Source organism: uncultured Dokdonia sp. (genome assembly GCF_947492815.1).
Classification (GTDB): domain Bacteria; phylum Bacteroidota; class Bacteroidia; order Flavobacteriales; family Flavobacteriaceae; genus Dokdonia.
Genome location: NZ_CANLOB010000011.1, coordinates 1 through 57,671, shown reverse-complemented (window position 1 = coordinate 57,671; position 57,671 = coordinate 1). Strand labels below are relative to the sequence as shown.

General features: G+C 33.1%; 66 protein-coding genes (1 of these 66 running past the window's edge). 50 read left to right on the top strand and 16 right to left on the bottom strand.

The features are described from left to right. From Q1A01_RS11990 to Q1A01_RS11910, 17 genes are all read left to right on the top strand, one after another. Window positions 1-112: the final stretch of a 6-phosphogluconate dehydrogenase gene (locus tag Q1A01_RS11990; RefSeq protein ID WP_299680867.1), read on the top strand. It extends 257 nt beyond the left edge of the window; only the last 112 of its 369 coding nucleotides appear in the window; the start codon falls outside the window, past its left edge; the stop codon is at window positions 110-112. A 111-nt stretch (window positions 113-223) separates the two neighbouring features. Continuing rightward, complete coding sequence (locus tag Q1A01_RS11985) at window positions 224-1,096, top strand: helix-turn-helix domain-containing protein (protein WP_299680865.1); 873 nt, start codon at window positions 224-226, stop codon at window positions 1,094-1,096. An 86-nt stretch (window positions 1,097-1,182) separates the two neighbouring features. Next, window positions 1,183-1,665, top strand: a complete 483-nt coding sequence (locus tag Q1A01_RS11980; protein ID WP_299680862.1) for a hypothetical protein — start codon at window positions 1,183-1,185, stop codon at window positions 1,663-1,665. A 70-nt stretch (window positions 1,666-1,735) separates the two neighbouring features. Continuing rightward, on the top strand, window positions 1,736-2,044 hold the full coding sequence (locus Q1A01_RS11975; protein WP_299680860.1) for a nuclear transport factor 2 family protein: 309 nt from the start codon (window positions 1,736-1,738) through the stop codon (window positions 2,042-2,044). 537 nt (window positions 2,045-2,581) lie between these two features. Next, a complete protein-coding gene (locus Q1A01_RS11970; RefSeq protein WP_299680857.1) occupies window positions 2,582-2,965 on the top strand; it encodes a c-type cytochrome domain-containing protein in 384 nt (127 codons plus the stop codon). 33 nt (window positions 2,966-2,998) lie between these two features. After that, window positions 2,999-3,541 (top strand): YceI family protein, encoded by a 543-nt coding sequence (locus Q1A01_RS11965; protein WP_299680854.1) that lies wholly within the window; start codon window positions 2,999-3,001, stop codon window positions 3,539-3,541. 14 nt (window positions 3,542-3,555) lie between these two features. Then, window positions 3,556-3,948: a hypothetical protein gene (locus Q1A01_RS11960; RefSeq protein WP_299680852.1), complete on the top strand. Its 393-nt coding sequence runs from the start codon at window positions 3,556-3,558 to the stop codon at window positions 3,946-3,948. A gap of 35 nt (window positions 3,949-3,983) precedes the next feature. Next, on the top strand, window positions 3,984-4,856 hold the full coding sequence (locus Q1A01_RS11955) for a DUF5777 family beta-barrel protein (protein ID WP_299680849.1): 873 nt from the start codon (window positions 3,984-3,986) through the stop codon (window positions 4,854-4,856). Window positions 4,857-5,262: 406 nt separating this feature from the next. Then, a complete protein-coding gene (locus tag Q1A01_RS11950) occupies window positions 5,263-6,105 on the top strand; it encodes a nucleotidyltransferase domain-containing protein (protein ID WP_299680846.1) in 843 nt (280 codons plus the stop codon). Then, window positions 6,098-7,561, top strand: coding sequence for a radical SAM protein (locus Q1A01_RS11945; RefSeq protein ID WP_299680844.1), 1,464 nt, complete (start codon window positions 6,098-6,100; stop codon window positions 7,559-7,561). Before Q1A01_RS11950 ends, Q1A01_RS11945 begins: the two co-directional genes overlap by 8 nt. Before the next feature lie 48 nt (window positions 7,562-7,609). After that, the gene (locus Q1A01_RS11940; RefSeq protein ID WP_299680841.1) at window positions 7,610-8,272 is read left to right on the top strand and encodes a hypothetical protein; all 663 of its coding nucleotides are present in this window, start codon (window positions 7,610-7,612) and stop codon (window positions 8,270-8,272) included. A 28-nt stretch (window positions 8,273-8,300) separates the two neighbouring features. After that, window positions 8,301-9,077, top strand: a complete 777-nt coding sequence (locus Q1A01_RS11935; protein ID WP_299680839.1) for a class I SAM-dependent methyltransferase — start codon at window positions 8,301-8,303, stop codon at window positions 9,075-9,077. Continuing rightward, complete coding sequence (locus tag Q1A01_RS11930) at window positions 9,074-10,459, top strand: radical SAM protein (RefSeq protein WP_299680837.1); 1,386 nt, start codon at window positions 9,074-9,076, stop codon at window positions 10,457-10,459. The genes Q1A01_RS11935 and Q1A01_RS11930 overlap by 4 nt, the downstream gene beginning before the upstream one ends. A gap of 1 nt (window position 10,460) precedes the next feature. Beyond that, window positions 10,461-12,065, top strand: a complete 1,605-nt coding sequence (locus tag Q1A01_RS11925) for a hypothetical protein (RefSeq protein WP_299680834.1) — start codon at window positions 10,461-10,463, stop codon at window positions 12,063-12,065. Continuing rightward, window positions 12,046-13,215, top strand: a complete 1,170-nt coding sequence (locus tag Q1A01_RS11920) for a hypothetical protein (RefSeq protein ID WP_299680832.1) — start codon at window positions 12,046-12,048, stop codon at window positions 13,213-13,215. The genes Q1A01_RS11925 and Q1A01_RS11920 overlap by 20 nt, the downstream gene beginning before the upstream one ends. A 17-nt stretch (window positions 13,216-13,232) precedes the next feature. Continuing rightward, window positions 13,233-13,793: a CPCC family cysteine-rich protein gene (locus Q1A01_RS11915; RefSeq protein ID WP_299680829.1), complete on the top strand. Its 561-nt coding sequence runs from the start codon at window positions 13,233-13,235 to the stop codon at window positions 13,791-13,793. Between the two features lie 231 nt (window positions 13,794-14,024). Beyond that, window positions 14,025-14,435: a DUF6557 family protein gene (locus Q1A01_RS11910; RefSeq protein ID WP_299680826.1), complete on the top strand. Its 411-nt coding sequence runs from the start codon at window positions 14,025-14,027 to the stop codon at window positions 14,433-14,435. On the opposite strand, the gene Q1A01_RS11905 is transcribed toward Q1A01_RS11910, so the two are convergent. Then, on the bottom strand, window positions 14,432-15,256 hold the full coding sequence (locus Q1A01_RS11905) for a putative capsular polysaccharide synthesis family protein (protein ID WP_299680823.1): 825 nt from the start codon (window positions 15,254-15,256) through the stop codon (window positions 14,432-14,434). The two genes, Q1A01_RS11910 and Q1A01_RS11905, sit on opposite strands and share 4 nt — an antisense overlap. A 6-nt stretch (window positions 15,257-15,262) precedes the next feature. Next, window positions 15,263-16,906 (bottom strand): glycosyltransferase family 87 protein, encoded by a 1,644-nt coding sequence (locus Q1A01_RS11900; RefSeq protein WP_299680820.1) that lies wholly within the window; start codon window positions 16,904-16,906, stop codon window positions 15,263-15,265. Window positions 16,907-17,017: 111 nt separating this feature from the next. Here Q1A01_RS11900 and Q1A01_RS11895 point away from each other — a divergent pair, with 111 nt between their 5' ends. The 8 genes from Q1A01_RS11895 (at window position 17,018) to Q1A01_RS11860 (ending at window position 22,727) form a co-directional block, all read left to right on the top strand. Next, window positions 17,018-17,764, top strand: coding sequence for a glycosyltransferase family 2 protein (locus Q1A01_RS11895; protein ID WP_299680817.1), 747 nt, complete (start codon window positions 17,018-17,020; stop codon window positions 17,762-17,764). 2 nt (window positions 17,765-17,766) lie between these two features. After that, on the top strand, window positions 17,767-18,957 hold the full coding sequence (locus Q1A01_RS11890) for a hypothetical protein (RefSeq protein WP_299680814.1): 1,191 nt from the start codon (window positions 17,767-17,769) through the stop codon (window positions 18,955-18,957). Between the two features lie 18 nt (window positions 18,958-18,975). Next, on the top strand, window positions 18,976-19,521 hold the full coding sequence (locus Q1A01_RS11885) for an SMI1/KNR4 family protein (RefSeq protein WP_299680811.1): 546 nt from the start codon (window positions 18,976-18,978) through the stop codon (window positions 19,519-19,521). Window positions 19,522-19,595: 74 nt separating this feature from the next. Continuing rightward, on the top strand, window positions 19,596-19,928 hold the full coding sequence (locus Q1A01_RS11880; RefSeq protein ID WP_299680808.1) for a hypothetical protein: 333 nt from the start codon (window positions 19,596-19,598) through the stop codon (window positions 19,926-19,928). A gap of 81 nt (window positions 19,929-20,009) precedes the next feature. After that, a complete protein-coding gene (locus Q1A01_RS11875; protein WP_299680805.1) occupies window positions 20,010-20,300 on the top strand; it encodes a hypothetical protein in 291 nt (96 codons plus the stop codon). Between the two features lie 19 nt (window positions 20,301-20,319). Continuing rightward, the gene (locus Q1A01_RS11870; RefSeq protein WP_299680802.1) at window positions 20,320-22,185 is read left to right on the top strand and encodes a carbamoyltransferase; all 1,866 of its coding nucleotides are present in this window, start codon (window positions 20,320-20,322) and stop codon (window positions 22,183-22,185) included. A 1-nt stretch (window position 22,186) separates the two neighbouring features. Beyond that, window positions 22,187-22,336 carry a DUF5989 family protein gene (locus tag Q1A01_RS11865; protein WP_299680799.1) on the top strand — a complete coding sequence of 50 codons (150 nt, stop codon included), beginning with the start codon at window positions 22,187-22,189 and terminating at the stop codon, window positions 22,334-22,336. Between the two features lies 1 nt (window position 22,337). Then, entirely contained in the window at window positions 22,338-22,727 is a 390-nt protein-coding gene (locus tag Q1A01_RS11860) for an SxtJ family membrane protein (RefSeq protein WP_299680796.1), read from the top strand. Between the two features lie 319 nt (window positions 22,728-23,046). Here Q1A01_RS11860 and Q1A01_RS11855 read toward each other — a convergent pair whose 3' ends face one another. After that, window positions 23,047-24,144 (bottom strand): hypothetical protein, encoded by a 1,098-nt coding sequence (locus Q1A01_RS11855; protein WP_299680793.1) that lies wholly within the window; start codon window positions 24,142-24,144, stop codon window positions 23,047-23,049. 89 nt (window positions 24,145-24,233) lie between these two features. Here Q1A01_RS11855 and Q1A01_RS11850 point away from each other — a divergent pair, with 89 nt between their 5' ends. The 3 genes from Q1A01_RS11850 to Q1A01_RS11840 all read left to right on the top strand — a co-directional run bounded on the left by Q1A01_RS11850 (window position 24,234) and on the right by Q1A01_RS11840 (window position 27,276). Next, window positions 24,234-24,989 carry a sulfotransferase domain-containing protein gene (locus tag Q1A01_RS11850; protein ID WP_299680790.1) on the top strand — a complete coding sequence of 252 codons (756 nt, stop codon included), beginning with the start codon at window positions 24,234-24,236 and terminating at the stop codon, window positions 24,987-24,989. 101 nt (window positions 24,990-25,090) lie between these two features. Then, window positions 25,091-26,611, top strand: coding sequence for a radical SAM protein (locus Q1A01_RS11845; RefSeq protein WP_299680787.1), 1,521 nt, complete (start codon window positions 25,091-25,093; stop codon window positions 26,609-26,611). Then, window positions 26,611-27,276: a methyltransferase gene (locus Q1A01_RS11840; protein WP_299680784.1), complete on the top strand. Its 666-nt coding sequence runs from the start codon at window positions 26,611-26,613 to the stop codon at window positions 27,274-27,276. Before Q1A01_RS11845 ends, Q1A01_RS11840 begins: the two co-directional genes overlap by 1 nt. On the opposite strand, the gene Q1A01_RS11835 is transcribed toward Q1A01_RS11840, so the two are convergent. From Q1A01_RS11835 to rpmH, 3 genes are all read right to left on the bottom strand, one after another. After that, complete coding sequence (locus tag Q1A01_RS11835; RefSeq protein ID WP_299680781.1) at window positions 27,266-28,258, bottom strand: hypothetical protein; 993 nt, start codon at window positions 28,256-28,258, stop codon at window positions 27,266-27,268. The genes Q1A01_RS11840 and Q1A01_RS11835 overlap by 11 nt on opposite strands. Window positions 28,259-28,388: 130 nt before the next feature. Beyond that, window positions 28,389-31,241 carry a carbamoyl-phosphate synthase large subunit gene (gene carB / locus Q1A01_RS11830; protein ID WP_299680778.1) on the bottom strand — a complete coding sequence of 951 codons (2,853 nt, stop codon included), beginning with the start codon at window positions 31,239-31,241 and terminating at the stop codon, window positions 28,389-28,391. Window positions 31,242-31,345: 104 nt separating this feature from the next. Further along, window positions 31,346-31,507 carry a 50S ribosomal protein L34 gene (gene rpmH / locus Q1A01_RS11825; RefSeq protein ID WP_076663569.1) on the bottom strand — a complete coding sequence of 54 codons (162 nt, stop codon included), beginning with the start codon at window positions 31,505-31,507 and terminating at the stop codon, window positions 31,346-31,348. Between the two features lie 167 nt (window positions 31,508-31,674). Between rpmH and Q1A01_RS11820 the strand changes: the two genes are divergently transcribed. The 3 genes from Q1A01_RS11820 (at window position 31,675) to Q1A01_RS11810 (ending at window position 34,031) form a co-directional block, all read left to right on the top strand. Beyond that, on the top strand, window positions 31,675-32,562 hold the full coding sequence (locus Q1A01_RS11820) for a DUF6263 family protein (protein WP_299680772.1): 888 nt from the start codon (window positions 31,675-31,677) through the stop codon (window positions 32,560-32,562). A gap of 1 nt (window position 32,563) precedes the next feature. Further along, window positions 32,564-33,148, top strand: coding sequence for a DUF2892 domain-containing protein (locus Q1A01_RS11815; RefSeq protein ID WP_299680769.1), 585 nt, complete (start codon window positions 32,564-32,566; stop codon window positions 33,146-33,148). A 202-nt stretch (window positions 33,149-33,350) separates the two neighbouring features. Beyond that, window positions 33,351-34,031: a hypothetical protein gene (locus Q1A01_RS11810; protein WP_299680766.1), complete on the top strand. Its 681-nt coding sequence runs from the start codon at window positions 33,351-33,353 to the stop codon at window positions 34,029-34,031. A 10-nt stretch (window positions 34,032-34,041) separates the two neighbouring features. Here the strand turns inward: Q1A01_RS11810 and Q1A01_RS11805 are convergent, their stop codons facing one another. The 3 genes from Q1A01_RS11805 to Q1A01_RS11795 all read right to left on the bottom strand — a co-directional run bounded on the left by Q1A01_RS11805 (window position 34,042) and on the right by Q1A01_RS11795 (window position 36,156). After that, entirely contained in the window at window positions 34,042-34,410 is a 369-nt protein-coding gene (locus Q1A01_RS11805; RefSeq protein WP_299680763.1) for a sulfite exporter TauE/SafE family protein, read from the bottom strand. Window positions 34,411-34,528: 118 nt separating this feature from the next. Next, window positions 34,529-35,479: a lytic transglycosylase domain-containing protein gene (locus tag Q1A01_RS11800; protein ID WP_299680761.1), complete on the bottom strand. Its 951-nt coding sequence runs from the start codon at window positions 35,477-35,479 to the stop codon at window positions 34,529-34,531. Window positions 35,480-35,502: 23 nt separating this feature from the next. Further along, window positions 35,503-36,156 (bottom strand): alpha/beta hydrolase, encoded by a 654-nt coding sequence (locus tag Q1A01_RS11795; protein WP_299680759.1) that lies wholly within the window; start codon window positions 36,154-36,156, stop codon window positions 35,503-35,505. 207 nt (window positions 36,157-36,363) lie between these two features. Here Q1A01_RS11795 and Q1A01_RS11790 point away from each other — a divergent pair, with 207 nt between their 5' ends. After that, entirely contained in the window at window positions 36,364-36,663 is a 300-nt protein-coding gene (locus Q1A01_RS11790) for an N-acetyltransferase (protein WP_299680756.1), read from the top strand. Window positions 36,664-36,845: 182 nt separating this feature from the next. Then, window positions 36,846-37,544 carry a hypothetical protein gene (locus Q1A01_RS11785; protein ID WP_299680753.1) on the top strand — a complete coding sequence of 233 codons (699 nt, stop codon included), beginning with the start codon at window positions 36,846-36,848 and terminating at the stop codon, window positions 37,542-37,544. A 29-nt stretch (window positions 37,545-37,573) separates the two neighbouring features. Here Q1A01_RS11785 and mtaB read toward each other — a convergent pair whose 3' ends face one another. Continuing rightward, window positions 37,574-38,905 (bottom strand): tRNA (N(6)-L-threonylcarbamoyladenosine(37)-C(2))-methylthiotransferase MtaB, encoded by a 1,332-nt coding sequence (mtaB, locus tag Q1A01_RS11780; protein WP_299680751.1) that lies wholly within the window; start codon window positions 38,903-38,905, stop codon window positions 37,574-37,576. Window positions 38,906-39,092: 187 nt separating this feature from the next. On the opposite strand from mtaB, the gene Q1A01_RS11775 reads away from it, so the two are divergent. Beyond that, window positions 39,093-39,449: a four helix bundle protein gene (locus tag Q1A01_RS11775; protein ID WP_299680748.1), complete on the top strand. Its 357-nt coding sequence runs from the start codon at window positions 39,093-39,095 to the stop codon at window positions 39,447-39,449. A gap of 62 nt (window positions 39,450-39,511) precedes the next feature. Continuing rightward, window positions 39,512-41,086 carry an ABC transporter substrate-binding protein gene (locus Q1A01_RS11770; RefSeq protein WP_299681064.1) on the top strand — a complete coding sequence of 525 codons (1,575 nt, stop codon included), beginning with the start codon at window positions 39,512-39,514 and terminating at the stop codon, window positions 41,084-41,086. 4 nt (window positions 41,087-41,090) lie between these two features. Here Q1A01_RS11770 and Q1A01_RS11765 read toward each other — a convergent pair whose 3' ends face one another. Continuing rightward, a complete protein-coding gene (locus tag Q1A01_RS11765; RefSeq protein WP_299680745.1) occupies window positions 41,091-42,344 on the bottom strand; it encodes a hypothetical protein in 1,254 nt (417 codons plus the stop codon). Between the two features lie 173 nt (window positions 42,345-42,517). On the opposite strand from Q1A01_RS11765, the gene Q1A01_RS11760 reads away from it, so the two are divergent. From Q1A01_RS11760 to Q1A01_RS11740, 5 genes are all read left to right on the top strand, one after another. Beyond that, on the top strand, window positions 42,518-42,778 hold the full coding sequence (locus tag Q1A01_RS11760) for a hypothetical protein (RefSeq protein ID WP_299680742.1): 261 nt from the start codon (window positions 42,518-42,520) through the stop codon (window positions 42,776-42,778). A gap of 71 nt (window positions 42,779-42,849) precedes the next feature. Further along, the gene (locus Q1A01_RS11755; protein ID WP_299680739.1) at window positions 42,850-43,119 is read left to right on the top strand and encodes a hypothetical protein; all 270 of its coding nucleotides are present in this window, start codon (window positions 42,850-42,852) and stop codon (window positions 43,117-43,119) included. A 1-nt stretch (window position 43,120) separates the two neighbouring features. Continuing rightward, window positions 43,121-43,402, top strand: a complete 282-nt coding sequence (locus tag Q1A01_RS11750) for a hypothetical protein (RefSeq protein ID WP_299680736.1) — start codon at window positions 43,121-43,123, stop codon at window positions 43,400-43,402. A gap of 10 nt (window positions 43,403-43,412) precedes the next feature. After that, a complete protein-coding gene (locus tag Q1A01_RS11745) occupies window positions 43,413-43,688 on the top strand; it encodes a hypothetical protein (protein ID WP_299680733.1) in 276 nt (91 codons plus the stop codon). Window positions 43,689-43,703: 15 nt separating this feature from the next. Beyond that, window positions 43,704-43,841, top strand: coding sequence for a hypothetical protein (locus Q1A01_RS11740; protein WP_299680730.1), 138 nt, complete (start codon window positions 43,704-43,706; stop codon window positions 43,839-43,841). Window positions 43,842-44,286: 445 nt separating this feature from the next. Here the strand turns inward: Q1A01_RS11740 and Q1A01_RS11735 are convergent, their stop codons facing one another. Further along, window positions 44,287-45,462: a GlmU family protein gene (locus Q1A01_RS11735; RefSeq protein ID WP_299680727.1), complete on the bottom strand. Its 1,176-nt coding sequence runs from the start codon at window positions 45,460-45,462 to the stop codon at window positions 44,287-44,289. A gap of 132 nt (window positions 45,463-45,594) precedes the next feature. After that, the gene (locus Q1A01_RS11730) at window positions 45,595-46,059 is read right to left on the bottom strand and encodes a DUF4442 domain-containing protein (protein WP_299680724.1); all 465 of its coding nucleotides are present in this window, start codon (window positions 46,057-46,059) and stop codon (window positions 45,595-45,597) included. 240 nt (window positions 46,060-46,299) lie between these two features. On the opposite strand from Q1A01_RS11730, the gene Q1A01_RS11725 reads away from it, so the two are divergent. The 8 genes from Q1A01_RS11725 to Q1A01_RS11690 all read left to right on the top strand — a co-directional run bounded on the left by Q1A01_RS11725 (window position 46,300) and on the right by Q1A01_RS11690 (window position 52,328). Then, a complete protein-coding gene (locus Q1A01_RS11725; RefSeq protein ID WP_299680721.1) occupies window positions 46,300-46,836 on the top strand; it encodes a DUF4870 domain-containing protein in 537 nt (178 codons plus the stop codon). Window positions 46,837-46,925: 89 nt separating this feature from the next. Continuing rightward, on the top strand, window positions 46,926-47,384 hold the full coding sequence (locus Q1A01_RS11720; RefSeq protein WP_299680719.1) for a hypothetical protein: 459 nt from the start codon (window positions 46,926-46,928) through the stop codon (window positions 47,382-47,384). Window positions 47,385-47,561: 177 nt separating this feature from the next. Further along, window positions 47,562-47,903 carry a PadR family transcriptional regulator gene (locus Q1A01_RS11715; protein ID WP_089373066.1) on the top strand — a complete coding sequence of 114 codons (342 nt, stop codon included), beginning with the start codon at window positions 47,562-47,564 and terminating at the stop codon, window positions 47,901-47,903. After that, on the top strand, window positions 47,900-49,642 hold the full coding sequence (locus Q1A01_RS11710; RefSeq protein WP_299680714.1) for a PspC domain-containing protein: 1,743 nt from the start codon (window positions 47,900-47,902) through the stop codon (window positions 49,640-49,642). The genes Q1A01_RS11715 and Q1A01_RS11710 overlap by 4 nt, the downstream gene beginning before the upstream one ends. A 38-nt stretch (window positions 49,643-49,680) precedes the next feature. Continuing rightward, entirely contained in the window at window positions 49,681-50,130 is a 450-nt protein-coding gene (locus Q1A01_RS11705) for a nuclear transport factor 2 family protein (RefSeq protein WP_299680711.1), read from the top strand. A 12-nt stretch (window positions 50,131-50,142) separates the two neighbouring features. Further along, entirely contained in the window at window positions 50,143-50,919 is a 777-nt protein-coding gene (locus tag Q1A01_RS11700; protein ID WP_299680708.1) for a nuclear transport factor 2 family protein, read from the top strand. A gap of 8 nt (window positions 50,920-50,927) precedes the next feature. Next, on the top strand, window positions 50,928-51,473 hold the full coding sequence (locus Q1A01_RS11695) for a hypothetical protein (RefSeq protein WP_299680705.1): 546 nt from the start codon (window positions 50,928-50,930) through the stop codon (window positions 51,471-51,473). A 117-nt stretch (window positions 51,474-51,590) separates the two neighbouring features. Then, complete coding sequence (locus Q1A01_RS11690; protein WP_299680702.1) at window positions 51,591-52,328, top strand: head GIN domain-containing protein; 738 nt, start codon at window positions 51,591-51,593, stop codon at window positions 52,326-52,328. Between the two features lie 180 nt (window positions 52,329-52,508). Here Q1A01_RS11690 and Q1A01_RS11685 read toward each other — a convergent pair whose 3' ends face one another. After that, a complete protein-coding gene (locus tag Q1A01_RS11685) occupies window positions 52,509-53,300 on the bottom strand; it encodes a hypothetical protein (RefSeq protein ID WP_299680699.1) in 792 nt (263 codons plus the stop codon). A gap of 242 nt (window positions 53,301-53,542) precedes the next feature. Further along, on the bottom strand, window positions 53,543-54,505 hold the full coding sequence (gene trxB, locus Q1A01_RS11680; protein WP_299680697.1) for a thioredoxin-disulfide reductase: 963 nt from the start codon (window positions 54,503-54,505) through the stop codon (window positions 53,543-53,545). Between the two features lie 229 nt (window positions 54,506-54,734). Between trxB and Q1A01_RS11675 the strand changes: the two genes are divergently transcribed. Together Q1A01_RS11675 and Q1A01_RS11670 are read left to right on the top strand one after the other, a co-directional pair. After that, a complete protein-coding gene (locus Q1A01_RS11675; protein WP_299680694.1) occupies window positions 54,735-55,853 on the top strand; it encodes a PQQ-dependent sugar dehydrogenase in 1,119 nt (372 codons plus the stop codon). 4 nt (window positions 55,854-55,857) lie between these two features. Then, on the top strand, window positions 55,858-56,289 hold the full coding sequence (locus Q1A01_RS11670; RefSeq protein WP_299680691.1) for a cytochrome c: 432 nt from the start codon (window positions 55,858-55,860) through the stop codon (window positions 56,287-56,289). A 2-nt stretch (window positions 56,290-56,291) separates the two neighbouring features. On the opposite strand, the gene Q1A01_RS11665 is transcribed toward Q1A01_RS11670, so the two are convergent. After that, window positions 56,292-57,410, bottom strand: coding sequence for an MBL fold metallo-hydrolase (locus tag Q1A01_RS11665; protein WP_299680688.1), 1,119 nt, complete (start codon window positions 57,408-57,410; stop codon window positions 56,292-56,294). Between the last annotated feature and the right edge of the window lie 261 nt (window positions 57,411-57,671).

The window sequence follows — 57,671 nt, the reverse complement described above, 5'->3', positions numbered from 1 at the left end:
TGTCAAGGTAACTTATGTAGAACGTTTTGGTACTTTTTTCTTTTGGGGAGACACCAAATACTTTATTACCGATATTTCCCTAGAACAATCCCCACATTTTAATAAGAATTAATACATTTAAATTATAGTATACGCTATTATTTTAATTCAGATTTTCCTAAATCATTTTATATACTTTGATTATTTTTAAATATTCATTATTTCCCTCTAATAAACATTATTTTTGAAAGAAGAGATTATTCAATATGATTTTAAAGAAGACCTCCCCTATGGTTTTGAAATTGTTGATATAAAAAAACTATACAAAAACAATAAACATCATCTGGTAAAATCACATAGAACCGATTTTTATCAAATAGTTTGGTTTGTAAAAGGAACGGTTAAGCATATTGTAGACTTTCAAACTATAGATATTACACCTAACACTTTATTATTTATTAATAAAGGAAGTGTACAACAATTTGACACAAATGAATCATTTGAAGCATTCTCCTTCTTATTTACGGATGACTTCTTTTGTCAATCTGAAATAGATGCTACTTATCTTAAAAGCACTATTCTTTTTAATGATCTTTTTTCAATCTCGAAAATTCAAATTCCTAAAACTTCTAACTCATTTTATATGCTTTTTCAATTAATGGAAGATGAGTTAGCTATTGTAAACGATGTCTATCAAACAACTATTCTTAAAAATCTAATCCATAACTTTCTAGTAGTATCAGAAAGAGAATATAAAAAACAAGATTTTATTGAAGTAGTCAAAAGTAAAGACTTACAATATGTTCTCGACTTTAAAAAATATCTAGAGATACATTATACTTCTGAGAAAACAGTTTCTTTTTATGCTGAAGAATTAAATATTACCACAAAACGTTTACTTAAAGCGACAACAAAAATTCATGGCAAATCTCCTAAAGAGATCATTGATTATAGAGTCATTTTAGAAGTGAAACGTCTTTTAAGCCATACAGATCAAAGCATTAAAGAAATAGCATTTTTGGTAGGTTTTAATGAACCAACAAATTTTGTCAAGTATTTTCGTAAACACAATAATAGTACTCCTGCTTCTTTTAGAAAGCAATTCTCCTATACCTAAAAATATCATATAAAGGAACTTTTAGACCTTTTGTATACTAATGCATCATCTCACCTTTGTATTATTACTTATTAATACATTAAATAATGAAAAACAAACTATTGATATTTATCGTGAGTATTGGAGTTAGTCTATGTTCTTGTGACAATCAAAATCGTTACATCAAACAATCTAAACGAAAAGAAAATATAAAAAAAGAACACGTTACGACCTTATTAAACACACTACAAACAGGTAAGACAGAATCTCTAAACACTATTGTTAATTCTGATAAATATATACAGCATAATTTAATGGCAGCTGATGGATTAGAAGGGTTAAAAAGTTTTATATCTATCTTACCTAGAGAATCTACAAAAGTAGAAATAAAGCGAATCTTCCAAGATAAAGATTATGTATTTACTCATGTTCAATATGATATATTTGGTCCTAAAATTGGATTTGATGTGTTCCGCTTTGAAAATTATAAAATTGTAGAACATTGGGATAATTTACAAAATATAGCTCCGCTAAATCCTAGTGGACATTCAATGATAGACGGAACTACTAAATTAAAAAGATTTAGATAAAACAAATGAAAATAAGGTGTTCGTTGAGAAATTTGTTCGTGATATTTTAGTAAATGGAAATTTTGAAAAAATGAGTTCTTATTTTGATGGAGATAATTATATACAGCATAATCCACATATAGGAGATCAATTATCAGGGCTCGTACAGGCTATTGAAGCATGGAATAAACAAGGCATCATTCTAAAATATAATAAAATTCATAAAGTATTAGGGGAAGGTAACTTTGTACTTGTTATCAGTGAAGGGACATTGGCAGGAAAACATAGTTCTTTTTATGATTTATTCCGTGTTGAAAATGGAAAAATTGCAGAACATTGGGACACTATTGAAGAAATTCCATCTAAAGATCAATGGAAAAACAATAATGGTAAGTTTTAAAAAATAACTGAGTAATAAGTTGAACAAGTGGTGCTCTAACAGCACATCTAAATTATATATTTATTACCGATATTTCCCTAGAACAATCCCCACATTTTAATAGAAATTAATTTTATTTTTTAGAAAAATATAGATTAGCAAACTATTTTTTTGTCCGCTTTCGCGAAATAACAGTTTATAAATCCATCTATTCTAAAGTAGTTTATACAGTATCATATTTCGTTCTTAAAATTAAGCTTACAGCAAGTTTCACAACAAAACACTAACTATAGGTTTTATATTTTAATTTGTATTTTAGGTGAGAAGTGTAAGATTAGATGTAGAATTCGACCTACTAACAACAAAACATATTAAAGCTTGCAAACCACATTGTTCAAAGGGATTAAACGAATTGTCAATACTATTCTATTTTTCCGTTTTAAAGTCATTTTTTCCATTTAAGCAGAATTAATTTTATTTTTTGACGATACTGAAGGTTCTTTGTCAGGAATTCAAAATCAAAATAACCAATCATACAAAACACAATAGCAAAACACTATGAACGCCAATGCAATCAATATAAAAAAGAACACAAAAGTACTAGGACGTATCCTTATAGTATGTGTACTTGGATTTACAAGTTGTGAAAGAAGTTCTTTATCAGAACTTACGCCAGAATTAGAAGAGGTAAATGTTGTCACATATGAAAATACAGCAAAAGCTATTCTTGATAATGCGTGTGTAGAATGCCATAACGTAAATGAGCAAACTGCAGGCGTAAGACTGGATGCCTTTGAATTTGCATTTATAGAAGCAAGTAGTGGTATCATGTTAGAACGCATGACTAATACTACTAATCCAATGCCCCCTAGCGGGAACCTACCCGATAATCTTATACAAGGTATCGTAGACTGGGTAGATGATGGCATTTTAGAAGAATAAAACTAACAACCTAATATTTAAAAACAATCAATTATGAAAAAATTAATCGTATTCCTAGTATTCTTTGGCTGTGTAGCTCAAAGTTTTGGACAGAAATATTATACAAAAACAGGCACCCTAGATTTTGAAGGATCTGTAGAAGCTTTTGAACCTGTAAAGGCAAGTAACAAAACGACCACTGCCATCTTAGATGTAAGTAGCGGAAAATTAGCTGTCTTAGGACTCGTAAAAGGGTTCCGTTTCAGAAATGCATTGATGGAAGAGCACTTTAATGAAAACTACATGGAGAGTGACAAGTATCCGAAAGCAACTTTTAATGGTATCGTGAATGGTTTCTCTATCACAGATATCGATACTCAAAAAGAATATACTGTAGAAGGAGACCTGACTATTCATGGTAAGACAAAAAAAGTAACGGCTACCATAGTGATCGCTAAAAACGGTGATACGATAGATGCAACTACTAATTTTTCTGTATCTCCTGAAGAATTTGATATTGATATTCCAAGTGTTGTAAGCGAGAAAATATCAGATACTATTACGATCACTGCAAATTTTAATTTGATAAAACGATAACCAAAAGAGGACTCATGAAAAATAAAAAAATACTTTTCGGTGCTCTTGCAGTTATCATACTTGCAGCTATTATAGGGTATAATTATATATACCAAGATCATAGAGATATTCAGTCTGAAAAACCTGCATTTACAATAAAAGCAACAGATTTTATAAAAGATTTTCAGGAGAATGAAACAGAAGCTACTACAAAATACTTAAATAAAACCGTTCAAATAGAAGGGACTTTAAGTAGTGTTGATGGAAATACCATTGTAGTTGAAAATGTTATTTTTTTCGCTTTAAGCGAAAATGAAACACCGCCCTCTCTCGATCAAGTAGATAACGTAATACAAGTAAAAGCTAGATGTATAGGCTATGACAATTTACTTGAAGAAGTAAAATTAGATCAAGCATCTGTACAGTAATAATCCAAACCAACCCATAAACAAATACAATACCCATGAAGAAGTTAGTATTCTTACTATTATTCTTGCCTATACTTTCTATGGCACAAGATGATGATTTATTAAGCGAATTAGAACAAGAAGTTCCCGACGAGCCACTTCCAGTTCTTTCTGTTTTTAAAGGTATTAAAATTGTTAACTTTGAATCCACAAAACTTGTTGGAGAAAAACAATTACAATTTATTATATCTCACAGATTTGGTGATTTAAGTGACGGAATAGACAATTTTCTAGGACTTGACGATGCTACTGCACGTATTCAATTTGTATATGGTGTTACAGATTGGTTAAATGTGGGTATATCGCGTTCTGGTTTCAATAAAACATATGATGCAGCTGTAAAATACAGATTCTTACGTCAAACCGAAGGAAAATCTCCTGTAACACTTGTTGGATACCATTTACTTACGATTAATACAGACTTAGATTCTGATTTATTTCCGGATCTTACATTTAGTGATCGTGTAGGCTATGCAAATCAATTACTCATTTCCAGAAAATTCAACGATTGGTTATCTCTGCAATTAACACCTACATTTTTTCACGATAATACGGTGATAGAAGATGGACAAGATAATTCCCAATTTGCTTTAGGAATAGGAGGGCGTTTTAAATTTACTAAAAGACTTGCCTTTATTGGTGATTATGGAATTCATTTAAATAGAGTAAGTAACTCTGTTTTTAATAATTCTTTGGCACTTGGATTAGAAATAGAAACAGGAGGACATGTATTTCAACTACACGTATCAAACGCAAGAGCTATTTTTGCAAATGGTTTCTTAGGACAAGCCAGAGGTGATTTTGGGGAAGGAAACATATTTTTAGGTTTTAATATCTCGCGAGCATTTAGTCTAGGTAGCAAAAAATAACACCTGAAATGTCTGAAATGTACTAACATTTTACGGTATTGTTACAGATAAGAAGCAATAACATAAGTACATTTGCACGAAAAAAAGACCACAAATAAATTAATAATTTACAAAAAGTGATTTTTGAACTCGTAAGGAGACTTCAAATATCCCGTCTATAAAATATGTATTACTTTATGTAGTTGTTATTGTAGAATAAAGAAATAAACAGTAATTTCCTGTTTTTCGAATAGTACAATAATAATCTTTCCATATAGAGGAAAAGTCCTCATTAAGAAAACAAGCGTATATACTAAGACATGTTAAGATTCTTATTGTAGAAGAAATAAATTATATATAATTGACATCTCTCAAACCCATATTATACTTTTCTCTATTTAAATACCCACTTACGAAAGAGGAGATCATGGCATTTTCAGATGCTAAAGAATCTGGTATCGTAGAGCAGGAGTTAGAGACGCTTACAAAGGAGGGCATTATATATAAAATCAATGGTTTCTACTCATGTGATAATGATATGTCGCAAGTAGAACGAAGACTGGAAGGTAATGAAGGTGCTCGAAATATTGCAAAAAAAGCAGATCGCATGTCTCGACTTATATCAAAATTTCCATTTGTAGAAGGTGTTGGTATTTCTGGAGCATTATCCAAAGGTTTTTTTGATAAAGATGGTGATATAGACTTTTTTATTATTACAAGTAAACAACGGCTTTGGGTCGCAAGAACATTACTTATTTTATATAAGAAAATTTTCTTACTCAATTCTAAAAAGTATTTTTGTGTTAATTATTTCATAAGTGAAAACTCATTAGAAATAGAGGAAAAAAACCTATTTACAGCAACAGAACTTGTCACGCTCATACCTATGTATGGCAATGGTAGTTTTAAAAGGTTTTATGACACCAATGCTTGGGCATATACTACATTTCCAAATAGAAATTTTGGAGAAGGTTTAGATACATTAAAACCTATAAAAAAACCAAGATTTACGAGGTTTGCAGAAAAGATATTGAGTTCTAAAATTGGAGAACAATTAGACACCTTTTTCTTAAAATTGACCTATAAAAAATGGAAAATGAAATTTAGTGAGATGAATCCTGATCAGTTTAATGTAGCTATGAAATCTACTAAAAGTGTATCAAAACACCATCCACAAGGTTTTCAAAATAAAGTTATTACACGACTGAATGAGAAATATATAACGTATGAAAACAAATACAACATTACGCTAAACAAAGAACATGCTTGATATTTTATTTTCACATTCTTACTACTACCCACTTGATAAAAAACAATGGGAGAATAAAACCCCATACCCGCCTTTAGGCACTTTATATGCAGCGTCACTAATGCGTCAAGAAGGATATTCTGTAAACTTATTTGACACAAATTTACGCAGTGACCCTTATGCCATAGAAGCAGAGATAAAAGAACAAAAGCCTTCTTTTTTAGTCATGTATGATGATGGTTTTAACTATCTCACCAAAATGTGTTTGACTACCATGCGAGAAGCCGCTTTTGAAATGATAAGCTTAGGTAAAAAATACAACTGCCAAGTAATTGTTTGTAGTAGTGATAGTACAGATCATTATGATCAATACCTTGATGCTGGGGCTGATTATATCATACAAGGAGAGGGAGAAATTACACTTAAAGAGCTTATCGCAGCTTTAAAAAATAATGAATCCATAAGCTTGATAAACGGTATCGTTTACAGAAAAGAGGAAGAAACCAAAAAGCATTCAAAACGTGTTGTATTACGCAACTTAGATGAATTACCGCAACCTGCATGGGATCTAGCTAATATAGATGCTTATAAAGCTATATGGGCACAAAGCGGAAAACAATTTACATTAAATATAGCCACCACAAGAGGCTGTCCATTTAAATGTAATTGGTGTGCCAAACCCATTTATGGAAATCGATACAACTCCCACTCTCCAGAATATATTACAAAACATATTGCTTTCTTAAAAGAAAACTATGGTGTTACTAATTTCTGGATGTGTGATGATATTTTTGGTTTAAAACCTAATTGGGTTCAGAATTTTAATGTCGAATTAAAGAAAAGAGATCTTAAAATCACTTACTATATTCAGAGTAGAGTTGATTTATTATTAAAAGAAGATACAATAGATGCACTTGCAGAAAGTGGCTTAAAAGAAGTTTGGGTAGGCGCAGAGAGCGGTTCGCAAAAGATCTTAGACGCCATGGACAAAGAAACCAAAGTAGAACAGATCTATGAAGCGACAAAACTACTTAAAAAGAAAAAAGTAAAAGTAGCTTTCTTTATTCAGTTTGGGTACTTAGGAGAAACCAAAGAAGACATTGCAAAAACAGTAGCGATGATTAAAGAGCTATTACCAGATAACTTAGGTATTTCTGTTTCTTATCCGCTTCCCGGAACTCCTTTTTATGAAAAAGTAAAAGATGATTTGCAACTGAAAGCAAACTGGACCGACAGTGATGATCTTGCCATGATGTTTCAAGGAACATTTAATTCTAAATATTATAAAAAATTACACCGTTACGTACATAAAGAGTACAGGAAAAGTCAAGGAATAGCCAACTTTAAATCATTTTTCAAAAACCCATTAGCAACCTCTAAAGCGATGATACGATCTATGGCACTGTTCTTTTATTATACCCCAAGCGCTTTTATAGACAAAGCCAAATTAAAAAACATGCAACATACAAATAGTTAATTGAGATCGTATCAGTGTATACTTTTATGATGATATAACTTCAATACAATGAATCTCAAACCAATCATATTCTTAGTTACACTTATAGTGTTAACTTCAGGCACTATAAAGAATAAAAGCTTTGAGGGCGTTATTACCTATAAAACGGATATAAAATTTATAAACGAAAACATTAAATTTCGTGCTTATCACGAAGGTAAATTTGGAGATACCTTAAAAGTATATTACAATAAAGAAGGTGATATTTTCAAAAAGTATTACAATACCGGAGATCAAGGATATGATTTTAATTTATACGTAAATTCCAAGAACAACTACTATTCAAAATGGAAAAATCTAGATACTATTTATCATTATAACGTATCTGAACAATCTCTAGAATTTATTAGTAGCACTACAGGTACGAGTGAAAACATTCTAGGAAAAGAATGTAAATACATCCAGATAGAAGCCTATGAACCTAAAGGCAAACAATCTGTGATACAAAAATATTACTATAGTGGCTTTCCGTATTTAGACCCAGAACTTTTTAAAGGTTTCGAAGATTTTTATACGAATAGTTTTATGGATACTGCTAAATCACCCTTCATGAAAATGGAGTTAGATTTAGGTGATTATATAGTTACTTATACTGCTGTAAAAATTGAATCGAAAACAGTAAGTCTATCTAAGTTTCAATTACCGAAAGGCATACCTCAAAAAATATATTAATAAAAACAACGTACCTTCTGTAACGTACATGAAAAATGACTTTGATATACACGCTCAAAATTACGATACTGTTTTTACACATTCCAGTATAGGAAAGGCGCAGCGTGATCAAGTGTATACATATCTTAAAAAAGAGTTTGACACTAAAAGTCAACTTCACATTCTAGAATTAAATTGTGGCACAGGAGAAGATGCCGTATATCTTCATAAACAAGGACATCACGTCATTGCTACTGATATTTCTGAAGAAATGATTACTGTTGCTAAAAGCAAACATCAAGACATCACCTTTCAAACACTGGACATCACAACCATTACCGAAACTACATTTGATCAGAAATTTGATTTGATTTTTTCAAATTTTGGAGGATTCAATTGTTTATCTGAAATACAATTACAAACCTTTTTAAGAATCTCAGAAACACTACTCACCGATCAAGGTAAGCTCATCATGGTCATCATGCCTAAAAATACTCTTTGGGAACGTTTCTATTTCTCGTTGAAATTTCAATTTAAAAATGCCTTTCGGCGAAATACAAAAAAGGCCGTATATGCTAACGTTGAAGGCATTCAGGTTCCTACTTGGTATTATAATCCTAAAGAAATAACCGCTTTCGCGAAAGCGTATAAAAAACCTAAAACAGTAAAACCTATAGGAATTGCGATTCCTCCCTCCTATTTAGAACCTTATTTTAAAAATAAGCCTCGTTTTATGAAGCTTTTGATTACTTTAGAGTCATGGTTTCAAAACCCAATCTGGGCAAAATATGCAGACCATTTTTTAATAAGCTTTGAAAAGAAATGAGCGTTTTATTAACTCACGCATACTATCTCTCTAATGATCCGAAGGAGCATAAAATTATGAAGCCCTATCCTCCGTTAGGACAGCTTTATATTTCTGGATATCTCAATGAGCAGCATATAGACAACTATCTTTTTGACACTACATTCTATGCAAAGGATGATCAGTTAGCATTTATTAAAGAAAAACAACCAGATATTGTTGCCATATACTCCAACTTAATGACCAAAGTAGAAGTCATTAAGCTCATGAAAATCTTAAAGACAGATGAGCAATACGGTTTTCCAACCATTGTACTCGGAGGTCCTGACATCAGTTACAATCTCAAAAATTACTTAAATGCTGGAGCCAATTATCTCATTATAGGAGAAGGAGAAGAAACCATGGCTGAGCTGCATAATGCCATCATAAACAATACAGACATATCTGAAGTAGCTGGTCTAGCTTATTTAGAAAATGGGGTATTGACAAGAACAAAACCAAGGGTTAAAATGAAAGACCTATCGGTATTACCTCTTCCTAATCGAGAAGCTATACCGATGGATAAGTATCTAAAAACATGGAAGGACAACCACGGTATGAGTTCGATGACAGTGAGTACGCAACGTGGATGTCCATATACCTGCAAATGGTGTAGTACCGCAGTATACGGCCAGAGTTATAGACGCAGACCTGCAAACCTAGTAGCTGCCGAACTTAAAATGCTTAAAGACACTTACCAACCAGATTCTATATGGTTTGTAGATGATGTATTTACAGTAAGTCATAAATGGCTCAACGCTTTTCACGAAGAAGTCATCAAACAAGATGCGATCATTCCTTTTGAATGTATCACTAGAGCCGAACGATTAAATGATGACATCTTACAACTTTTAAAAGAAGCGGGATGTTACCGTATTTGGATAGGCGCAGAAAGTGGTTCGCAAAAAATTATAGACGCTATGGATCGCCGTGTAGATGTAGATGTAGTAAAAGAAGCCATCCAAAAAACCAATGCCATGGATATGGAAACGGGTACCTTTATTATGCTTGGATACCCCGGTGAAGATCTAGAAGATATCAATACCACGGTACAATATCTGAAAGATGCAAACCCTACCCATTTTACCATTACTATTGCATATCCTATTAAAGGAACTTCTTTATATAGCGAAATAGAGAAAGACATTATTACACAACCCGATTGGGAAACCTCTACCGATAGAGAAATTGATTTTAAACGTACATATTCTCGTAAATTTTATGACTATGCTGTAAAACATGTAGTCAATGAAGTAAATTACCATCGAGAGATTACAAAACCTCAACACCGAGATATCAAAAAAGCTATCAAATTTAAAATGAAGTCTATGCTAGCCAATGGACTAATGACTGTCACCAAATAACATGAACACCTCAACCTCTTGGCAACACACCACCTATACTGTATATGGTATAACGCTGTTGTTTTTTGTGCTGAGTTTATGGGGCATTACCCATCATGAATTATGGCTAGATGAAGCACATCATTACTTATTAGCTCGAGACAGTTCCTCTATTAAAGATCTTATTTTTAACACACAATATGAAGGACATCCTATCACCTGGAATCTTATACTCTATGGAGTAACAAGAATCACTACAGACCCTTTCTGGATGCAAGTCCTACATATAAGTATCATGACACTTACCGTAGGTATTTTCTTAAAGAAAGCGCCTTTTTCCTTACTCTTTAAACTACTATTCATTTTTGGATACTTTATGTTTTACGAGTACAATATCCTTAGTAGAAATTATAGTATTGGGATCCTTTTCATCTTTTTAGGGTGTAGTTTATATGAAAAAAGAGAGGCTAAATTCATAGCAATTGCCACACTTCTAGGATTGGCTAGTAATAGTCATGCGATCTTTTTGATTCTTGCAAGTGCTATCATGGCGATGATCACTTTAGAACGTCTCATCAGTCCTAAAAAACGTACCTCCGTAGAAACATGGATCGGTATAGCTGTGTTTGGTATATTCCTACTTATAAGTATATTTCAAATCTTACCTCCTTCAGACACTTCTTTCTTTGACCAAGGAGAACGCATGGGTTTTCTTGAAAAAATCCCTAAGAGTATGTCTCCATTTTTTAAAGGCATTTTTATCGTACCAGATGTAACCACTACCTCTTTTTGGAACAGCCATATGCTTGTTAATTACAGCAAACCTATTGCTGGTGTCTTTGCTTTGGCAAGTTTAACACTACCCTATCTTTTATTTTATAAGAATAGAAAATTAGTACGCTACATGTACTTTGGTATTATTGTTACAGGTGCTTTCTTCTATATCACAGCGTTAAATGCAGCTAGGTATTATGGGATACTATATTTGTTTTTAATTACTGCTTTATGGTTTGACAGGTATACGAGTTCTAATACTTCCATATACGCTTTCGCGAAACCTAGTAAAGCAGCAATTTACGCTGAACACAACCGAAGTATAACCGCTAAAAAAATACGTATCCCGTTTGAAAATATAGTAGACAAACTCAAACCACGTATTATATATGCTATCCTAGGACTTCATTTTGTTATCGGAATCTTTGCTTTCACTATGGATATGATTACACCATTTACGACCGCAAAACAAACTACCCAATACCTAAAAGACAATCACCTTATTGAAAAAACAATAGCTACAAAAGCATGTAACGGCACTGCGTTAAGCGCCTATATTGAAAAGCCTGTTTTCTTTACAAAAACGAATAGTTTTGAAAGTTACTGTACCTTTAATAGACCTGCTATCAAACGTAATCAAGGAAATGATGTACTTTTAAAATCTATAAACCATCTTTTAAAAACAGAAAGATCTCCTGTTATATTTGTGACACACGAACCATTTTTTGATGCCACTCAAAACAAGGTTTGGAAAGTACCAAATCAAAAACTTGAAGTCACTTTTTTAAAACAGTTTGACGGAAGTATTGTTAATAAAGGGAATCATTATATCTATGAAATTTCTTCGTATTAATATAGTATCAAAAAACAATATTGCATACTTTTTACTAAGTATATGTATGCTATTAATCGCATGTACACAATCTAAACGTGCACCTATAAAAGACGACCCCAATGTGATTTATTTAAAATGGAATAAATCCTATGAAAAAGATGCTTTAGAAAGACATAAAACAGGACTTACTTGGGCGCTTTCCTTTTTAGGGTCAACTATTGCATTAGATAGTACGCTCACAGGGATCACACATAAAAAAGATATTATTCAATTGGATGTGACCAAAGTAGGATTTCCTGAAAAAGCAATTCCGCATTTACAAGCACTCAATACCGTGATTCAAAACTCCGAAGAGTATCAAAGAAAAGGAACCATTGATCTAGGAAGGTATATAGCACTTACTATAGGAAGTCCCAATCATTATTATAAGATCGTAGATGTACCCTTACAACTATTTGATCTGAAAAACACTTATACTTTTGATACGCTTACTGCTTTTATTAATAACAGTAGCATCTCTAAAATAGATAGAGAAATTCAATATTCTATTCAAAATGACTCTTATAAACGTGCTTTTATCTCTTCTGAAAGAGATACTATTACGGGGGAAATTCAAGAATTTGAAACCGTCGAGTTAATGCCTAATGGTCTTTCTCGATTTGCCTTATATGATACCAAAGGAAACTTAAAGCCTGATGGGGATGAAGCAGTCACAAGAGCAGGTAAGCCTGCAAAATGTATGTGGTGTCACGAGTCTGGTATCCAGCAGTTATTTAGAAAGCAGTTAGATGTTGAATTCCACCTGTCTTCTAAAGATTTTCTAGATTCTTTGAAACGATACAATCACGAACTCAGAGTCTATCAGGATCGTGTATGGCAAGACTCATTAATTAAAAATAGACGTCTACACACCGAAATGGAAATTTCATATATCACTTTTATGGAACCTTCTATAGAACAATTAGCTAATGAATGGCAAGTATCTAAAAGAGACGTAAAGAACAAAGTAGCACATCTCAAATCACATCGTCATCATGAGTTTGGTTTTTTAGGAGATTTATATCATAGAAGAGACATTGACACTCTTGCGCCTTTTCAAGTATTAGAAGTTCCTGAATATATAAGAGAGGTTTCTAAAAATGAAAGTAAGGTAGATTATATAAAGTAGTAATGTTCCATTAAAAAATGACTAGAGAAGAAGCAAAGCATATTATAGTCAATAAACAATTGACTACACTCTCAAATAAATTGAAATATGAAATTTTAGAGGTGTATTTTTATTATGAAGATGAGAGTGATGTTAGAGAAGAAATAGAGAACAATGAACTTCCAAAACTTAGCGATTACATTATTCATCTACTTGTAAATAATGAAAAGCCCGTTGAAATAAATCATGCTGAATTCGACTTAATCTATAAAATGTATTTAAGTTCTCTCTTATATGGAACAACTAATAAATACTTGATTTTTAAATTAAAAGAAATAGCCAATATTATTGAAAACGATTTAAAAGGTAAAAAAGAACTTCTTGAACCTTGCCCATGTTGCGATTATCTAACTATAAGCCCTGGTGAAGATGGTATATGTGAAATTTGCCCTGTTTGCTTTTGGGAAAATTTCGGGTCAGGCCCAAATGGAATGATTCTTGACCAAGCAAAAAGAAACTTTAAAAAGCATGGTGTAATGGACTTACAGTTCAAAGAATATGTTGATTCTGAAGGAACTATTAAATACGAAAAACAATAACACTCATATTTAATTACGTAAGAGCATTAAAAAGTAGCACATCTCAAATCACATCGTCATCATGAGTTTGGCTTTTTAAAAATTTTATATCATAGAAGAGACATTGACACCCTTGCGCCTTTTAAAGGATTGGAAGTTCCTGAATACATTCGAGAAGTCTCTACCAATGAAAATAAGGTAAATTATATAAAATAGTGTATCTTCTATTATAACTCTTAACGGATACATACATTGACTCTAAAAGAATTAGTAGAAAAGAATAATTGGGAAGGTATCGAATCTATTCTTATAAAATCATATCCAGACTTAAAAAGGAAAACTTCATATTTTCATAACGTATATATTGAATTAACTAAAATGAATCCTATTCATTGTAATTTGATTCTATACATTCGAAAAATAAATTCTAAAAACGAAGATGATGATATTACTGTATCTGGAATTGGAGAACCACATGAATTAGGAAATACATATAATATCTCTGGTATAAACTGGAAAAAATGGTTACGTATGGAGATTCATCCAGAAACGATAAAGAATTTTAATGAATCAGAAATAATAGTACATTCATTATACGAAATGACCTTTTTGGGGTTCTCCGAAAATGAAATTAAAACTAAATTAAATACGCTTACAGATTAAGTTTGCAACCACTTCTTATAAAGCATTTCTTTCTCTTCTTCTGTAAAGAAATGATTCATATAGGTAGACTCTAACTGACTTTCTAAATACGATTTTGGAAAACGGATATACGATTTGAAATCAGCATACAAGGTGGCTCCTTTTTTGGCACCTGTGACGTTATAGTTTTCAAGGGTAAAGTTTTCTATACCACAGAAGTCACCAATAAGCTTTGACTTTAACGTATCATCAAGCGTAGTTTTAAGCAACAGGATATCCGTTTGATCTCCCTTTATCATTGTATAGCCTTTTGCTTTCGCGAAAGCGAACTCATACACATCTACACCTACTCCACCTTTAAAGTGGTTATCAAACCAATCTTTACAATACGAGTGATCGAGCTTTTCATAAAAAGCCTTTTCTATATCCTGAAGGCTCCCTCTAAAAAGATGTGCTGGCATTCCCATATGGATCTCAAATGCTTCAAAAAAAGCAGAAAGATTTCGCTCTATCGGGTTTCTAACTAATGAAATCACTTTGTAGGAATGTGATTTTTCAAGAAGGTATTTATGTAATATAAACACAGGACTTCGACTCCCAGGATACACCCCTTTTTCTTTACAAATAGCTTTAGCTTGTAACTCTTCTTCTATACTGAGACTGTGTATATGAAAACAAGGGATATCCGATTGTTTTTTTAAGGAATGATACACACTAGAAGAGCCTACTTTTGCCATCGTAAAAACCAGCATAGGTTCATGCTTCGGGTCTCGCAAGTCTTGTGTCTGTTGCCAAAGCACGAAACGATCTTTAATATGATATTTTAAAAATGGTTTTATCAATGTGTGTTAATTAATGTCTATATATTTCAGTGTAAAAGCGCCTCTTCTGGAATGATGATCTGTTAAGAAGTAAACTCTTGAATGATTGACCAACACTGGTTTTTTCTTAAGGGATATATTTTCTGTTATCAATTGGTCTCCGTGATACAATTGATGGTCTTTTATCGTGATGCTTTCTGTATCAAAACTAGTCACTGAAATGTCTGTTTGTATCGTTTCATCTCCGTTTCTCCCTAATGCTTTATAACTTAGTTTTCCCTGATCTTCAAAAAAATCATAAATCATAAAATGTTTCTTTTCTGATAACGCATACTGAGAGTTGTCTTCTGATTTCCCTTTCAAAGCACCATAAGACAATGGAAATAATACGACAAAAGTAAGTGCAATATATTTTAGATGAAACTTAGCATCAATTAACTTACACATGTAAATAGTTAATAAAACAACTAACCACAATCTTGAAAACTGAATTACGATAGGTTCGCCTTTTAATTCTCGAAAAGGAAAATTACATATCAACATTAATAACCCCAAAAGTACTATGATAGATGCTACATTTAATCGTTGTTCAGAATGTCGGGCACGTCGGTTTAAAATGGTATACTTCTTATTCATAAATATTGGAAAGACTACAAAAAGTGGAATCACCCATAAAATCTGTGCATAGGTTGCTGTTCTTCCTTGTGTTAAAAATAAAGTAGTTACCCATATGGCAAGTAAAGCAAACGTATTGTTCTTTTTACGTATGGACATTCCAATGGCGCTTCCAATGATAATGGCCTTCGTAATCCAATTGGCAATCGCATAGATACGTTCATTGGCTATCCACGCTGTAGGATTATAATAAGAATCTTCTACAAATAAGAATTTAAAAAACACATCTAGTGATTGATAATTAACTCTATAATCTGTAGTTGTTTTGCTTGAAAACGTATGTGGTAAGATGTCTAAAAAATACGACTCCCATAGTGTGTATCCAGTAATAAAAATTCCAACAATCACAAAAAGAAGTGTTCCTAAAATGCATAACCCTATGGCTTTCCAACGTTTTTGAAATGCTAACGGAATACCATAAAAGACAGGAAAGAACTTCAACAAAGTCGCAAAACTTAATAGCATCCCTGTCCCGTATTCCCTTCTCTTTTCAAGAGCATCATATCCCGCTACAACAAAAAAGAAAACTATAAAGTACGATTGTCCGAAAAGGATTTGATTTCGAATAGGTACATAAAATAAGATTGGAATGCACAGCAAGAGCCATTTTGAATCTGGTATTGTTTTTTTAGCTAACAAGAAAAGTCCCGCTAAGAAGAGTAATACACTTATGCTATTAAAAACAAACTTGGCTAGGTAAGCATCTTCGATATAAGCTAGCGGATAGAACGCTGCTAATGTAAAAGGGCTATTGACATAAAAGTCTACCAACACATCAGTATACCCTAGTCCCCAGATGTATGCATTAAAAGCATGAATATCAAAAATGACTGTTTCAGGTACAATGCCATCGTGTATTAATCGTGCTGAAAAATAACTATTTGAAAAATCATGTAAGGGAGCATCATATGAAACGATCAAAAAATAAAGACATACAATTACTGTAGGTAATAGATAAACTAAAAGTGTTTTATTGTCTTTGGTAAAGAGATTCATTCCTCACAAAAATAACCTTATTTAGATTATCATTTTCATTCTGTTTAATATGTTAACTTTGTTTATCTATATTGCCTCTTGAAAAGAACTAAAACAGCAAGCTAACGACGCATGATCAACAACAAAAAAGTAGTTGTCGTATTACCTGCATACAATGCAGCCCTTACATTAAAACAAACCTATAATGAAATTCCTTTTGACATTGTAGATGATGTGATATTAACAGATGACCACAGTACAGATAATACTGTTGAAGTGGGAAAATCATTAGGCATAGCACATATTATCGTGCATGAAAAAAACAGAGGCTATGGAGGTAATCAAAAGTCGTGTTATAACAAAGCTCTTGAACTAGATGCGGATATTGTGATTATGCTGCATCCTGATTATCAGTACACACCAAAGCTTATCCCTTCTATGGTATACCTCATCGCAAATGATGTATATGACGTGGTATTAGGATCACGTATCTTAAACAAAGGAGCTCGTAAGGGTGGTATGCCATTGTATAAATATGTTGCTAATAGAATACTAACACTCTTCCAGAATATACTCATGGGACAAAAACTATCTGAGTATCACACAGGATATAGAGTTTTTAGTAAAAAAGCATTAGTATCAATTCCATATCAAGATAACTCAGAAGATTTTGTGTTTGATAATCAAATGCTAGGGCAATTATGTTATGCAAACATGCAAATAGGAGAAGTGTCTTGCCCTACAAAGTATTTCCCAGAAGCATCTTCCATTAACTTTTCAAGAAGTGTCACCTACGGACTTGGAGTGTTAGGCGTTTCTATAAAATACTTTTTCCATAAGAATACATTTATAAAGTCAAAGCTCTTTAAAGCGATATAGCAATGCCATATTCTAAATTGCTTGATCGTGTTAAAACTGTCTCCTTATATGGTTTCGGGCAGAGTATTCCCATGGTCGCGCAACTTATGATATCATTGCTTATTATAAAAAAACATTCAACGGCACTTTGGGGAGAATATGTAACACTATTATTATGGGTAAACTTCATTATTCTATTTTCTTATTTTGGCAATAAGAATTACCTGTTAAAACAATTTAGTGAGCAACCCGGAAAAATCCATACCACTTGGCTCTCAAATTTCAGCACTCGATTTCTAGTATTTGTTTTTGTTGGAATCGCTGTTTTTATTATTCCATTGTTTGCTCCGTATAGTATATATATCCTCGTATGGATGTTCCTTTTGTTTTTTAATCAATCTTTTGAAGTGCTAATCCTTTATCAGAAAGATTTTAAGTTCAATTTTATAACCGAGTTCATTCGTAATGCTATTGTTGTAGGCGTGTTATTATTTTTCTCAGGAACACTCCAACTAGAACTTTTTTTACAAATCATCATTGGCGGACTTATGATTAAGGCCATTTGCTATACGATGTATTATAGAAAAATACTATTAAATACGAAAGCCACTTTTGATAAGCATAGTTTAATTACATCCATTCCTTTTTTGATTCCAATGGTTTTAGGAACCTTACGAACTAAAATTGATAGTTATTATGGCACTATTTATTTTACAAAAGAAGACTTAAGTGAATATCAAATTTTCATTAGTTTCATTTCTTTAGTGCAATTAGGCGCTGCTTATATGATCAATCCGTTTATTAAGATTTTCTATCGTATTTCTAAAAAAACACGATCAGTTATAGAAAGACAATTCTTGCTCTTAGGGATTGGCATAGGAGCCATTGCTATTGCTGTTATATTTGGTATCATTACCTATGTGTATGAATTTACATTTAGTAGTATGAGTTATCTTTTAGGATACCTTTTTATGATCACGCTATTTATACATCTATTATTAATTAACGAGTTTTATAAAAATAACAAACAAACGCTTGTTGCTATTATTATTGGAGTCATTGCATTCATTCAAGTTATTTTTGGATATTTTACAATTGACACCTATCAATCTACAGGAGCACTCATCATAAAAGTAATAGGACAATGGATGGTGGTATTGGCATTGTTAGGATTTAGGAAACGGTTTTTAATCTCTTCTAACGATATTAAATAGTAATTTTCACAGTAGCAGATGTCAAAAGAAATAAATACTAAAGCCAGTGCATTATTCAATTCATATCCCGAATTGGATACAGGGAGAACAGCAACTTTAGCTGAGTACAAAAGTTTAAAATGGAATATCCGTAGAAAAGTTTCCAAATGGTTTCTTGAATTGATGACCATGTATCCTGTAACAGATCTTGATATTGGAATTCCTTTTAATTATGGTTGGGATTCTTTGAAAGACAAAAAGAGTCATGAACTACCTGTATTAAATACAAGATTCAACAGTTTTAAAGATATCGAACTTGAGGCAACAGAATCATTTCCTGGAGTTGATCTGATAAAAAAAGGATGGATCTGTATTGCTTTTGATGAAAATATAAGTGGTGATGGATTCTATATACGTGCAAAAGAAAGCAATCCTAAAGTAATCTATGTGTATCACGATTGTGGAACGAACGCAAAAGAATTAATAGCCCAAGCTCAGGTAATTGCAAATAGTTTTACAGAGTTTCTCGAAATAATAAAACCACAAGAAGACATTGATGATTGGATGGATAAAAACAATGTATAATTTCTTCTAATGATAAAATAAGTAAGACAAGTATCTATGAATAGTAACATAACATTAAAGAGTATATTACACTAATGAAAATCACTCCATATCTATCTGTTATCTCTATAATTATCGCCTTGATTGTTATTTATTTTAAATTACAATTAGACATATCTTTTTATGATAACTTAAAAAAAGTGTACCCTAATGAACACGGTGATTTTACTCCCAGTTTGGTAGTTATTGGGATTAGGACTACACTTGTTTTCTTAATTCCTATACTTACATCTCTTATTATAAGTATCAAAGGAATAAAAAAGAGGAATAGATATCGGAAATTAGCGTTAACTATTAATATTTTAGCTATCATTTATTTAATTGTTCCTGTAGGAGCAATAATTATGGTTGTTCAAAGTACTATGTAAAATAATTTTATTTTGCAGTAAGGTTAGTATACGATATGAAACAAAAAATAAAAGTTTTAAAGCTGATAATATGATATTAGGATGAATAAGAATGAAAGTTATTTCGGAAAAACAGTACTATCAGAAGAAAAGGAATTAAAATACGCATCTACATATGATATTACAATGGATCCTAGAGAATGGATGGCAAAAAACGGCCATAGAATCATTTGTGGAGATCCTAGAAGATATGCATATAGGAATAAAGAACTTGAGGCTTGGATACATAAGGCCTTCAATGCTCTTATAAATGAAGGTATAGAAACACTTTGGAAAGAATTTCTTACAGCCTCAGAAATTAAAGTAGTACGAGAATTATATGAAAATCCTTAATACCAAATAAATACTTCACATGCCCAACATTCTAGGAATCTCTGCTTTTTATCATGATGCTGCTGCTGCTATTACTGTAGACGGAGTCATTATTGCTGCTGCGCAGGAAGAGCGATTTACTAGAATAAAACATACACCCGACTTCCCCGTACAGGCAATCATATACTGTCTGGAAGAAGCAGGCCTTACCATAGACCACCTAGATGCCGTAGTTTTTTATGACAAACCACTCCTTACCTTTGAGCGTCTATTGCAAACCTATTATGCCTTTGCTCCCAAAGGACTAATCTCTTTTTTAAAAGCGATTCCAGTTTGGTTAGAACAGAAATTGTTTCTTAAAAAGCAAATTCGCGACGGACTCGCTGCAGTGATGCCGTATGACAAAAAGAAACTCAAATTACTCTTTACAGAGCATCACTTATCACACGCTGCTAGCACATTTTTTGCATCTCCCTTTGAACATGCAGCCATTCTTACGGTAGATGGCGTTGGCGAATGGGCAACCGCCACCATTAGTGAAGGAAAAGGAAATACCATTACCGTAAAAAAAGAACTTAACTTCCCACATTCAGTGGGGTTATTATACAGTGCATTTACCTATTACCTTGGGTTTACGGTCAATTCTGGAGAATATAAACTCATGGGACTCGCTCCATATGGTAATCCCAATGCAGATCAAACACAACACTATATACAGCAAATCAAAGAAAAGCTCATTTCTATCAAAGAAGATGGATCCATATGGTTAGACCAATCCTATTTTAAATATTCGACAGGATTAACGATGACCAAAGACAGTAAATGGGAATCCCTTTTTGGTTTAAAAAGAAGACTTCCGGAGTCTGAGTTATTACAAGAACATTGTAATTTGGGGTATGCAATTCAGCAGGTTACGGAAGAAGTAGTTCTGAAGATGGCCGCTTTCGCGAAAGCGGAAACAGCAGCATCCAATATATGTCTAGCAGGAGGCGTTGCTTTAAACTGTGTTGCTAATGGAAAATTACTCAAAGAAAATCTCTTTGAAAACATCTATGTACAGCCTGCTTCTGGAGATGCAGGAGGATCATTAGGAGCAGCACTTGCAGCGCATTACATGTACTTTGAAGAAACACGAAACGTCGATTCTCAAAAAGATAGCATGCAAGGAAGTTATCTAGGTCCTTATTATTCTGATAAAGAAATCACCATCCTCAATAAACGTTACAAAGCCATTGCAAACAAAGTTCCTGAGTTTGATATACTCTCTAAACAAGTGGCTTCAGAAATTGCAAAAGGTGCTATTATAGGATGGTTTCAAGGACGCATGGAATTTGGACCAAGAGCCCTAGGAAATCGCAGTATCATTGGTGACCCTTCTAATACAGAAATGCAAAAAAAGCTCAATCTCAAAATAAAAAAACGAGAAAGCTTTCGACCTTTTGCCCCTTCAGTATTAAACTCAGATGCCGCTACTTTTTTTGATTTAGAGACCACATCTCCATACATGACACTCGTGGCTGATGTCAAAAAAAATATTCAAAAAGAAGTCCCTTCTAATTATCATGAATTACCTTTACTAGAGAAATTGTATTGTGAGCGAAGTAATTTACAAGCCATCACACATTTGGATTTTTCGGCAAGAATACAGACGGTTCACAAAGAAACCAATCCAAAATACTGGCAATTATTACAAGACGTAAAACAAGAAACTGGCAAAGGAATTCTTATAAATACAAGTTTCAATGTACGTGGAGAACCCATTGTATGTACTCCTGAAGATGCATATACCTGTTTTATGAATACAGAAATGGACATACTCGTTATAGAAAATTATATGTACTTTAAGACAGAACAACCGGAATGGGACACCAAAGAACGTTGGACAAAAACATTTAAAAAAGACTGATATGGATGCATTAAAAGACCTTTGGTTATTTATGAAAGAACGTAAGAAGTTCTGGTTACTTCCTATCATTATTGTTCTCTTAGTATTAGGAATCTTAATTGTATTAGGAGGCAGTAGTGCACTCGCGCCATTTGTATATTCCCTATTCTAAGATGAGCGTAAAAAAACAATTGACTCCTAGCAAAACAGTATTAACTATTGTTGTTGGATTTTTGATTATCTATCTAGTAGGGCGTTTTCGTTTATTAAAAGACTTCACCTGGGCATTATGGGTTTCTGCAATTATAGGAGTTCTTGGATTACTTTCTTCATACCTTGCTTTAAAAATTCAAGATGCTTGGATGGGTTTAGCAAGTATCTTAAGTCGTATTATCCCTCCTATTTTACTCTCGGTGATCTTTTTTGTGATTCTCTTTCCAATTGCCTTATTATCTCGATTATTTGGAGACAAAGACCCTTTACAACTTAAAAAAACAGACAAGAGTCTTTTTAAAACGGTAGACAAAACATGTACGAAAGATACGTTTGAAAAGACTTGGTAGTTGTACTGAGTGCTCACTATTTACAGATAAAACAATGGTTCAAATCTTGTCTGGTTGAGCGCAGTCGAGACCTATTCAAGATATAGGATTACAAAAAACCTCTCGACTGCGCTCGAGGAGACATTTAAATTCTTTTTAAATACATCTCAGACATACAAACTACCGTATTGTTTAATTTTATATTGCTCAACCTATTGTTCATTTAGAAGTTTACTACTCTAATTTTCCAGTGAAATTTTTAGTTTTTGCCTCAATCCAAAAGGAAGAATCAAAAATTTCGTAGATATTCCCTTTAGGGTTAGGGAAAAAATCGATAACATTACTCAAAATGCACAACAGTTTGCTTGATATGTTTTGACAATACATCGGCTACCACTTTATTTCCTTCGACTGTCCAATGTTGTTCTTGCGCATTATACATTTTGATTCCATTACGGTCTGCTTCCTGTAAAGCAGGCATGAGATCTATTATTTTTAATTGGTTTGCTTTCGCGAAAGCTAATAAAGTAGCATTTGGCATATCCTTTTTATATCTAACTGATGGATAATAATCTTCTATTTGAGACCACAAATCATCTTCTACTTGTACCATTGATGGGGCTAGCGCAAAAACAACAGGGATATTTGCATCCTTTCCGTAATCGTCTATTGCTATTAGTAATCGCTCCATAGTTTCATACATTAGTTTTGTGTCTTCTTCTAAAGGATCTCTACAAGTATATACTTCAGGAGGTGTATAAGCTATATTTTTGTTGGTATCATTCTTTGATTTTATGTTCGAAATACTATTCTTAACTAGACGGTATAAATGGGATTTGTAATAAAAAGGAAGCGCTTCTTTTGTTGTATACTTTTTTGAAGGCGGAATGATTTGAACGGGCATATCGGTATTAAAAACAGCAGAAGGTCTCGGATATAACCACGGATTTTTGCTCATATTATCTGTAAAATCATTTCGTAAATAAACCATTACCACAATAACATCTGGTTGTATTTTTGGAGCCCACTCTTTTAGTACTAAGTATTCCTGAATCTGTCCATACCCATTCACTCCAAAATTATAGACGGAAGTATCCGTAAGCTTATTTTCCATCAGTTTAGTAAATACCTCATCTGCTTCTACCGAAATATTACTCACAAACGAATCTCCTAAAACCATGATTTTAGTAGCGCCTTTTTTTTCTTCAAATGGGACATCTCGATACCCTTCACCATTTATCTGAATGGTATGATTAATTCCTCCTTCGTAAACAATAGCACCTTTTTTATTAGGTATAAACTCCCATCCTACTGTTTCCTCAAACTGAAACATTACATCATGATCGTTTATTTGAGGTAATACTAATCGAATAGCTACTTCGCAAATAGCAAGTATTACAATCGTAGATATCAAAAGAAGAAGAATATTTTTTTTCATAATAATTACACAGAACTAGTCCAAGATAATATTAAAGCTTAAATAAGCAATAGGGAGTTATTCTTTATCTTTGCAAGGACTTAAAAATAATGGAGAAAAAGAATATTATTGTAACTGGATATCCTAAAAGCGGAACTACCTGGGCGAGTAGATTAATAGCAGAACTAGCAGCCTGTCCGTTACAAGGAGATTGGGGGTTTGAACACATAGAAGCCCTATATGAAGAAGGAAAATATAGAGATTCTCCATACGATTGTTATAAATCACACTATACGTACGACACCATCTTTTCAAAATCTCCTAAAAAAGTATATAAGATCATTCATATTATTAGAGACCCTAGAGACGTTGTCATTTCAGGAAGTCACTATTTTACATTTACAAATCTTATAGAACGTATCTTTAAAAAAATAAAACTCCCTATAAGGGATACCTCCTTATTTTCTGTTTCTCAAAAAAAGAAAAAAGAAAAAATGATACAAGCCGTGCTTCATGGAGATGCAAAAGTGAATTATTGGTTATCACTTTCGTGGAAAAAACACACAGAAGCATTTAAAGACAAAGAAGTCCTCACCATCAAATACGAAGATCTATTAACAAGTCCTCAAGAAGAGTGTACTAAAATATCAGTATATTTAAAGTTAGACATTGATATTTCGTATATTGATAAGTGTATTCAAAAGCAGTCTTTTGAAAAGAAGAAAAAAGAAATGGCATCAACTAAGGATGTACACTTTAAAAAGCTATTACGCCAAGGCAAACAGGGCTATTGGAAAGAAGAATTTACTTCTAAAGAAAAAAGCGCTTTTAAAGACTACTTACAAACAAATACATTTTACAATTAGTATGAAAAAGAAAGTAATATCCTTATGTAAATAAGTAGTAATAAAACTACAATCGTAATATCTTTGCAATTAATACGTCCTAAAATTCATTAATCTATATTTTGAAAAACAAAGTCCTCATATTTAATCCTAGAAGTGCCAATCAAAAGCACCGTATTCCTAATTCTATTTTACAAGTAGGAGCTGCAATCTATGGATCCTATGACTTTGCATTTGTAGATGGAAACTTAGAAGAAGATCCTTGGCAAAAAATTGTATCCTATTTTAATTCGGGAGCATACAAATATTTCTGTAGCACAGTAATGCCTGGACCACAATTACGGCAAGCCATTCCGTTTACACGAAAAATAAAAGAACAGTTCCCAAATACAATTACCATATGGGGAGGTTATTTTGCTTCTAATCAATATAAAGTATCTATTGAAGCTCCTTATGTTGATTATATTGTAAATGGTCCTGGAGATGTTACATTTCCAAAATTATTAGAAACACTAGAAGCTGGAAATTTAGAGGAGTTACCTAAAATTGATAATCTTATTTATCAAGAGGAAGACGGTACCATCACACGCACTAAAAAAGAAAAGCTTCTTGAACAAGATACGTTACCACAGTTACCCTATACACATCTTAATTCCTTTTATGATTTAGAAAATTATCTTAGTCGTACGTTTTTAGGAAATAAGACATTTTCATATCACTCAAGTTTAGGATGTCCATTTACCTGTTCATTTTGTGCAGTAGTTCCTATTTACCAAGGACGCTGGAAAGCAAAATCTGCACAAACTGTTTACAATGATGTCAAGTATTTTAAAGACAATTATAATATTGATGCTATAGAGTTTCACGATAATAATTTCTTTACTTCTAGAAAACGTGTTGTAGAATTTTCAAAACTCATTAAAGATGATGGAATTACTTGGTGGGGAGAAGGTCGTATAGATACTATCAACAAGTATTCTGATGAAGACTTACTACTCATGAGAGAAGCAGGTTGTAAGATGATCTTTCTTGGTGCCGAAACTGGAAATGACGATATTCTCAAGCAAATGAATAAAGGAGGTACACAAACAGGACAAGGAATCAAAGACTTTGCTGCGCGCTTGTATCCTATAGGCATCATCCCCGAATTTTCTTTTGTATTAGGGATGCCTGCAGATACTCCAGAACAAGTAATGGCGCAAATAGAATGGGATATTAATTTTATTAAAGAAATTAAAGAGATTAATCCAGACGCTGAAATCATTATTTATTTATACAGTCCTGTAGCTACAGAAGGCTCTGAACTATACGAGCAAATTCAAAAAGCAGGTTTTAGTTTCCCAAAAAAACTGGATGATTGGTTAGATCCTGCTTGGGAAAATTTTGATTTACGTAAAAACCCACTAACACCTTGGCTTACGCCTAAAATGGTAGATCGTATTATGAATTTTGAAACCGTTCTTAACGGCTACTATCCAACGGCTTCTGATTTCAGAATCAAAGGTGCCAAAAAGAAATTATTACGTACTATTTCTAAAGTACGTTACAAAACGGGGGTATATAAATTTCCATATGAGATTAAGGCATTACATAAACTTTGGAAATACCGTCAACCAGAAGAGCAAGGTTTTTACTCTGAATAATGGGACTCTTACGCGACTTTATTAAAAAAATCACACACCCCTTTTTAAGAAAAGGAGCCGAGTATTATTACAGAAAGCCTCGCCCCTATTCGTATAATGGAATTACAACCATCGTACATCCCGATGTGTTTCCTCCGCATCTTACGCTGAGTACTAAAATCTTATTAAATTTTATGTCAGACATAGATCTTACACAAAAGACGTTTTTAGAATTAGGATGTGGCTCTGGAATTATCTCTTTATATGCAAGTCAGAAAGGAGCAACTGTTACGGCTAGTGACATTAATAAAACAGCTTTAGAATACGTAACAAAAGCATCTAAAGAAAATAAGCTTCCCGTTCAATGTGTGTATTCTAATTTATTTGAGGCACTTCAAGAAAAACAGTTTGATTATATTTTTATCAACCCTCCATATTATCCCAAATCTCCAGAAAGTGTAAAGCAGCAAGCTTGGTTTTGTGGCGCAGCATTTGAATACTTTATAGCGCTTTTCAGTCAACTTCCTACATATCTTACGAAAGAGAATACAACCTATATGATTCTTTCAGAAGATTGCGAACTTGAAAAAATTAAAAGTATTGCTTCAGAAAACAAACTAACAATGGAGCTTGTATACCAAACTAAAAAAGTAGGAGAGAAAAACTACATCTTCTCTATTTACTAAAAATAACACCATCTAAAAATTCATAAAGCGCTAGCTGTCCATTATTATTAAAGTGTGGATCATTATTATAATACAATCTATGAGAAATAGTATCTTTTTGTTTTAAATAAGATATTGGATTATAAAACGTAACATTTTCCATACTTCCAAAATCTGAAACTGCCTTCGTATAGAATGTATAATGAGTACGGTTTACATTTGTTTCATTTTCAAATTGAGCACCTAATTCAAGCATATGACTATAATACTCGCTATTTAGTTGTGCACAATGAGGAATAAAAACAATAGAGACCATAACATCTGAAGGAATCACCTCTAAAAAGGATTGCACACCATCTTTCCATACTTCATATCGATCTAAAAAATCATCTTTCAATGTAATCGTTTTATCTAGATAGTAAGCATCTGCCTCAAAAAGCATACGTTGCCTTTTTGTATATAATTGTTTAGAAAATACATTCTTTTCAAGTTTTCCAATATTTATTTGATGCGAACCAAATTGTTTTAGCTTTTGATTTATATATACCCCTGATAGTATATAATCTGTAGTTTTCCAATATAAATTCCTTGCCAAAGACATCGTACGCCAATTAGACACATGTCGTACATCTAACAAATCATTCCCCACATATACCTGATACACAATATGCTTAGGGTTGTGTTTTTTTATTTTCTTTTTAGCAAAAGTATTTACTTGCTTAATTCCTGTACCTGGAATACCTAAATTCAAAAATGATTTTTCAGGATACGTATCTCTCAACAAATCAACGTAATTGCCAGTAGGTGTAGAAAACGAATCTCCAAAAACAAGATAATCTACAGCATCGCTTTCGATAGCATCGGAAGGATTTAATGCTTCGATTTCTGCTTTATAAAAATCGATAACGCCATACCTATATACAACTTCAAGGAGCAATAGTGTAATACAACTAATGACCAGTACTTGTAGAATTCCTTTTGTAATTTTTTTTAGATATAACACGCCTACAAAATACAAAGATGATCATAGAATTAAATTTTAAAGTACGGTTTTTTACGCTTTCGCGAAAGCGTATAAAAAAAGGATCATTATATACATAACGATCCTTTTATATTTATTTGGATGAGAATAATTACTTACTCAAATACATTTTACGTCGTGAATATAAATCGTAAAAAGCATCATCTCTAAGGTTATCTATAAATAAGATACTCTCTCCTGTACTCTTCATTTCTGGTCCTAACTTCTTATCTACATTAGGGAACTTATTAAAAGAGAATACTGGCTGTTTTATAGCGTATCCTTCTAATTGAGGATTAAAGTTAAAATCTTTTACTTTTTTATCTCCAAGCATTACTTTGGTTGCATAATTTACATAAGGTTCTTTATATGCTTTTGCAATAAAAGGAACCGTACGAGATGCACGCGGATTTGCTTCGATGATATATACTTTATCATCTTTTACAGCAAACTGTATATTTATAAGACCTACTGTATCTAGCGCTAGTGCTATTTTACGGGTATGATCTTTAATTTGCTCTAAAACTAAATCTCCAAGATTAAATGGTGGTAATGTTGCATTAGAATCTCCTGAGTGAATACCACAAGGTTCTATATGCTCCATGATCCCGATGATGTATACATCTTCTCCATCACAGATAGCATCTGCTTCAGCCTCTATAGCACCATCTAAATAGTGATCTAATAAGAGTTTGTTATTTGGTATTTTACGTAATAAATCTACTACGTGTTTTTCAAGTTCGTCTTTATTGATCACGATCTTCATTCCTTGTCCTCCTAATACGTATGATGGACGTACGAGTATTGGAAAATCAAGTCTATCTGCCACTGCTAGTGCTTCATCGGCAGTTTCTGCAACATCAAATTCTGGATATGGGATATTTAGGTCTTTCAATAATGTAGAAAAACTACCTCTATCTTCTGCTAAGTCTAGCGCTTTGTAGCTAGTACCCATAATTTTAATACCGTATCTGTCTAACTTTTCTGCTAATTTTAAAGCAGTCTGTCCTCCTAACTGTACAATAACACCTTCTGGTTTTTCGTGACGAATAATGTCATAAATATGTTCCCAGAAAACAGGCTCAAAGTATAACTTATCTGCTATATCAAAATCAGTAGATACGGTTTCTGGATTACAGTTAATCATAATGGTTTCATAGTCACATTCTGAAGCAGCTAATACACCATGTACACAACAATAATCAAACTCGATTCCTTGTCCAATTCGGTTAGGACCTGATCCTAATACGATAATTTTCTTTCTATCAGATACAATACTTTCATTTGATGAGAATTTATTGCCATCTGTCGTTTCCATTTCGTACTCAAATGTAGAGTAGAAATAAGGAGTTTGTGCAACAAATTCTGCAGCACAGGTATCTACGAGTTTATACACTCTTTTAATACCCATTTCATCTCTCTTATTGTATACTTGGCTTTCTAGACATTCAAGCATGTGTGCTATTTGTCTATCTGCAAAACCACGTTGTTTTGCTTCCAGCATGAGATTTCGCGGAAGCGTATCTATTGCATAATTAGAGATTTCTTTCTCCATCATATACAGTTCTTCATATTGTTTTAAGAACCACATATCAATTTTTGTAATCTCAAAGATGCGGCTTAATGGGATTCCCATTTGAATAGCATCATAAATCACAAATACACGATCCCAACTTGCATGGGTAAGTTTTTCTATAATTTGATCATAGTTCTTATATCCTTTTCCATCAGCACCTAATCCATTACGTTTGATCTCTAGAGATTGTGTTGCTTTGTGTAATGCTTCTTGGAACGAACGTCCTATTCCCATTACCTCTCCTACGGCTTTCATTTGTAATCCTAATGTTCTATCAGAGCCTTCAAATTTGTCAAAATTCCAACGTGGAATCTTTACAATTACATAGTCTAATGTAGGCTCAAAAAGTGCCGAAGTAGATCCTGTAATCTGATTAGAGAGCTCATCTAAGTGATAGCCCATTGCGAGTTTAGTTGCCACTTTTGCAATAGGATACCCTGTTGCTTTAGAAGCTAATGCCGAAGATCTAGATACCCTAGGATTAATCTCAATGGCAATAATTTCTTCTTCATTATCAGGATTTACAGCAAATTGCACATTACAACCTCCTGCAAAATCACCAATACTACGCATCATATGAATAGCCATATCACGCATTTTCTGATACGTAACATCAGATAATGTCATGGCTGGAGCAACTGTAATAGAATCTCCAGTATGGATTCCCATAGGGTCCATATTTTCAATAGCACAAATGATCACTACATTATCATTAGCATCTCTTAATAATTCAAGCTCATATTCTTTCCACCCTATTAATGCTTTATCAATCATCACTTCATGTACAGGAGACACTTCAAGGCCGTGAGATAATAGTTTGTCAAAATCTTCTTCTTTATATACAAAAGAAGCACCTGCTCCTCCTAACGTAAAAGAAGAACGTATAACAAGAGGAAATCCAAACTCTTGTGCAATTTCTTTTCCTTTTAAAAATGAGTTTGCACTAGCTTGTGGCGCCATAGGTATACCTATTTCACGCATCAAGTTTTTAAACTGATCTCTATCTTCAGTAATATTAATTGCATCAATATCAACACCAATAAGCTCTACATCAAAATCTTTCCAGATTCCTTTCTCATCGGCTTCTATACATAAATTAAGTGCTGTTTGTCCTCCCATGGTTGGTAATACAGCATCAATATGTGGATGTTTTTTAAGAATCTGAACAATTGATTTTGTGGTAAGTGGCAACAAGTATACATGATCAGCCATAGAAGGGTCTGTCATAATCGTTGCAGGATTGGAATTAATAAGGATAGTTTCGATTCCATCTTCTCTCAAAGAGCGTAATGATTGTGAACCTGCATAATCAAATTCACATGCTTGACCAATGATAATAGGCCCTGAACCTATAAGAAGAATCGATTTTAAATTTTTATTTTTTGGCATTTTAAAGAAAGGATTTCTAATTATATAAAAATAAGAACTGATAGGATATAAAAAAAGGTGTTACTTAAAAAAAGCAACACCCTTATATAGATATTAATATATCATTATTTTTTGTGACGAGGTTCAGAAGATACACTTAGTTTCTTTCTACCTTTAGCACGACGTCTAGCTAAAACCTTACGGCCATTTGCTGAAGCCATACGCTCTCTGAAACCATGCTTGTTTCTTCTTTTTCTTTTTGACGGTTGAAACGTTCTTTTACTCATTTTATATCTTCTTTGTGACCTTTATAAGTCTAAAATTTTACTTTTTATGTACCGCTTTCAAAGCTGGGGGCAAATATACAACAACTTTTTACTTCTCCAAGTCTAATTTTTAATTTTTTTATAGTTGTTTTTAGTACCTTTGCCGCTCATCTAAAATGAACCACTTTTTGGTACGTAAAAACAACTTTTTTGTCACTCTATTCCTTATAGTATCTTATACCACTATAGGACAAGTGAATCTAAAATACTCTTTAGAAGTAAACGACAACTTTATACTTCAACAAGATGCCGTCCAAACAATTACTCAAGATATTCAAGGAAATATTCAAGAAGTTGAAAATAAAATTAAAAGTACAATTCATTTTACAGTTACAAAAAAGACAAGAAGAGCTATCACATTAAATGTAGGTTTTAAATCTTATTCTGCAAAAACATCCTCTCCTGAACTAGGCATACTTATGGATGTAGATACACATATAGAACAAGAAACTCCACAAGGCAAAGCATTTATGGGACTTATAGAATCATATATAACTATAGTTATAAACCGCTCAGGAAAAGTTATTGATATACAAAATGTCGATGCATTTGTATTAGGTTTGCTATCTAAAATGGATATTGAAGACGATAAATTATTAGAAGTTTCAAAAAAAGGATTAGAAAAAGAATGGGGAGCTAAACATCTTGGGTCTTTTTTTGAACAAATTTTATATAATTACTCTAGGCGTAAAGTAGATATAGGAGATTCATGGAAGAATACATTTGAAGCTAAAAATGGATTGAGCGCAAATAATACATGGACATTAGATGCCATTGAAAATAACACCTATAAAATATCATGTGTTGCAGATATAACTTTACAAGTAGATAGTGACAAAATAATTATGAATCTCACTGGAACGCAGCAAACAGAACTTATAGCTGATTCCTCTAATGGTCTTCCTGTTAAATTAACAGTCATATCTTCTAATGAAGGTGATTCTTTTTCAAAATCAATAGGTGATTTTAAAATACCCACTAAAATAACATCAATAACAACATATACAAGACTCTAGTATGTTCAATAAAAATATAAAATTAATACTTGCTGTAGCTACATTAGGAGTAGCGGTGTGGCAATTTACCGAAAACGAAATAGGCAACGGCATTATGTTCATTTTACTTGCTGCTATATTCGTTTTATTATATTTCAAAAATGAAATCATAATTCTAGCATTTTTAAGATTACGTAAACAAGATTTTCCTGGAGCACAAAAATGGTTAGGTAAAATAGGTAATCCTGAAGGAGCTCTTACTAAGAAACAACAAGGATACTATTATTACCTTCAAGGGTTGATGGTATCACAAACCAATATGACGCTAGCTGAAAAGCATTTTAAAAAAGCAATTGGTTTAGGACTCTCTATGAAAACTGATTTAGCAATGGCTAAGTTAAACTTAGCTGGTATAGCTATGACTAAAAATCGCAAACGCGAAGCTCAAGTACTCCTTAAGGAAGCTAAAAGTTTAGATAAACACAACATGCTTGGAGAACAAATAAAAGTCATGGAACAAAACATGAAAAGAGCTGGACAACAACCTAAGCAGCAATATGGCGGTGCTCGTGGAGGACGCGGTGGTCGTGGAGGATTTAGGAGATAAATCACTTCTTTTTTAATATAGCAACTGAAAATACCTTACGGTTTATAATCCAAATAAAGGAGTTATCCCCTCAATATTATTGTTTTTACACGTCTAAAAATTAGGATATTGCGTAGTTCACCCGAACTTCTTCTCTACTTGACGAAAAAATTTTAACAGTCGCTAAAGACCTCATACTTTTACAATTCCAAATTATAATTGTATGAAAAGATCATTACTTATTTTAATGTTTCTTACCGTATCTGTACTTTCTGCTCAAGAGAATTCTATATTTTTCTCTCAAGCATTAAATGCACATATTCCAAAGTACATTAAAGATGTAGAGCAGGCCATTGCTCTCAATGAGAAAGATACTATTGCATATTTATTTAATGACTTGGTTCGTCATTCTTTAGTAGGAACTTATTTTGATGACTTCAATTCCAATAGTCTTGGTAAAAAGAATATACCATTTTCTAAGTTTGAAAAACCCGTTTTATTAATCACATATTCCCCTTGGTCTATACCTAGTAAAGGAGAAATGCCTGCACTTAATGAGCTTGCTAAAGCGTATGGAGACCAGATTGATATTGTACTTCTATTTTGGAGTGACCCAAAAACAGCTCGTAAAAAAGCTAAAAAATATCATCACAAAATAAAAATACGTTATGTAGATGATCAAGATAACAAAAACACTCAGATCATACGTAATCTTAAACATTCGTTAGGATTACCGCTTATTTTCAGTGTAAGTTCTAATGAAATCGTATTAAATGTAGAAAAGAGATTGGTTAATAAGCTAGATCAAACTATAGAGAACTGTTATACTAAAAACATAGAGTTGTACAAAAATAGTATCCTAAGGCTATTATCTAATGAAGATCTATTGAGTACGACTCCATAAGAATTGCTTGTTATTTCCCCCAGAGCATCTTTACAGCGATAATAAGTAAAATCGCTCCAAAAATTCTTTTTAACGTTTTCTGATCTAAGTTTACAGCAAACTTTGCTCCTATATACCCTCCTACGACAAAGAAAAGTGCTATTAGTGCTGCATACTTCCAGTTTACATAGCCTTCGCCATAATAATTATATGCTGCAATAAATGTAACAGGAACTGCAAGAACTGCAAGACTCGTACCTTGCGCCTCATGCTGATTAAAACCTAATAACAAAATCATTAAAGGAATCATAACTACTCCTCCTCCTACTCCCATAATTCCACTTAACAAACCTGCCAAAAGCCCTATTATAATAAGCGAAATAATAATCGTTGCATTCATATATTTGATGGATAATTTTCCATAAAAATAGGGAAACCAAATTCTAAAAAACACAAAAAAGGGAAATGATTTTAAAAATTCATTTCCCTAGTAATACCATAGATTTATACGAAAAAACTTACTTTCCTAAAGAATAATAACCTTCTTTAGGTATATCAATAAAGTATTGTTTTCTTGATTTATTATTAAGGTGTGGCTCTCTTAACCAAGGGTTATGGAGTTTCAAAATCTTATAATTAATACCAAAACGTTCTGAGAAAGCTACAAAATCTGTTACAGCTGTATCGACACTTACTTTATACGTAGGGATATAATTATATAAATCTTGTTTATTAAAATTAAACCCGTATTGAGCTGGGTGATTTAGAATTTCTTTTAGGGCTATTATTCTAAACACATAACGTCCAGTTTCTTCTCCTAACAACAAATCATAATACGTATCTACATTTTGACTTTTCATACGCCTACTCACTCCTGCATTTCCTGCATTATATGCAGCTGCAGCAGCTGTCCAACTTCCAAAACGTTCTTTTGCCTTTTTAAGATATGTACAGGCAACACGTGTTGATTTTTCTATATGATAACGTTCATCAACATTATCATTTACCTCTAATCCATATTCTCTACCGGTAGTTTTAAGGATTTGCCAAAACCCAGTTGCTCTTGCTGGAGACACTGCCTGCGTAAGGCCGCTTTCGATAACTGCTAGGTATTTAAAATCATCAGGAACCCCCTCTGCCGCTAGGATAGGTTCTATAATAGGAAAATACTTATTAGCTCTTTTAAAAAGCAGCAAAGAATTAGATTGCCAATAGGTATTTACTAATAACTCTCTATCCATACGTTCCTTAATATCTGGATTTTCAACAGGAACAGCTTCTCCTGCAAAATTCAAACCTTCAGGTATAGGCAAGGCATATACATTATAATCATTGACTAATTTCTCTTCTTCTTGCAACTGCTCTGTATCTACTTTCACCTCATCATCAGGAAGTTGCACAGCATTAATAGCTACCACTACAATCGCAAGTAGTCCAATTACAGCAAAAATGCGCTCTATTCGTTTCATAATTCTATTTAATTTATAACAATTTAATCATTTTCAATAAGTTGTGGAAGGTTTTCATTGAACCATTTATATTTAGTTATCACCATAATATGTGACCCTCCAGGTATTGTAACACAATTATCAATATATTTTATAGGAAAAACACGGTCTGTATCTCCATGAATATGTAATATACTCGGATCCGACTCTTCTTGATCCCAACACACCATTTCTTTTACAGCCCAACTCATATAATGTCTATCATTCATAGACAAATACTTCTGATACAAAGCAACCCTATCTTTTACTGTTTCACCAAACGCATATTTAGCAAGTTTATCTATATCTTCTATCAGTCTTGTAGGTAGTATAGTATATAATTTTAGCTTTCGCGAAAGCTTCATTCGTCTGGGCAATTCATATTTTGACTTTACACTACTAACGATAATTAGCTTTTTAAGCGATATGTGTTTTGCCATTTCCTGTACCAAAACCCCTCCAAAACTTACTCCTAACAGCACGCTATTATCATGCACAATAAATGCAGTCATACGTTTTGCATAATCACTGATAGTCTCTTTAGGTTTAGGCATTTGCCATTCTAAAAGATGTATTACAAATCGATCTTCGGGTAATGCTATATACTCAAAAATAGATGGATTTGCAGCCATCCCTGGCATCAAATAGAGATGTGTCATCTATCTTTACTATAAGGGTTTAACATAATTAAAAATGCGTATGTAGGTATTTTTTTGTACCTTTGCAAGAACTTAATATTAAGAAATCTAAAAGTTATTAAAAACGCAGTTATACATAACGTTTTAAATTCTCCTTACAAAATTATAAAAGAGATTTCTTAAATACTCATAATTATACTATAAATACCCTAATATATTTACAAATTTATGGAAGCAATGACAGTAATTGAATTGACAGATAATGAGTTCTTGAGACAATTTGAAGCAACGTTTAACGACAAAATGGCAAAAATTGAGTACTCATTACAGGAAAGAAAAATCTTCCTAACTAAAATCACCATGCCTGAAGGTACTGAAGGTCACATGAATGATTTTATAGTTTCTGTTTTTAATGAAGTAGAAGACCGTAATATTAGTCTTGTTCCTACAAGTCCAGAGATTGCAAAATTTATGAGATCAAATCGTCGTAAATACAAAAAATTATTACCTGTAGGTATCAATATCTAGTAATAGATAAATCAATTAATAAAAAGCCCATGATCATATGATTATGGGCTTTTTTATATCTATTAAATAACGCCCTAGTTTTCATAGATTTTTATAGACTAAGTGATTTCTTAGATATTTCGTTTTTCTTGTGATTGTATCTTGCGTCTCATAATCAACATATTAACCAAAAAATCACTCACTTGAAAACGAATTACTTTACTTCCATATGTTGCATACTCTTAATGTATGCTTGCAGTTCTGGTCCTACTCCATCTGAACAACAAATTAAAAAAGACATTGCTGCTATTTACTTAGCAGAATCTACATTTGAGGACATTACAAACGGTACTCTAGGCGATGTAGAAAATGTTGATGTCAAAAATGTGTATGTATCTCAAAGCGCTATTTTAGATACAATGGACATTAATATTTCGAGAAATAGCATTGCTGCTATTACGTATGAGAATTTATCTAATGAAGAAAAAGACGACTATAATTATATAGGTGTTCTTATTGATCAAAAAAATAAAGAAGAAAACCCTTTTTCATTCTCTGTTAAAACATTAGAAAAAATGATAGCAACTAAGAAAATTGCATATCAATTTGCTGAATCTATAAAAAATAAATCATATCAAGATCTTGTCCCCATTATGAAAATTGGAGAAGATCCAACGCAAACTGTAAAAACCATAAGTGATTATTTTTCAAAGAATACAGCTGCTACAGGAACTATCGTTAATTTCTACTATTATGGCGCTGGAGAAGGGGAACATCAATCTAAAACCTATTATTCACATTTAGGCACGTTTGTATATGGTAATGGAATGACACAAAATTTCTTTGTTAATATATTTGAAAATGAGTCAGTAATAGAAGGGTATACTATTGATTCGCTATAAACTAGCATATCTTCAAAAGGTATATACCGTTATATGGTTTGTACAGAAATGAAATCAAAACGCACAATACCATCATCACCTATCTTAGTGAGGTTGATATCATGTAATGTATTCACAAGCTCCGGGTTCCACGGGGCTTTTACTTTGATATAATTTTCTGTAAACCCATGAATATAGCCTTCTTTATTTTCTCCTTCAAAAAGTACCGTACGTTGCGTGCCTAATTGAGACTCATAAAAAGCACGCCTCTTTTTTACTGAAAGTCCTCGTAACATTTTACTACGTTTACTTCTTACATTTTTAGGCACAACACCTTCCATAGTCGCTGCGGCTGTATTATCTCTTTCTGAATATGTAAATACGTGTAGATAAGAGATCTCTAACTCGTTTAAGAAATTATAGGTATCTAAGAAATGTTCATCAGTTTCTCCTGGAAAACCTACTATAACATCTACACCTATACATGCTTGTGGCATCACTTCTTTTATTTTAGCAACACGATCTACATATAATTCTCGTCTATATCTGCGACGCATTAGCCCTAGTATCTCATTACTCCCGCTTTGTAGTGGAATATGAAAATGAGGAACAAAGGCACGTGAATTTGCAACAACGTCTATCGTTTCATTTTTCAGCAAATTAGGTTCTATAGATGAGATACGCAAACGTTCTATACCCTCTACTTTATCGAGTGCTGTCACCAGTTCTAAAAACGTATGCTCATGTTTTTTATTTCCCAACTCCCCTTTTCCATAGTCGCCTATATTCACTCCTGTTAATACAATCTCTTTAATATCTTGCGCTGCAATTTCTGAAGCATTTTTTAGCACATTAGATAAGGTATCACTACGAGAAATTCCTCTTGCCAATGGAATGGTACAGTAGGTACATTTATAGTCACAACCATCCTGCACCTTCAAAAAAGCACGTGTTCGATCACCCACAGCATAAGAACCCACATAAAAATCGGCTTCTTCTATCTCACAGGAATGTATTTCACCATGATCATTCTTGGAAAGATCATGAATATAATCTGTGATTTTAAATTTTTCTGTAGCTCCTAATACAAGATCAACCCCATCTACCGCTACTAGCTGTTCTGGTTTTAATTGTGCATAACACCCTACTGCTGCTACAAAAGCTTCTGGGTTTACTTTTTGAGCTTGTTTTACAATTGTTTTAAAACGTTTATCAGCATTTTCAGTAACACTACAAGTATTAATTACATAGATATCTGCCTGCTCAGAAAAGTCCACACGATCAAATCCCTCATCTGTAAAATTACGAGCGATCGTTGATGTCTCTGAAAAATTCAATTTACATCCTAATGTATAGAATGCTACTCTCTTGCGTGAATCCATGCTAACTAAAAATAAGTAGGCAAAATTACAATTTTTAATTGGATGAAACATTAGTTAGTTTGAAGTTGGGTGTTGGGTGTTGGGTGTTGGGTGTTGGGTGTTGGGTGTTGGGTGTTGGGTGTTGGGTGTTGGGTGTTGGGTGTATTAATATTTTAAAATTGTACCTTAAACACTTAATTAAAAATAAATGAGCTTTAAATTTGAAAAACTACATATTTGGAAAGATGCTATGAGTTTAGGCGAAGAAATCAACTTAATGGCAGATACTTTTCCTAAAAAAGAAATATATAATTTATCATCTCAAATTCGACGTGCAACAGATTCTATTGCATTAAATATTTCTGAAGGAAGCATTCTACAGTCAAACCCAGAACAAAGAAGGTTTTTAGGATATTCCATTCGATCTTTAGCCGAAGTGGTCACTTGCTTGTACAAAGTAAAAAATAGAAAGTATATTAATGATGAAATTTTTAAAAAGAAATACGACTTTTGTTATAAGTTAATGAATATGATGATAGCATATCGTAATAAATTCAATTCTTGAAAACATCCAACATCAAACATCCAGCATCCCTTATAAAGTACTATATACTGTATTCATTTGCAATCACAGTATTAGTAGGATGCTCCTCCAGCGACTCAGAAAACCGCGACCATCTTGTTTTTAGATATAATGAACAATATCAAATCTCTACACTAGATCCTGCATTTGCTCGTAATCCCCAAATTATTTGGCCTACCAATCAACTATTCAATGGACTTGTACAGTTAGATGACAATCTCAATATTCAACCCGATGTTGCAAAAACCTGGCAAGTTTCTGAAGATGCATTACAATATACTTTTACTTTAAGAGACGATGTTCAGTTTCATAAACACCCTCAATTCAAAACAAAAGACAGCACTCGTTTTGTAACAGCAACAGACTTTGTCTATAGTTTTGGAAGACTCACAGACCCTTCTGTTGCCTCTCCTGGGAGTTGGGTTATGAATAAAGTAGACAGTTACAAAGCGCTAAATGACAGTACATTTACGATACAACTCAAACAACCCTTTCCTGCATTCTTAGGATTACTAAGTATGCGGTATTGCTCTGTAGTTCCTAAAGAGGTGGTTGATTTTTATGGAAATGATTTCCGTTCAAATCCTATTGGAACAGGGCCTTTTAAATTTAAACGTTGGGAAGAAGGTGTCAAATTGGTATTACGCAAAAACAATCACTATTATGAGTTTGATGAAGAAGGAATACGACTTCCTTACCTAGAAGCAGTAGCTATTACATTTTTACCTGATAAGCAAAGTGAATTTTTACAATTTGCTCAAGGAAATATTGATTTTCTAAATTCTCTAGACCCTTCCTATAAAGACGAATTATTGACTGCTTCTGGACGCTTACGCGAAAAATACCAAAACGATGTTGACCTAAGTGTGAGTCCGCAATTAAACACAGAATACATTGGTTTTTATTTAGATAGTAGTACCGACGAAGTACAGTCAGAATTACTTCGAAAAGCGGTCAATTATGGTTTTGACCGTCAAAAAATGATCACTTATTTACGTAACGGCATTGGAGAACCTGCCAAGCACGGGTTCATCCCTATGGGATTACCTGGCTTTGATTATATAAAAGGGTATGCATACAATCCTAAGCTTTCGCGAAAGCTTATTAAAAAATACAAAAAAGAGAGTGGTAATATGGATCCTATGATTTCTATAGGAACTAATAGTCAGTATCTTGATATTTGCGAATACATACAACGCGAACTCCAAAAATCGGGACTTCGTGTAGAGATTAATGTGATGCCACCATCTACCTTACGACAGATGAAAAGTAGTGGTGAGCTAGATGCTTTTCGTGCAAGCTGGATTGCAGATTATCCAGATGCCGAGAATTACTTAAGTTTATTTTATAGTAAAAACTTCACCCCAAACGGCCCTAATTATACCCATTTTAAGAGTACAGATTACGATTCTATTTACGAACACAGCCTTTCTATGGTAGATGTAGAAACTCGTAAATTGGACTATGTCAGAATGGATAGTATTATTATAGCAAAGGCGCCTATCATTCCTTTATATTACGATCAAGTGGTTCGCTTTACGCGAAAAAACATAAGTGGCTTGACACCTAATCCTCAGAATTTTTTGGTGCTTAAGAGAGTAAAGAAGACTAAGATATGAGCATTTATTCTTTTGATGATCTAAAATCACTTAATTTTTGATAAACATTATAAATTTCGAAATATTCTTTTTTCAAGTATTCAAACATAGGATATTCTTCTTCTTTTACTTGTCCCGTAATACTTTGCATTTCAAATTTATTATTCAACCACACATCGTCATCCTTATATTCTATGTTATCTAGTGCAAGATACTTTTTAATATCTTCTTCATCCATATCATAGGATAGAAGTTTAATCTTTGTAGTTAATTCCCTTATAGATTTCTCATCATATAATTGCTGCAAATCTTCTTTAATCAATTCGTAATCTGCATCACTCACATTATTAATATCTAAATTTCTTTCTTTATAGAAATTTTCATATACATCATCTATATAGGTATTTAACTTTACAATTTCACTTGAATTTTTTATCTTTTCTAATTCGCATCTATGTAATTTCCTCCAAAGTGCTTCTGCTATTAACCCTTCACCTAACTCACCATATGAGGTTAAATTATAAGTAGCATAAGGTTCATATGTGTATATAGATTTTAAAAAATCTGTATTATCGTTTCCATGAAAAAGTAAATTTCTCAAATACATATTGATTCCTAAATGATTCCCTATAGCATCTATTTGAGTAAGGATTGTTTGATCTTTTATATCTTTATTTTTTTTAGGACTTAAACAATCTTGGATTAAAAAATCAACAGCTTGATCTACCGTATTTATTAACTTGGCTTTTTCTTTTAATTCATCAAAAGGTAACATAGAAGCTTCCATTTCATCTCCTTCCTCTTCATAATCACTATCAAAATAATTAAATGGTATAATTTTTCTTGATTTAGTTTCTAAGAATGTTTCTAATCGATATTGATATATATCACACTCAAGTTCTATACTTTGTTCTAGTTTTTCTGCTTTTTTCTTGTCATATTCTTTACCTATTAAAATATGAATAGGCTTGATTTTACTTACAATATTTTCATTAAATGTTTCTAAATACGTTTTAGGTACTTTAACCTGTAGTTTATCATCATTTAGCTCAGTTAAATTGATCAAAAGTTCTATTTCTTGTATTTCAACTTTTACTACAAAATATGTGTGGTTTTTAGACTTATAAGAAGCAAGAGTATCGATAGCTAGTTGTTTTTCTCTAAAAATAGAAATCACAGACTGATTTACTATTTGAGTAGAAAATTCATAAAAGTCATACTTATCTAAAGAGATTAACTCTTCATCATTTATAACTAAATATACAGTAGTTGTTTCCATTAATTGTTTAGTCTTTTAATACATCCATATTTTTTTAAAAATACTCTAAAAGATGCTCATATCGTTAGTAATACGTAATAGTTTTAAGCAATCCTTTCAGTGAGTCAATCACTTACTATTGTAACATTTCATCATTTTCTACTACCCATTAGTATAATCAATACATAACGATTATGGGGTATTTTGGAGGAGCTGCTGTAAATCAAGCACTAAAAGCAAATAGAGATCTATTAAAAAAACGTACTAAAAGAAAAAGGACACAAACAACTGTATCTAATAAAGGTTGGATAGATCATAAGCATGCTACAGCTGAACAATTGGTTGAAATAAGAAACAAAATCTACAAACAACAAAAAATAAGCATCATAAAAACAATCATAACAATGATGATGATCATTTTAGGGACTATCACGATCATCTACTTATCTACCTGATCATAAATTAGTCATTATGTAACATTTCATCATTTTCTACTACCCATTAGTATAATCAATACAGAACGACTATGGGATTTGGAGGAAGTGTAGCAGCGGCTAATCAAGCAATGAAGGCAAACAGAGCTATGCTTGGTAAGCATAGAAAAGGGAAATTATCACTTGTAAGTTCTCAAAATGAAAAATGGGAAGATCCTAAACAACCTACTTTTGAACAGCTTATGGAGATACGTACTAGAATACGTAAAGAAGAAAAAGTAAGACTTAAAAAAATATTGATTATTAGTATCACTACGCTTATCTGTATTATCGCAGGCGCGATATACTTTATGAATTTATAATATGAGAAGACTAGACATGAGTAGTATTGGCTTTGCCGCTTTAGGAAGAACGCTTATCAAAAATAATAGAGCGCAACGTCCTGAATCAAAAAGAAATATTTCACTAACCAGTGAAACAACTCATTATATTGACCCTAAAAAGGCAAGTCCTGAATTATTAGAACAGATTAAGGATAAGATCGAAAAAGAAAATAGAAAAAGGCTAAAAAGAGTAGTAATTATAACAAGTATCTTCTTCTTTATTGTACTATTTAGCATGTATTATATGATTATTAACCTTTAAAAAAAGAGCTATGCCATTAGGAGAATCCATGATCACTGTATTGAGAAGCAATAAAAGGAAAAATGTAAATGATTCCTATTTTAAAAATAGAGCTACAACTATAAAAGATAGACAAAAAGAGAGTTTTGATCATACATCCGCAAGTCCACAACTTCTACATAAGATCAAGACTGAAATAGAAGCTCAACATAGAAAAAGAAATAAGACACTACTTCTAATAGGTGGTATCATTTTCATCATACTAGCGACTACGCTATGGTTCTTAAAAGATCAAAACTATATATAATCTAAAACAACGAGTATGCCACACGGATCAGGAACAGCACACAAAGCAATGAAAGCTAATAGCGCATTACTACCAAAGCGCAAGAAGCAAAAATTCTCTTATGCATCTTCAAAAGACGAAACAAATCGCTTTACTAAGAAAGCAACCCCATAGCAGTTACAAGAAATTAGAGATCGTATTCAAAAAGAAAAGAAACAAGAACAGAAAAAGTTTATTATAATCACGATAGTCTCCATAGTGATTCTATATTTTATAGTCACAAGTATAGACTGGAATTGGTGGTATAAAGGTTTTAGGTAATAAATATTATTTTTTAGCTAGTAGTGTGATCTCTCCTATCAATGAGGTAATGTTATTCGTCATTTCGACAGAGTGAAGTATGAGCGACGAGAAATCACATAACAGTAAACCTAACACTTCTCTCTTAGCTTCTTGTGTGATCTCTCCTTACACTCGAGATGACTACAACTCATCATTTTGACAGAATGATGAACGAGCTTGCTTGCCGTAGGAAGGAAATCAAATAACAGTGAGATTTAGAATTAATAAGACCTATCGACTAACGACTAATAGCTATTTCGCGAAAGCGGAAAAACAATTATTCTCTACGATACTGCTTGGTCTCTTCAAATACATGATTTAAGATGGCCTCATCTTGCTCAGTCAATTCTATATCACGACGAGCCAAGGCAATACGAGCCGTTTCATACGCTTTTTTAGGAAGGTGGGTTACAAAGCCATTAGCACCACCCCATTGAAATGAAGGTACAAAATTACGAGGAAAACCGCTACCAAAAATATTGGTGGCTACTCCTATCACTGTACCTGTATTAAACATAGTATTAATACCACACTTGCTATGATCACCCATCATCAGGCCACAAAACTGTAGTCCAGTGTTTGCAAAACGTCCCGTTTCATAATCCCATAATTTTACAGACGCATAGTTGTTTTTAAGATTCGAGTTATTACTATCTGCTCCTATATTACACCACTCTCCTAATACTGTATTTCCTAAGAAACCATCATGTCCTTTACTTGAATACCCAAACAACACTACATTATTCACCTCTCCTCCTACTTTACAGTGAGGTCCCACGGTAGTGCCGCCATATATTTTTGCTCCCATTTTTACAGTAGCATGTTCGCATAATGCAAAAGGACCGCGTATCATAGATCCTTCCATAATCTCTGCATCTTTTCCTATATATATAGGACCATTTTCAGCATTCAAAGAACATAGAGGTAATTTAGCTCCTTCTTCTATAAAGATATCTGCAGCATTCAAGGCTACGACCATTTGCGGAATAGGTTGTGAAGATCTTCCTTCCGTAAGTAGTGCATAATCTTCGGCGATAGCACGTCCGTTTTTAGAGAAGATATCCCAGGTATGTTCTATTTTAAATAAATCTTCGAAGGTATACTCAATAATATCATAAGTATCAAAATCGACTTCTTGATCTTCTTTTGTATAAAAAGCAATGATCTCTTCTCCATCAAAAATAGCTTGTCCTTCAGTCATACCTTTAATAATCGTCACCAGATTAGGCGTAGGTAAATAAGACGCATTAATCATGATATTTTCAGGAAACTCGACCATAGGCCACTTATCGCTCAAATATTCTTCAGTAACTGTAGAAGTTGTATATCCTAAGAAACGTTCCCATTTTTCTCGAATGGTTAAAATTCCTACACGAATATCGGCTACGGGGCGAGTATATGTAAACGGTAATAATTGGTTACGAACCGTTCCGTCAAAAAGAATATAATTCATGATACGACAAGCTTGATTGTTAGAAATACGAAATTAGAAATTAGAAATTAGAAATACGAGCAATCGCAACCATTTCTGATGTAGAAAAATAAAAGAAAGGTTATGAAATTATAACAAAGACCATAAGTAAAGTCACTTTTTTGACCTCACCTTCACTGTCCATTCAAAATTAAATTCACTTACTTGAATTCCTTCTGTATTGGTTCCTATAGATTTCATCCAACAGGTTTGCCCTTCGCCTGTCTCTATAGCCTTTTGAATAGTTTCCTTAATCTTTGCACCATCTTCACAAGTAAAGGTGATACGACCTGTTGCTTTTTTTGTAAAAGAAGCATTATTGGAAGCAACCAACATAGAAATCTTCTCATTACTATTTCTAATATATGAAATCACTAAGGCTCCTGTAGAAAGTTCGGCGGCCATTCCTTGTACTGCCCAAAACATACTTTTAAATGGATTTTGATTAATCCATCTGTGTTTTACTTGTACTGTACTAACGTCTGCATTTATAGTTTTTAACCGTACACCTGTAAACCATGCTGCTGGTAACTTAAGCATCGTAAACATATTAAATTTCCTAGCACTCAAAATCTTCATATCATTCATTTTCTACAAAAGTAGTGATTAATTTCAGGTCATGCTTTTATGATACGGACACAACACCTTTATATTTTAAAAAAAAATAAAAAATACCAAAAACATCATAATACATTAATAATAAGCATTTTAAATTCAATTTATCATTCATTAAAAAGTTAATAAAATGTTAATTTTTAGTACTATGCGTAACATAATACCTTTTAAAAGACATATATTTGTATAAGAAATTAGTAAGTAATGGAAAGCACCGTAACAACACACCACAAAAACCTTAGCACATTTATACACTTATCTACCTTTAGTAAGTGGTTTATCCCTTTTGGTAATTTGATTGCTCCTCTCGTTTTATGGAGCGCTCAAAAAAACAAATCACGATTTGTAGAAGAGCATGGAAGAGATGCTATTAATTTTCAGTTAAGCATTCTTATTTATACGATTGCATTGGTCATCATTAGTATTCCATTTTTTGTATGGCAAGCAATTAAGTTAGAAGGTACAAATGGGCATCTTATCATTAATGATCATTTCCATACGCATGGAGATTTTGCTAGCGCAAGTACCCTATTAATCATTGCTATTATCGTTGGCACTCTTGCATTAGGCTTAGCCATTTTTGAAATTGTAAGTGTTATTTCTGCAGCTATAAAAGCTTCAAATGGAGAGAACTATAAGTATCCGTTCTCTATTAATTTTATTAAAGCTTCTACAGTAGAAGAAATATCTGATAGTTCATCAGAAGAAACAACAGAGCAAACGGATACAACAGAAGAATAATGAATCATACTATCAACATAAAGCTTATTCTATCAATTGGAGTCTTTGTAATTCTGTCCTTCTTTTTTCATGAGCTAGCACATTACACTATGGGCACGCTATTGGGATATGATATGACAATGACTTTAAACACAGTAACTCTTACAGAAGGTACTTATGCACATGATTGGGAACGTCAGTTAGTAAGTGCAGCTGGTCCTATATTTACAATCATTACTGCTGGAATATTCTTTTATGTATTACGTAAAAAAGACAACAAATATGTATATATATTATTACTTATCGCGTTTATTCAACGTTTTTTAGCAGCCGCGATATCATTACTTAATCCAAATGATGAAGCACGAATAAGTGAATCACTAGGTATTGGAAAAATGACATTACCTATTCTTGTATCATTGCTATTATTTGGATTCGTCTATAAAATGGCATCGACCTATAAATATCACTGGAAATTTAATCTCATCAGTTTTTTTATCATTAGCATTTTTATCGCTGCATTGGTATTTACAGATCAAACAATTATTAAGCCTATGGTTTATAATTAAAAATCAATATACGCTTTCGCGAAAGCGAACCTATGAGATTCACAACCATAGGAAGAGCGAAGTGTTAAAGCGTATAAAGAGAAATTCATCATCAATCACAATCAATCAAATCATCTAAACATAACGTTTAGAACAATCAAAAAATGAACAGTTTAACGCATATTAAAATGGAAATCTATGAAGGTTGAAAACACCAAAGCACAGATGCGTAAAGGCGTGCTAGAGTATTGCATCCTGTCTGTATTAAAAGACGACGATGCCTACGTAGCCGAAATCTTAGACACACTCAAAGATGCTAAATTACTTGTAGTAGAAGGTACAATATACCCACTACTTACAAGGCTTAAAAACGCAGGATTGCTTAATTATCGCTGGGAAGAATCCACAAGCGGACCCCCACGTAAGTACTATGGGCTTACGGAAACAGGACAACTCTTTTTAAATGAACTCACAACCACCTGGGACGAATTACAAACCGCAGTAACGGTAGTAACCTCAACAAAAAAATCAAAAAAATGAACAAGACAGTAAATATAAATTTAGCCGGTATTTTCTTTCATATAGATGAGGATGCGTATGCCAAATTACAACGCTATCTCACTGCGATCAAACGTTCATTTGAGGGCGTTACGGGAGAAGATGAAATCATAGCAGATATAGAAGCTCGTATTTCTGAACTTTTTAGTACTAAAATTCAAGATGCGCGTCAAGTAATAAGCATTAAAGAACTAGACGAAGTTATTGCCGTAATGGGACAACCTGAAGATTATATGGTAGATGACGACATCTTTGAAGATGCTCCAAAAAGTAAAAAATCAAAAAGAACACAGTCTTCAGGTAGTGGAAAAAAACTATATAGAGATGTAGACAATGCTTATATAGGCGGAGTTTCTAGTGGTTTAGGGCATTACTTTGGAATAGACTCCATATGGATACGCTTAGCATGGGTATTCTTAGTACTTGTAGGTTTTGGATCTCCAATATTGATCTATATCTTACTATGGATTTTAATGCCAGAAGCAACCTCTACAGCCGATAAACTCTCAATGACGGGAAAGGCAGTTAACATTGACAATATTCAAGAAAAAGTAAAAGAAGGATTTGAAAATGTGGCTGACGCGGTAAAAAACGTAGATTATGATAAGTATGGGAACCAAGCTAAAAAAGGAGCCCAAGGTTTTTTCCAAACCATAGGAAAAATAATCATGTTCTTTCTAAAAGTTCTTGCTAAAATCGTAGGAGTACTCTTTATTATTACAGGAGCGTCTGTTGTGATATCACTATTTGTAGGATTATTTACAGCGGGTACTGTTGACATCATTTATGACGATTTTGGAAATTATGGAGATTTTATTCACACAGCTGGTGTTCCACTTTGGTTAGCTTCTATACTAATATTCTTTGCTGTTGGAATTCCATTTTTCTTCCTATTCTATTTAGGGTTAAAAATATTAGCAGGTAATTTAAAATCAATGCCGCTTGCAGGAAAACTATCCTTACTAGGTATCTGGTTATTATCCGTTATTGGTATTGGAGTAATTGGAATACGTGAAGCAACAGAACATTCATTTACAGGGAAAGTAACGACTCAAGAAACACTTGCTATCGCAGCAAATGACACACTATCTGTTAGAATGCAAGGAAATGATTTACTTCCTGGAGAATTACGTCGTTCTAATAACTTCCTTATGGAATATGATAATAATGGAGAACGTGTATATATGAGACGAAATGTACGTCTTATTGTACGCAATACTACAGAAGATAATGCCTATTTAAAAATCCAAAAGGAAACAAATGGACGTAGTTTTTCTGCGGCAAAAGAAGAAGCAAGTCGTATAGATTATAACTTTGAAGTAATAGACAATACATTATATCTAGATGGGTTTTTCTCAACCGTAGCGAGTAGTAAATTTAGAAGTCAAGAAGTACAAGTAATTCTATACCTACCTGAAGGCACTACACTCTATGCTGATAACAATACATACAGCTATCACCGTAATAGCAGTCGTTACAGAGATTTACTAGATAATGGTAATGAAGAGAAGTTCTTACTCATGAAAAGAGGAAAACTCGTATGCGATACATGTACAGAAAGTCAAGAGAACTCCTCTACTAATCGTGAATACGAATGGGAACAACGCTCTTACCAAGAAGGTGAAGAAATACCAGATTGGGAGAGAGACGATGCTACCGAACGTAATAGCTGGAAAAAAGACACATTAGAAAAAGCTTCTTGGGAAAAAGATAGTATTTAACAAGCGTAAGAATCATTCATCAATCAAAAAACGAACTAATGACAGCAGCAAGACTCATAGCTTTTCTTATCCTCATGCCTTTTATAGGCATAGGACAAGTAGCTAAAGATTCTGAGCTTTTTAAAACAATTGCAGCACTTGATAAGCAATATTTTGATGCGTATAACACCTGTGACCTTAAAACACAATCCAATTTATATGCAGAAGATATCAAGTTTTATCACGATAATGGAGGACTCAGTACAGTAAAGCAAGACATTATAAATGCTATTGAACGTAATATCTGTAACAAAGTAACAAGAACACTCGTTCCAGAAAGTTTAGAAGTTCATGCTATTAAAGATTTTGGAGCTGTCGCAATGGGATTACATTCTTTTCAGAATAATCAAGAACCCGATGCAGTTTCTAAGCCTACTAAATTCATTATGATTTGGAGGCAAGTAAACCCTACTAAATGGGAAATAGCAGAAGTCATTAGTTTACATTAATCAATCATATCAATGACCATTTATAAATCAATCATAGTAATCCTTTTTATTCCATTTTTGAGTCTGGCACAAGTCCAGCAGGATTCTGAATTATTTCTAGAATTACAAAAAATGGATGCTCTTCTTTTTGAAGAAGGTTTCAACAACTGTAATAAGGAAGCTATGGAACTCGCTTTAAGTGAAGATCTTGAGTTTTTTCACGATAAAGGAGGTGTTACCAAAGGAAAAGATGTCTTCATAACATCTTTTCTCACAAACATGTGTGACGCTAATAAAAAACCTATTCGCAAATTAGTACCTGGTAGCCTTACTGTTTTTCCACTTCGTAAAAACGGATCATTATATGGCGCTATTCAAAAAGGGGTACATGAATTCTTTATCAAAGAATCCGGTAAAGAAGTATATAAAACCGAAGTATCTCAATTTACACATCTGTGGCTTAAAGAAGATACAGGATGGAAAATATCACGTGTTTTGAGTTATGATCACAAAGCACCAGAGATCAATACTAATGGAATTAAAGTGGCTACTGAACTGCTTGCAAGTTACGCTGGCAATTACAAAGCACCTCAAACAGGAAACGTAACCATATCTGTAAAAGATAACGTTATGCATCTTGATGCTGGAAATATGCAAGCAGATTTAGTGGCAAAATCAATAGATACGTTTGCGCATCCACAAGCGCCTATTGCTTTACAATTTATTGCAAGAAAAGATGGAAGCATAGAAAAATTTATCGTGTTAGAAAATGGCAAAAATGTAGAAGAAGCTATTCGTGTAGAAAAATAAAAAAAATCATGAATTTACATCTCTCTTTTAAAAATCGATTCTTATTTACAGTAGTAGTAAGCCTACTAATGTGGTCATTTTTAGCTTGGGATTATTTTCATGATGGTGTTCCAACACATTATATATTGCATGATGACAATTTACCAGGATTCTCAAATTGGTGGGGAGCCATTACGATACCCTTAGTTACTTGGGGGCTATTGTATCTAATATATCTTAGAACACTCAAAGAAGTATCTAAGAATATATCCGCATCTATTATCTATGGTTTTATAGGGTTTCTCCTATATGCTATTGTCTCATCGTTTTTTTTCAAAGCTGGTTTAGAAACAGTTCTTATGTACATGGCTATTAGTCTTATGATACTATCGTTTTTTGTGCCAATATATAGACCAGAATGCTTATTAGGATATATACTAGGGATGACTTATATGTTTGGATCTATATTACCATTGCTGTTTGGAATCATTTTTTGGACATTATATATCATTGCTTATAAGCTTCCTAGAGGTATTGTTCAATATATAAACAAGAAAAAATACAATTCAGCCTAAAAAAATAACAGTTGGGCTCTTTACGCTTTCGCGAAAGCGTATAATGGAGCACTTTTACAGCAAATAAAAGAGGAATCATTCATTACAATCAATTAAACAATCAAAAATAAAGGAATCATGACAACACTAATTAAATTTATTATCGGAGTACTCACTTCGCTTTTGGTAACATCTTGCGTCTTTAACGGCGACTTTGGACAAGTGCGAGGAAATGGAAATGTACAAACAGAAAACTTTAACATCACACAAGATTTTGATGGTGTTACTGCAGGAAACGGATGGGATGTATATTTAGAAAAAGGATCTGAAGTATCTGTCATTGTAGAAGCAGATGAAAATCTGATTGAACTAGCAGATATTTATGTAAAAGGAAGTACGTTAAAAATCTATTCTGAAAATAACATCAGTAGCGCAACATCCAAAAAAGTTTTTGTTACTTATGTAGGAAATCTACAATCTATAAGCGCCAATAGCGGAGCCGATATTGTCACAAAAGAAGTATTAAAAGGAGAAGATTTAAGTCTTAATGTATCCAGTGGAGGATCTATAAAAGCAGAAGCTATTGTACGTAATATAGATACAGATGTAAGCAGTGGAGGATCTATACGTCTTGCGGGAAGTTCAGAAAAATTAGATGCAGATGTATCTAGTGGTGGCGTTATAAATGCTAAAGAATTGAGAGCAAAGTATGCAAACGCAAGCGCATCTAGTGGTGGAAACATCGATATTAGAGTAACTGACAAATTACGCGCACGTGCTTCTAGCGGTGGCGATATAGATTACTGGGGAAATCCTAAAGAAGTAGATAAGCCTAAGAAAAATTATTCTGGAGGAAGTGTAGATGCAAAAGAGTAAACAACTCACTCCTACTTATTATATAGCAAACCAACCCACCTATGTGTGCAATCACTGCTCTTGATTCACACGAGAAAGCCCACAATAATTATTGTGGGCTTTTTTTGATGTATGATCTTGATACTACAATAGTAGATCATACCTCATAATTAACATCTGATATTTAAATGAAAATTATTTTTAACAGGGTTGGAATCCATATTTCGCATCTGGAGCTATCAATTGTAAATACACTGTATCTCCACTATTTAATTGATAGTCGGCAAAACTCATTCCTACAGATCCTGATGTATTAGGATTTGCTTCTCCATTTACAGAGTAAAACCAAAAGACAAAATCTGCATTTGGATTTGCACTAAGATCATAACAAGAATTACTAAGGTCAGCCTTTAGTGTTCTATCATTAATTGTGATACTAGAGATATATGGTTTTCCACCTATATCTACTGTCTCATAACTAAAAATACTTGGAAATGCTTGACTTGCTCCTAAAACTAATCGTTCTATAGTAGTACTACCAGATCCGAATACAATTTGGAAAAACTGAGAATTAGCATAAGGTCCGCCTATTTTATCTACAGCGTCATTGCCTTCACAAGTAAAATCAAGAACTTCTCCACTATCCATATTTGGATAATTTACAACAAGATAAAAAACAGTACTATCTTCAGTAACTGGCCCATTAGAAAGAACATCTCCTATCATTTTGGTACCAGAGTTATGTAACACATTTTGAAGTAATCGTAAAGAACGGCGGTAAGAACTTAATGTTCTCGTCATTGCAAAATTACTTTTTGATGTACTAGGTAAATGCGCTACTGTTCTTCTTAATACAGAACGCTCAGCCTTGGTCAATCCATTATCTTCGTGCTCGGCAGATTTTACTGGATCTTTGATAAATGCTTTTAAATCTTTATCACTAGAGAGTAATACATGGATGTAGTGTAATAAATTTGATTGTGATTTTTTCATAATTTCTATTTTAGATATTTTGTTTAACAATGAGCTCATTATTGTTAAACACAAAGTTGACACTTGTCTTTGTTTAAAAACAGCGTATTTATACCTGAATTAGAAATCAAATATTTTTAACATACTAAAAATCAATAATTTAAATTCAAAACTCTTATTGTTTATTACATGTAAAAAATCCTTCTTAGCCAAAACTAAGAAGGATTTCCTATAAGTTATATAAATGTTTCTTGTGCTTGTGCTTACGCCTCTGCCTCTACTACACTTTCTTTTGCAGCAAGATAACGTTCAGCATCTAGTGCAGCCATACATCCTGTACCTGCTGCAGTAATTGCCTGACGATATACATGATCTGCTGCATCTCCAGAAACAAATACACCTGGCACATTCGTTTTTGCTGTTCCAGGTTCATTAATGATATATCCTGTTTCATCAAGATTCAGGTACTCTTTAAAGATTTCTGTATTCGGTTTATGTCCAATAGCTACAAAAAATCCTGTAGCAGGAATGTCATGCTTCTCTTGTGTTTTATTATTAAAAACACGAACTCCAGTCACTACTTGACCATCTCCTAAAACCTCATCTGTTTCTGTATTAAATAAGATTTCTATATTTTCTGTATTCTTAACACGAGCAGCCATAATCTTAGATGCTCTAAATTCGTCACGACGTACAAGCATTGTTACTTTGGTACATAGTTTAGATAAGTAATGTGCTTCTTCTGCTGCAGAGTCTCCAGCTCCTACAATCACGACTTCTTGATTCTTATAAAAGAAACCATCACATACAGCACAAGCAGATACGCCACCTCCTAAGTTTAAGTATTTTTGCTCTGATTCTAGTCCTAAATATTTTGCTGTAGCTCCCGTAGAAATGATGATAGTATCTGCATGAATTTCAGTTTCACCATTGACCCATGCTTTATGCACATCTCCAGAAAAATCTACCTTAGTAATCCACCCATCGCGTACATCTGTATCAAAACGTTTTGCTTGATTCATTAACTCAATCATCATCGCTGGTCCTGTAATTCCATCTGGATAGCCTGGGAAGTTTTCGACTTCATTAGTGGTAGTCAATTGACCTCCAGGTTGCATTCCTTGGTATAATACAGGCGCCATATTTGCTCTTGCTGCATATATAGCCGCAGTATATCCTGCAGGTCCCGATCCAATAATTAAGCATTTTACGTGTTCAATTTCCATATTTTTATGCTTTCGCGAAAGCGTATAAAACACACTTCGCTGTTATAATATTAGTTAGTAAATATACAGTACAAAAGTAGGTTTTTATGTAAAACCCTTACAAAGATGTTATCAAGAAAACCTATGAGTTAATAACATAATACAATAAACCTCCGCCTTAAAACATATCATAATGTTAAGAATACTGCACATTTAAAGAATATTGAGTATTTTTCAGAAAAATTAAACCATGAAAAATAATTTCCTTTTTTTCTTCATGTTAGTGATCACAAGTTTAGGTTGTGCTCAAGAAACTAGAACCAACGATTTTGAGTTAAAACAAAACGATAAGTACACCATAGAAATGATCGTCCCAGATCTTGTAAATCCATGGGGACTAGCATTCTTACCTGATGGATCGATGCTTATTACCGAAAAAAGTGGAGAGCTTATCCATTTTAAAGATGGAACAAAAACAATAATTTCTGGCACTCCAGAAGTTTCTAGTCGTAATCAAGGAGGATTGTTGGATATACGTTTACATCCTGATTACAAAAAGAATGGATGGATATATATTACTTACTCCTCTGTAGAAGGTGATGGTGAAGGAGCACATACTGCATTAATGCGTGCAAAACTTAAAGGAACAGCACTTACCAATCAGGAAGTTTTATATAAAGGAAGCCCTAACACAAGAAAGAGTCATCATTTTGGTTCTCGTATTGTGTTTGATGATAAAGGGCATGTTTTTTTCACCATAGGAGATCGCGGTGCTCGTGATGAAAATCCTCAAGATATCACGCGTGATGGTGGTAAAATATATAGACTTAATGATGATGGAAGCATTCCTAAAGACAATCCTTTTGTAGGACAATCTGGCGCTAAAGAAGCCATTTGGTCTTATGGACATCGTAATCCTCAAGGAATGGCGATACATCCTAAAACAGGAGCTGTATGGACTCATGAGCATGGACCACGTGGAGGGGACGAAGTAAACATTCCAGAAGCTGGAAAAAATTATGGATGGCCCGTTATTTCATATGGAATTAATTATAGCGGAACGTCATTTACAGACATCACAGAAAAAGAAGGTATGGAGCAACCTATTTATTATTGGGTACCGTCTATTGCACCTTGTGGAATGGACTTTGTTTCAGATAGTAAATACGGAGATTTAGATGGAAGCTTATTAGTAGGTTCTCTTAAATTTAAATACATAGAACGCCTTATTTTAAAAGGAAATACCGTAGTAGGTCGTGAAAAACTATTGACAGATGCAGGACGTATGCGTAATGTGGTGATGGGTCCCGATGGTTATGTATATTTAGGAATTGAAGGGGCTGGTATTGCTCGTATGATAAAAAAGTAATGCTATGAAAAAGTTACTTATTATAAGTACTATAGGTTGTTTATTGATGGGGTTTACATTACAAAACGAATCATCCGTATACACTACAGCTCAAGATCCACTTAAAGAGAGTATTGAACGAGGTGCCGAAGTATATACAGAATATTGTGTACAATGCCATTTAGGAAAAGGAGAAGGCATTCCTAAAATATTCCCTCCGCTTGCAAAATCAGACTGGCTCACTAAGGATAATATCACAAATGCCATACGTGTTGTAAAGTACGGACAAACTGGCAAGATCACAGTGAATGGGGAACCTTATAATGGTGTTATGGCAGAGCTAGGTCTTTATGAAGATGAAGTTGCTGATGTCATGAATTATATCATGAATAGCTGGGGCAACTCTTACGATACAATGATTACTGAAGCACAAGTAAAAAAAGTAACGAAAGAATAGTATCATCTATTTTCTACATAGTTTTTGATATATGTTGTTGCTTTCTCGATGGTATTTCTATTTACAATTCTTGGATGTCTTCGCAACCATACATATTGATGATACGCTAGTGTTAATTCATTAGCAGTCACATACGCTTCTGCTAATAATGCTCTGGCTTTTGCTTCCACGCCCCAATCAATATCTGGTACTGTAGCAAAAGCTTGTTCTAATACGCTAATTACTTCTTTATGTTTTTGCTTTCGCGAAAGCGTAACCGCCTTTACATAATATCCATCCATTACAAATGGTGCAGACTGAATAGCTTTATCATATGCAGTGATTATTGTATCAAAATCTCCAGACGCCTTTTCATGTTCAGATCCTTCTTTAATAAATGCTAATGCACTATAATATTCTGACGACCATTCCTGTACTTTATTAGAAGGCATAAAAACTAAAATTTCTGCTGATGTATCTCCTTTAATCGGTGTGTACGTATTTGTAGTTAATTGTACTACTCCTTGCTTATCGGTTAACCATCCATCTACTGGTTGCATCCAGTTTTTATGTTGTGTAACTTCTGGAAGTAAGTAATGATTTGGGATATATACTGCATTAGGAAATAATTCATAATAGGCATCTCTTGGGTGCCCAATAATATAATCTACATCTGCCAGTTGCTGTACTTCTTCTGTAGTAGGTATTTCATTATCTCCCAAGTGTGCAATTTTAACTCCATCTATTTCCACCACCCAAATAGTATTGTAATTCTGATTTCCTGATTTTCCAATCTGTTCTGCAAAACTATGCTTACTAGCTATTCCTGTAACTAAAACGTCATTAAATCGATACAATCCTGCATCTCTATATATGGGTGTATTTTTACTAAAATATTGGCTCCCATCATGATCATAATGTGGATGTGTAATTAGCACCAAATCGGCAGGAATATCTTCTGGAAACGTAAATCCCATTTGTCTATAACTATGGTATGGATCTATTACTACTCGTGTACCTTGAGAGGATTCTATTACAAAAGCGGCATGGGCTATGTATTCTATTTTTAGTGATTGGGCTTGCATATAGCTACCAATCAATTGAAATATCAATACTAAGAATAGTAAGGTCCTTTTTATCATTGTAGTTTTTTTGATAAAGATAGGTAGGAATTTAGAAACCCTTTGTTGTAAATACAAAAGTAAAGCTGCGCTTCCTACTTTTTTATTTCTAAACGCTTCTCAAAATTATAGTTTCAGATACCAGCAACAGAATTTAGAGAATCCTTAAAAACCCTTTGTTGCAAATACAAAAGTGAAGCTACGTTTTTTACTTTTTTATTTCTAAACGCTTCTCAAAATTATAGTTTCAGGTACCAGCAACAGGATTTAGAGAATCCTTAG

Excerpts from the sequence above, each read along its gene's own strand:
- Q1A01_RS11855 (WP_299680793.1), bottom strand. The coding sequence starts at position 24,144 with ATGAAAAAAAATATTCTTCTTCTTTTGATATCTACGATTGTAATACTT.
- Q1A01_RS11760 (WP_299680742.1), top strand. The coding sequence starts at position 42,518 with ATGGGGTATTTTGGAGGAGCTGCTGTAAATCAAGCACTAAAAGCAAAT.
- Q1A01_RS11935 (WP_299680839.1), top strand. The coding sequence starts at position 8,301 with ATGAAAAATGACTTTGATATACACGCTCAAAATTACGATACTGTTTTT.
- Q1A01_RS11940 (WP_299680841.1), top strand. The coding sequence starts at position 7,610 with ATGAATCTCAAACCAATCATATTCTTAGTTACACTTATAGTGTTAACT.
- Q1A01_RS11915 (WP_299680829.1), top strand. The coding sequence starts at position 13,233 with ATGACTAGAGAAGAAGCAAAGCATATTATAGTCAATAAACAATTGACT.
- Q1A01_RS11765 (WP_299680745.1), bottom strand. The coding sequence starts at position 42,344 with ATGGAAACAACTACTGTATATTTAGTTATAAATGATGAAGAGTTAATC.
- Q1A01_RS11675 (WP_299680694.1), top strand. The coding sequence starts at position 54,735 with ATGAAAAATAATTTCCTTTTTTTCTTCATGTTAGTGATCACAAGTTTA.
- Q1A01_RS11745 (WP_299680733.1), top strand. The coding sequence starts at position 43,413 with ATGCCATTAGGAGAATCCATGATCACTGTATTGAGAAGCAATAAAAGG.
- Q1A01_RS11805 (WP_299680763.1), bottom strand. The coding sequence starts at position 34,410 with ATGAATGCAACGATTATTATTTCGCTTATTATAATAGGGCTTTTGGCA.
- Q1A01_RS11885 (WP_299680811.1), top strand. The coding sequence starts at position 18,976 with ATGTCAAAAGAAATAAATACTAAAGCCAGTGCATTATTCAATTCATAT.
- Q1A01_RS11670 (WP_299680691.1), top strand. The coding sequence starts at position 55,858 with ATGAAAAAGTTACTTATTATAAGTACTATAGGTTGTTTATTGATGGGG.
- Q1A01_RS11730 (WP_299680724.1), bottom strand. The coding sequence starts at position 46,059 with ATGAAGATTTTGAGTGCTAGGAAATTTAATATGTTTACGATGCTTAAG.
- Q1A01_RS11925 (WP_299680834.1), top strand. The coding sequence starts at position 10,461 with ATGAACACCTCAACCTCTTGGCAACACACCACCTATACTGTATATGGT.
- Q1A01_RS11945 (WP_299680844.1), top strand. The coding sequence starts at position 6,098 with ATGCTTGATATTTTATTTTCACATTCTTACTACTACCCACTTGATAAA.
- mtaB (WP_299680751.1), bottom strand. The coding sequence starts at position 38,905 with ATGGATTCACGCAAGAGAGTAGCATTCTATACATTAGGATGTAAATTG.
- Q1A01_RS11715 (WP_089373066.1), top strand. The coding sequence starts at position 47,562 with ATGAAGGTTGAAAACACCAAAGCACAGATGCGTAAAGGCGTGCTAGAG.
- Q1A01_RS11795 (WP_299680759.1), bottom strand. The coding sequence starts at position 36,156 with ATGACACATCTCTATTTGATGCCAGGGATGGCTGCAAATCCATCTATT.
- trxB (WP_299680697.1), bottom strand. The coding sequence starts at position 54,505 with ATGGAAATTGAACACGTAAAATGCTTAATTATTGGATCGGGACCTGCA.
- Q1A01_RS11775 (WP_299680748.1), top strand. The coding sequence starts at position 39,093 with ATGAGCTTTAAATTTGAAAAACTACATATTTGGAAAGATGCTATGAGT.
- Q1A01_RS11965 (WP_299680854.1), top strand. The coding sequence starts at position 2,999 with ATGAAAAAATTAATCGTATTCCTAGTATTCTTTGGCTGTGTAGCTCAA.
- Q1A01_RS11980 (WP_299680862.1), top strand. The coding sequence starts at position 1,183 with ATGAAAAACAAACTATTGATATTTATCGTGAGTATTGGAGTTAGTCTA.
- Q1A01_RS11695 (WP_299680705.1), top strand. The coding sequence starts at position 50,928 with ATGAATTTACATCTCTCTTTTAAAAATCGATTCTTATTTACAGTAGTA.
- Q1A01_RS11815 (WP_299680769.1), top strand. The coding sequence starts at position 32,564 with ATGTTCAATAAAAATATAAAATTAATACTTGCTGTAGCTACATTAGGA.
- Q1A01_RS11950 (WP_299680846.1), top strand. The coding sequence starts at position 5,263 with ATGGCATTTTCAGATGCTAAAGAATCTGGTATCGTAGAGCAGGAGTTA.
- Q1A01_RS11725 (WP_299680721.1), top strand. The coding sequence starts at position 46,300 with ATGGAAAGCACCGTAACAACACACCACAAAAACCTTAGCACATTTATA.
- Q1A01_RS11870 (WP_299680802.1), top strand. The coding sequence starts at position 20,320 with ATGCCCAACATTCTAGGAATCTCTGCTTTTTATCATGATGCTGCTGCT.
- rpmH (WP_076663569.1), bottom strand. The coding sequence starts at position 31,507 with ATGAGTAAAAGAACGTTTCAACCGTCAAAAAGAAAAAGAAGAAACAAG.
- Q1A01_RS11790 (WP_299680756.1), top strand. The coding sequence starts at position 36,364 with ATGGAAGCAATGACAGTAATTGAATTGACAGATAATGAGTTCTTGAGA.
- Q1A01_RS11960 (WP_299680852.1), top strand. The coding sequence starts at position 3,556 with ATGAAAAATAAAAAAATACTTTTCGGTGCTCTTGCAGTTATCATACTT.
- Q1A01_RS11895 (WP_299680817.1), top strand. The coding sequence starts at position 17,018 with ATGATCAACAACAAAAAAGTAGTTGTCGTATTACCTGCATACAATGCA.
- Q1A01_RS11975 (WP_299680860.1), top strand. The coding sequence starts at position 1,736 with ATGAGTTCTTATTTTGATGGAGATAATTATATACAGCATAATCCACAT.
- carB (WP_299680778.1), bottom strand. The coding sequence starts at position 31,241 with ATGCCAAAAAATAAAAATTTAAAATCGATTCTTCTTATAGGTTCAGGG.
- Q1A01_RS11955 (WP_299680849.1), top strand. The coding sequence starts at position 3,984 with ATGAAGAAGTTAGTATTCTTACTATTATTCTTGCCTATACTTTCTATG.
- Q1A01_RS11875 (WP_299680805.1), top strand. The coding sequence starts at position 20,010 with ATGAATAAGAATGAAAGTTATTTCGGAAAAACAGTACTATCAGAAGAA.
- Q1A01_RS11665 (WP_299680688.1), bottom strand. The coding sequence starts at position 57,410 with ATGATAAAAAGGACCTTACTATTCTTAGTATTGATATTTCAATTGATT.
- Q1A01_RS11970 (WP_299680857.1), top strand. The coding sequence starts at position 2,582 with ATGAACGCCAATGCAATCAATATAAAAAAGAACACAAAAGTACTAGGA.
- Q1A01_RS11750 (WP_299680736.1), top strand. The coding sequence starts at position 43,121 with ATGAGAAGACTAGACATGAGTAGTATTGGCTTTGCCGCTTTAGGAAGA.
- Q1A01_RS11690 (WP_299680702.1), top strand. The coding sequence starts at position 51,591 with ATGACAACACTAATTAAATTTATTATCGGAGTACTCACTTCGCTTTTG.
- Q1A01_RS11800 (WP_299680761.1), bottom strand. The coding sequence starts at position 35,479 with ATGAAACGAATAGAGCGCATTTTTGCTGTAATTGGACTACTTGCGATT.
- Q1A01_RS11930 (WP_299680837.1), top strand. The coding sequence starts at position 9,074 with ATGAGCGTTTTATTAACTCACGCATACTATCTCTCTAATGATCCGAAG.
- Q1A01_RS11890 (WP_299680814.1), top strand. The coding sequence starts at position 17,767 with ATGCCATATTCTAAATTGCTTGATCGTGTTAAAACTGTCTCCTTATAT.
- Q1A01_RS11720 (WP_299680719.1), top strand. The coding sequence starts at position 46,926 with ATGGGCACGCTATTGGGATATGATATGACAATGACTTTAAACACAGTA.
- Q1A01_RS11705 (WP_299680711.1), top strand. The coding sequence starts at position 49,681 with ATGACAGCAGCAAGACTCATAGCTTTTCTTATCCTCATGCCTTTTATA.
- Q1A01_RS11900 (WP_299680820.1), bottom strand. The coding sequence starts at position 16,906 with ATGAATCTCTTTACCAAAGACAATAAAACACTTTTAGTTTATCTATTA.
- Q1A01_RS11740 (WP_299680730.1), top strand. The coding sequence starts at position 43,704 with ATGCCACACGGATCAGGAACAGCACACAAAGCAATGAAAGCTAATAGC.
- Q1A01_RS11880 (WP_299680808.1), top strand. The coding sequence starts at position 19,596 with ATGAAAATCACTCCATATCTATCTGTTATCTCTATAATTATCGCCTTG.
- Q1A01_RS11685 (WP_299680699.1), bottom strand. The coding sequence starts at position 53,300 with ATGAAAAAATCACAATCAAATTTATTACACTACATCCATGTATTACTC.
- Q1A01_RS11700 (WP_299680708.1), top strand. The coding sequence starts at position 50,143 with ATGACCATTTATAAATCAATCATAGTAATCCTTTTTATTCCATTTTTG.
- Q1A01_RS11810 (WP_299680766.1), top strand. The coding sequence starts at position 33,351 with ATGAAAAGATCATTACTTATTTTAATGTTTCTTACCGTATCTGTACTT.
- Q1A01_RS11850 (WP_299680790.1), top strand. The coding sequence starts at position 24,234 with ATGGAGAAAAAGAATATTATTGTAACTGGATATCCTAAAAGCGGAACT.
- Q1A01_RS11710 (WP_299680714.1), top strand. The coding sequence starts at position 47,900 with ATGAACAAGACAGTAAATATAAATTTAGCCGGTATTTTCTTTCATATA.
- Q1A01_RS11735 (WP_299680727.1), bottom strand. The coding sequence starts at position 45,462 with ATGAATTATATTCTTTTTGACGGAACGGTTCGTAACCAATTATTACCG.
- Q1A01_RS11865 (WP_299680799.1), top strand. The coding sequence starts at position 22,187 with ATGGATGCATTAAAAGACCTTTGGTTATTTATGAAAGAACGTAAGAAG.
- Q1A01_RS11860 (WP_299680796.1), top strand. The coding sequence starts at position 22,338 with ATGAGCGTAAAAAAACAATTGACTCCTAGCAAAACAGTATTAACTATT.
- Q1A01_RS11920 (WP_299680832.1), top strand. The coding sequence starts at position 12,046 with ATGAAATTTCTTCGTATTAATATAGTATCAAAAAACAATATTGCATAC.
- Q1A01_RS11755 (WP_299680739.1), top strand. The coding sequence starts at position 42,850 with ATGGGATTTGGAGGAAGTGTAGCAGCGGCTAATCAAGCAATGAAGGCA.
- Q1A01_RS11840 (WP_299680784.1), top strand. The coding sequence starts at position 26,611 with ATGGGACTCTTACGCGACTTTATTAAAAAAATCACACACCCCTTTTTA.